The organism is Paraburkholderia sp. (genome assembly GCF_024281035.1).
Taxonomy (GTDB): domain Bacteria; phylum Pseudomonadota; class Gammaproteobacteria; order Burkholderiales; family Burkholderiaceae; genus Paraburkholderia.
On sequence record NZ_JAMXLH010000066.1, the window covers coordinates 57672 to 114455 of the forward strand.

The 56784-nt window shown below is 62.7% G+C and carries 53 protein-coding genes, 2 tRNA genes and 2 pseudogenes (2 of these 57 running past the window's edge); 14 read left to right on the top strand and 43 right to left on the bottom strand.

Annotated elements, in window-relative coordinates; genetic code table 11:
- The 4 genes and pseudogenes from car to Q0L30_RS21515 form a co-directional block, all read left to right on the top strand.
- Nucleotides 1–3152: the 3' portion of a carboxylic acid reductase gene (gene car, locus Q0L30_RS21500; RefSeq protein WP_296661774.1), read on the top strand. It extends 322 nt beyond the left edge of the window; 3152 of the gene's 3474 nt are visible here — the last part of the coding sequence; its start codon lies off the left edge, out of view; the stop codon is at nt 3150–3152.
- Between the two features lie 10 nt (nt 3153–3162).
- Nucleotides 3163–3243: pseudogene (locus tag Q0L30_RS21505) on the top strand (LysR family transcriptional regulator); the annotation flags it as partial.
- Between the two features lie 81 nt (nt 3244–3324).
- A pseudogene (locus Q0L30_RS21510) lies at nt 3325–3803 on the top strand (IS5 family transposase); the annotation flags it as partial.
- Nucleotides 3804–3876: 73 nt separating this feature from the next.
- Nucleotides 3877–4182, top strand: coding sequence for a hypothetical protein (locus tag Q0L30_RS21515; RefSeq protein ID WP_296661784.1), 306 nt, complete (start codon nt 3877–3879; stop codon nt 4180–4182).
- Nucleotides 4183–4490: 308 nt separating this feature from the next.
- Here Q0L30_RS21515 and Q0L30_RS21520 read toward each other — a convergent pair whose 3' ends face one another.
- The 35 genes from Q0L30_RS21520 to Q0L30_RS21690 all read right to left on the bottom strand — a co-directional run bounded on the left by Q0L30_RS21520 (nt 4491) and on the right by Q0L30_RS21690 (nt 38374).
- Nucleotides 4491–5057 (bottom strand): acyloxyacyl hydrolase, encoded by a 567-nt coding sequence (locus Q0L30_RS21520; protein WP_296660940.1) that lies wholly within the window; start codon nt 5055–5057, stop codon nt 4491–4493.
- Nucleotides 5058–6001: 944 nt separating this feature from the next.
- Complete coding sequence (locus Q0L30_RS21525) at nt 6002–6940, bottom strand: DMT family transporter (RefSeq protein ID WP_296660943.1); 939 nt, start codon at nt 6938–6940, stop codon at nt 6002–6004.
- A gap of 337 nt (nt 6941–7277) precedes the next feature.
- Entirely contained in the window at nt 7278–7712 is a 435-nt protein-coding gene (locus Q0L30_RS21530) for an excinuclease ABC subunit A (protein ID WP_296660945.1), read from the bottom strand.
- A 14-nt stretch (nt 7713–7726) separates the two neighbouring features.
- Nucleotides 7727–8185 carry a signal peptidase gene (locus Q0L30_RS21535; protein WP_296660948.1) on the bottom strand — a complete coding sequence of 153 codons (459 nt, stop codon included), beginning with the start codon at nt 8183–8185 and terminating at the stop codon, nt 7727–7729.
- Nucleotides 8186–8218: 33 nt separating this feature from the next.
- Nucleotides 8219–9451, bottom strand: a complete 1233-nt coding sequence (locus Q0L30_RS21540) for a beta-ketoacyl synthase N-terminal-like domain-containing protein (RefSeq protein WP_296660950.1) — start codon at nt 9449–9451, stop codon at nt 8219–8221.
- The gene (locus Q0L30_RS21545) at nt 9448–10680 is read right to left on the bottom strand and encodes a beta-ketoacyl-ACP synthase (RefSeq protein ID WP_296660953.1); all 1233 of its coding nucleotides are present in this window, start codon (nt 10678–10680) and stop codon (nt 9448–9450) included. The genes Q0L30_RS21540 and Q0L30_RS21545 overlap by 4 nt, the downstream gene beginning before the upstream one ends.
- Nucleotides 10680–11405: a 3-ketoacyl-ACP reductase FabG2 gene (locus Q0L30_RS21550; RefSeq protein WP_296660956.1), complete on the bottom strand. Its 726-nt coding sequence runs from the start codon at nt 11403–11405 to the stop codon at nt 10680–10682. Before Q0L30_RS21550 ends, Q0L30_RS21545 begins: the two co-directional genes overlap by 1 nt.
- Entirely contained in the window at nt 11402–11890 is a 489-nt protein-coding gene (locus tag Q0L30_RS21555) for a hotdog family protein (protein ID WP_296660957.1), read from the bottom strand. The genes Q0L30_RS21550 and Q0L30_RS21555 overlap by 4 nt, the downstream gene beginning before the upstream one ends.
- A gap of 1 nt (nt 11891) precedes the next feature.
- Nucleotides 11892–13073, bottom strand: coding sequence for a beta-ketoacyl-[acyl-carrier-protein] synthase family protein (locus tag Q0L30_RS21560; RefSeq protein ID WP_296660959.1), 1182 nt, complete (start codon nt 13071–13073; stop codon nt 11892–11894).
- A complete protein-coding gene (locus Q0L30_RS21565) occupies nt 13070–15487 on the bottom strand; it encodes an MMPL family transporter (RefSeq protein ID WP_296661775.1) in 2418 nt (805 codons plus the stop codon). The genes Q0L30_RS21560 and Q0L30_RS21565 overlap by 4 nt, the downstream gene beginning before the upstream one ends.
- On the bottom strand, nt 15487–16152 hold the full coding sequence (locus Q0L30_RS21570; protein ID WP_296660961.1) for an outer membrane lipoprotein carrier protein LolA: 666 nt from the start codon (nt 16150–16152) through the stop codon (nt 15487–15489). The genes Q0L30_RS21565 and Q0L30_RS21570 overlap by 1 nt, the downstream gene beginning before the upstream one ends.
- Entirely contained in the window at nt 16143–16613 is a 471-nt protein-coding gene (locus Q0L30_RS21575; protein WP_296661776.1) for a thioesterase family protein, read from the bottom strand. The genes Q0L30_RS21570 and Q0L30_RS21575 overlap by 10 nt, the downstream gene beginning before the upstream one ends.
- Nucleotides 16614–16656: 43 nt before the next feature.
- Nucleotides 16657–18366 (bottom strand): glycosyltransferase, encoded by a 1710-nt coding sequence (locus tag Q0L30_RS21580; protein WP_296660963.1) that lies wholly within the window; start codon nt 18364–18366, stop codon nt 16657–16659.
- Entirely contained in the window at nt 18366–20057 is a 1692-nt protein-coding gene (locus Q0L30_RS21585) for an AMP-binding protein (RefSeq protein WP_296660965.1), read from the bottom strand. The genes Q0L30_RS21580 and Q0L30_RS21585 overlap by 1 nt, the downstream gene beginning before the upstream one ends.
- Complete coding sequence (locus Q0L30_RS21590) at nt 20054–20611, bottom strand: hypothetical protein (protein WP_296661777.1); 558 nt, start codon at nt 20609–20611, stop codon at nt 20054–20056. Before Q0L30_RS21590 ends, Q0L30_RS21585 begins: the two co-directional genes overlap by 4 nt.
- 98 nt (nt 20612–20709) lie before the next feature.
- Nucleotides 20710–20961: an acyl carrier protein gene (locus Q0L30_RS21595; protein WP_296660968.1), complete on the bottom strand. Its 252-nt coding sequence runs from the start codon at nt 20959–20961 to the stop codon at nt 20710–20712.
- A gap of 3 nt (nt 20962–20964) precedes the next feature.
- On the bottom strand, nt 20965–21264 hold the full coding sequence (locus Q0L30_RS21600) for a phosphopantetheine-binding protein (RefSeq protein WP_296660970.1): 300 nt from the start codon (nt 21262–21264) through the stop codon (nt 20965–20967).
- Nucleotides 21239–22033, bottom strand: a complete 795-nt coding sequence (locus Q0L30_RS21605) for a 1-acyl-sn-glycerol-3-phosphate acyltransferase (RefSeq protein WP_296660972.1) — start codon at nt 22031–22033, stop codon at nt 21239–21241. The genes Q0L30_RS21600 and Q0L30_RS21605 overlap by 26 nt, the downstream gene beginning before the upstream one ends.
- Nucleotides 22017–22694, bottom strand: coding sequence for a beta-ketoacyl synthase chain length factor (locus tag Q0L30_RS21610; protein ID WP_296660974.1), 678 nt, complete (start codon nt 22692–22694; stop codon nt 22017–22019). The genes Q0L30_RS21605 and Q0L30_RS21610 overlap by 17 nt, the downstream gene beginning before the upstream one ends.
- A 669-nt stretch (nt 22695–23363) precedes the next feature.
- Nucleotides 23364–23849, bottom strand: a complete 486-nt coding sequence (locus Q0L30_RS21615) for a hypothetical protein (RefSeq protein WP_296660976.1) — start codon at nt 23847–23849, stop codon at nt 23364–23366.
- 462 nt (nt 23850–24311) lie between these two features.
- Nucleotides 24312–24388 (bottom strand) — tRNA-Pro (locus tag Q0L30_RS21620).
- A gap of 70 nt (nt 24389–24458) precedes the next feature.
- Nucleotides 24459–24863, bottom strand: a complete 405-nt coding sequence (locus Q0L30_RS21625; RefSeq protein WP_296660978.1) for a MerR family transcriptional regulator — start codon at nt 24861–24863, stop codon at nt 24459–24461.
- 94 nt (nt 24864–24957) lie between these two features.
- Complete coding sequence (locus Q0L30_RS21630) at nt 24958–25353, bottom strand: integration host factor subunit alpha (RefSeq protein WP_293037441.1); 396 nt, start codon at nt 25351–25353, stop codon at nt 24958–24960.
- A gap of 103 nt (nt 25354–25456) precedes the next feature.
- Complete coding sequence (gene pheT / locus Q0L30_RS21635; protein WP_296660982.1) at nt 25457–27898, bottom strand: phenylalanine--tRNA ligase subunit beta; 2442 nt, start codon at nt 27896–27898, stop codon at nt 25457–25459.
- Between the two features lie 116 nt (nt 27899–28014).
- Complete coding sequence (pheS, locus tag Q0L30_RS21640; protein ID WP_296660985.1) at nt 28015–29028, bottom strand: phenylalanine--tRNA ligase subunit alpha; 1014 nt, start codon at nt 29026–29028, stop codon at nt 28015–28017.
- Between the two features lie 225 nt (nt 29029–29253).
- Nucleotides 29254–29613: a 50S ribosomal protein L20 gene (gene rplT / locus Q0L30_RS21645; RefSeq protein WP_004192938.1), complete on the bottom strand. Its 360-nt coding sequence runs from the start codon at nt 29611–29613 to the stop codon at nt 29254–29256.
- A gap of 30 nt (nt 29614–29643) precedes the next feature.
- On the bottom strand, nt 29644–29841 hold the full coding sequence (rpmI, locus tag Q0L30_RS21650; protein ID WP_296661703.1) for a 50S ribosomal protein L35: 198 nt from the start codon (nt 29839–29841) through the stop codon (nt 29644–29646).
- 302 nt (nt 29842–30143) lie between these two features.
- Entirely contained in the window at nt 30144–30665 is a 522-nt protein-coding gene (infC, locus tag Q0L30_RS21655) for a translation initiation factor IF-3 (protein ID WP_293037456.1), read from the bottom strand.
- Between the two features lie 50 nt (nt 30666–30715).
- Entirely contained in the window at nt 30716–32623 is a 1908-nt protein-coding gene (gene thrS, locus Q0L30_RS21660; protein WP_296661704.1) for a threonine--tRNA ligase, read from the bottom strand.
- A 296-nt stretch (nt 32624–32919) separates the two neighbouring features.
- Nucleotides 32920–32996, bottom strand: a tRNA-Val gene (locus Q0L30_RS21665).
- 106 nt (nt 32997–33102) lie between these two features.
- A complete protein-coding gene (locus Q0L30_RS21670; RefSeq protein ID WP_296661705.1) occupies nt 33103–35334 on the bottom strand; it encodes a bifunctional (p)ppGpp synthetase/guanosine-3',5'-bis(diphosphate) 3'-pyrophosphohydrolase in 2232 nt (743 codons plus the stop codon).
- A 75-nt stretch (nt 35335–35409) separates the two neighbouring features.
- Nucleotides 35410–35763, bottom strand: coding sequence for a RidA family protein (locus Q0L30_RS21675; protein ID WP_296661706.1), 354 nt, complete (start codon nt 35761–35763; stop codon nt 35410–35412).
- A 59-nt stretch (nt 35764–35822) separates the two neighbouring features.
- Complete coding sequence (locus tag Q0L30_RS21680; protein WP_296661707.1) at nt 35823–36716, bottom strand: alpha/beta hydrolase; 894 nt, start codon at nt 36714–36716, stop codon at nt 35823–35825.
- Nucleotides 36717–37012: 296 nt separating this feature from the next.
- A complete protein-coding gene (locus tag Q0L30_RS21685; protein WP_296661708.1) occupies nt 37013–37654 on the bottom strand; it encodes a CoA transferase subunit B in 642 nt (213 codons plus the stop codon).
- 12 nt (nt 37655–37666) lie between these two features.
- Complete coding sequence (locus Q0L30_RS21690; protein WP_296661709.1) at nt 37667–38374, bottom strand: CoA transferase subunit A; 708 nt, start codon at nt 38372–38374, stop codon at nt 37667–37669.
- A gap of 235 nt (nt 38375–38609) precedes the next feature.
- Between Q0L30_RS21690 and Q0L30_RS21695 the strand changes: the two genes are divergently transcribed.
- The gene (locus tag Q0L30_RS21695) at nt 38610–39173 is read left to right on the top strand and encodes a LuxR C-terminal-related transcriptional regulator (protein ID WP_293037413.1); all 564 of its coding nucleotides are present in this window, start codon (nt 38610–38612) and stop codon (nt 39171–39173) included.
- 92 nt (nt 39174–39265) lie between these two features.
- Here the strand turns inward: Q0L30_RS21695 and Q0L30_RS21700 are convergent, their stop codons facing one another.
- Both Q0L30_RS21700 and Q0L30_RS21705 read right to left on the bottom strand, forming a co-directional pair.
- A complete protein-coding gene (locus Q0L30_RS21700) occupies nt 39266–39706 on the bottom strand; it encodes a thioesterase family protein (RefSeq protein WP_296661710.1) in 441 nt (146 codons plus the stop codon).
- 55 nt (nt 39707–39761) lie between these two features.
- Nucleotides 39762–40541, bottom strand: a complete 780-nt coding sequence (locus Q0L30_RS21705) for an SDR family oxidoreductase (protein WP_296661711.1) — start codon at nt 40539–40541, stop codon at nt 39762–39764.
- Between the two features lie 175 nt (nt 40542–40716).
- Here Q0L30_RS21705 and Q0L30_RS21710 point away from each other — a divergent pair, with 175 nt between their 5' ends.
- On the top strand, nt 40717–42390 hold the full coding sequence (locus tag Q0L30_RS21710; protein ID WP_296661712.1) for an electron transfer flavoprotein-ubiquinone oxidoreductase: 1674 nt from the start codon (nt 40717–40719) through the stop codon (nt 42388–42390).
- 117 nt (nt 42391–42507) lie between these two features.
- Here Q0L30_RS21710 and aroC read toward each other — a convergent pair whose 3' ends face one another.
- From aroC to Q0L30_RS21725, 3 genes are all read right to left on the bottom strand, one after another.
- Nucleotides 42508–43608: a chorismate synthase gene (gene aroC / locus Q0L30_RS21715; RefSeq protein ID WP_296661713.1), complete on the bottom strand. Its 1101-nt coding sequence runs from the start codon at nt 43606–43608 to the stop codon at nt 42508–42510.
- Nucleotides 43609–43704: 96 nt separating this feature from the next.
- Entirely contained in the window at nt 43705–45669 is a 1965-nt protein-coding gene (locus tag Q0L30_RS21720) for an MFS transporter (RefSeq protein ID WP_296661714.1), read from the bottom strand.
- A 178-nt stretch (nt 45670–45847) separates the two neighbouring features.
- Nucleotides 45848–46303: a CBS domain-containing protein gene (locus Q0L30_RS21725; protein WP_296661715.1), complete on the bottom strand. Its 456-nt coding sequence runs from the start codon at nt 46301–46303 to the stop codon at nt 45848–45850.
- A 304-nt stretch (nt 46304–46607) separates the two neighbouring features.
- Between Q0L30_RS21725 and Q0L30_RS21730 the strand changes: the two genes are divergently transcribed.
- From Q0L30_RS21730 to Q0L30_RS21740, 3 genes are all read left to right on the top strand, one after another.
- Nucleotides 46608–47960, top strand: a complete 1353-nt coding sequence (locus Q0L30_RS21730) for an O-acetylhomoserine aminocarboxypropyltransferase (RefSeq protein ID WP_296661716.1) — start codon at nt 46608–46610, stop codon at nt 47958–47960.
- The gene (locus tag Q0L30_RS21735; protein WP_296661717.1) at nt 47957–48775 is read left to right on the top strand and encodes an alpha/beta hydrolase; all 819 of its coding nucleotides are present in this window, start codon (nt 47957–47959) and stop codon (nt 48773–48775) included. Before Q0L30_RS21730 ends, Q0L30_RS21735 begins: the two co-directional genes overlap by 4 nt.
- A 169-nt stretch (nt 48776–48944) precedes the next feature.
- Complete coding sequence (locus tag Q0L30_RS21740) at nt 48945–49265, top strand: DUF962 domain-containing protein (RefSeq protein ID WP_296661718.1); 321 nt, start codon at nt 48945–48947, stop codon at nt 49263–49265.
- A 106-nt stretch (nt 49266–49371) separates the two neighbouring features.
- On the opposite strand, the gene Q0L30_RS21745 is transcribed toward Q0L30_RS21740, so the two are convergent.
- Nucleotides 49372–50700 (bottom strand): YihY family inner membrane protein, encoded by a 1329-nt coding sequence (locus Q0L30_RS21745; protein WP_296661719.1) that lies wholly within the window; start codon nt 50698–50700, stop codon nt 49372–49374.
- Nucleotides 50701–50789: 89 nt separating this feature from the next.
- Between Q0L30_RS21745 and wrbA the strand changes: the two genes are divergently transcribed.
- From wrbA to Q0L30_RS21765, 4 genes are all read left to right on the top strand, one after another.
- Nucleotides 50790–51386 carry an NAD(P)H:quinone oxidoreductase gene (gene wrbA, locus Q0L30_RS21750; RefSeq protein ID WP_367277851.1) on the top strand — a complete coding sequence of 199 codons (597 nt, stop codon included), beginning with the start codon at nt 50790–50792 and terminating at the stop codon, nt 51384–51386.
- Between the two features lie 74 nt (nt 51387–51460).
- Nucleotides 51461–51826, top strand: a complete 366-nt coding sequence (locus tag Q0L30_RS21755; protein WP_296661779.1) for a DUF2069 domain-containing protein — start codon at nt 51461–51463, stop codon at nt 51824–51826.
- A gap of 174 nt (nt 51827–52000) precedes the next feature.
- Complete coding sequence (locus Q0L30_RS21760; protein ID WP_296661720.1) at nt 52001–53437, top strand: FAD-binding oxidoreductase; 1437 nt, start codon at nt 52001–52003, stop codon at nt 53435–53437.
- A 24-nt stretch (nt 53438–53461) separates the two neighbouring features.
- Nucleotides 53462–54268, top strand: a complete 807-nt coding sequence (locus tag Q0L30_RS21765) for a metallophosphoesterase (protein WP_296661721.1) — start codon at nt 53462–53464, stop codon at nt 54266–54268.
- 130 nt (nt 54269–54398) lie between these two features.
- Here the strand turns inward: Q0L30_RS21765 and Q0L30_RS21770 are convergent, their stop codons facing one another.
- Together Q0L30_RS21770 and Q0L30_RS21775 are read right to left on the bottom strand one after the other, a co-directional pair.
- Nucleotides 54399–54548: a hypothetical protein gene (locus Q0L30_RS21770; protein ID WP_296661722.1), complete on the bottom strand. Its 150-nt coding sequence runs from the start codon at nt 54546–54548 to the stop codon at nt 54399–54401.
- Nucleotides 54549–54765: 217 nt separating this feature from the next.
- The gene (locus Q0L30_RS21775; protein WP_296661723.1) at nt 54766–55707 is read right to left on the bottom strand and encodes a LysR family transcriptional regulator; all 942 of its coding nucleotides are present in this window, start codon (nt 55705–55707) and stop codon (nt 54766–54768) included.
- Between the two features lie 156 nt (nt 55708–55863).
- Between Q0L30_RS21775 and Q0L30_RS21780 the strand changes: the two genes are divergently transcribed.
- Nucleotides 55864–56784: the 5' portion of an efflux transporter outer membrane subunit gene (locus tag Q0L30_RS21780; RefSeq protein ID WP_296661724.1), read on the top strand. 657 nt of this gene lie beyond the right edge of the window; only the first 921 of its 1578 coding nucleotides appear in the window; it begins with the start codon at nt 55864–55866; its stop codon lies off the right edge, out of view.

Sequence of the window (56784 nt, forward strand, 5' to 3'; positions counted from 1 at the left end):
CTTGTATTCGCCTCGGCGCGGTATCAATACATTTGCAAGCGAATTCGTCTCATGAACAGTTAAAATCAATAATTGAAGAGACTAGCCCAAAAATAATTGCCGCTAGCATCGAATATTTAGAAACTGCGGCAACCCTCGCAAAATCGACCAATTCAATTAGTCAAATTGTTGTCTTTGATTATCATCACAATGATGATGAACATTCAACCATTTTGAAAAAAATTAATGATGAATTGATTGATTCAGATAGAAAAATCTTCATTGAATCATTAAATGAGATCATTCGGGCTGGCGAAAGAGTACCTGCCGCACCATTCCCGGCCGATGATGAAAATAACGATCCGCTATCTATGCTTATTTACACTTCTGGTAGTACTGGCTCCCCTAAGGGAGCTATGTATACAGAAAAATTAGCATCTGGCATGTGGGGGGGTTCCTGGTCGAAAATCTTTTCGGACGAAATTGCAATCACCATTCACTATATGCCAATGAGCCATGTGGCTGGGCATTCATCGCTGAAGAATACTCTTGCAAGAGGGGGGTGTAGTTATTTTACATCCAGGAGCAACCTATCTAGCTTCTTTGAAGATATCTCTTTAATACGACCAACTGAGCTATCGTTGGTACCTCGCGTCTGTGAATTGATTTATCAGAGATACAATAGCGAATTACTTAAAATAAAAGCTCACGAAAGAAACGATATTGATGTAGAAGATAATCTAATGAAAGAGTTTAAATTTAAACTCTTGGGCGGACGGGTTGCCTGGGCCGGATGTGCATCTGCTCCGCTTTCCAAATATTTGTCGGATTTCATTGAGTCTGTTCTGGGAATAGAGCTTCATAGTATTTACGGATCTACTGAGGCCGGCGTTGTCTGGATCGATAATAAATTAATGAAACCCCCAGTAATTGATTATAAAATAATTGATGCTCCTGAGCTAGGATATTCGACGTCCGACAAGCCATATCCAAGGGGTGAGCTGTTATTAAAAACCGAGTCAATAATACCGGGTTACTACAAAAGGCCTGAGCTAAATGCTGAAATATTTGACGATGAGGGATATTACATAACTGGGGACATAGTTAAGGAGATCGGTGACGGGAATCTTTATTTTGTGGATAGACGTCGTAACGTCGTCAAGCTTTCCCAAGGTGAATTTATCGCTACAGCTAATCTGGAAACGATTTATGGGGCTAGCCCGCTGATTAAGGATATCTTTATTTACGCGAACAGTGAATGGTCGTCTCCCCTGGCAGTAATTGTACCCACTTCAGACGTATTGAAACAATATAATAAAAAAGAATCCTTCATCAAAAGACTAATGCGAGATTCTTTGCGAGAAATAGCGAAACAATCGGCCCTTAAAAACTATGAAATCCCAAGAGATTTTTTGATAGAAAAAATTCCTTTTGGCTTGAATGGTTTGTTATCCGATCACGGCAAGCCGATTTGGCCAAAGCTGCGCTCACACTATATCGATGCATTAACTCGTCTTTATGAAAACTCCTTCAATAAAGAAGCGGAGGCATTGCTTGATATATATAAAAAGGGAGAAGAGCAGAGCGTACTTGATACGTTGATGCGTCTTGCGCAAGGACTGGTTGGAGAGGTGGATGCTGGGGAGATTTCTTCAGATCTCTCTTTCCGGGAAATCGGCGGCGATTCTTTGTCGGCGGTACATTTTTCCCTTACTATCGAAGATATATTTGATGTAAGGCTGCCGATAGATGTTTTAATTAGCCCCGCTTATGATTTGGCATATATCGCAAAATATATAGACATCAAACGCAATCGAAAGACTGCTAGACCAGGATTTAGCCTAATTCATGGTGCAGCACCAACAGTAGTATATGCCAACCAGTTAAAGCTGGATAGATTTTTAGGCGAGAGACTTAGAGATGGTGTCGCGACAGTCCAAAGTGCTGGAGAAAAAACAAAGATACTTTTGACAGGTGCTAGTGGATATCTTGGGAGGTTTTTGTGCTTGAGGCTAATGGAGGAATTGAGCAAAACCGGGGGCGAATTAATATGCATTGTTAGAGCCAAGGACGACGAGACTGCCAGAAGACGTCTTGAAGAGTCGTTTGGAACAGCCGATAGTACGCTGACTTCAAAATATAAATCACTTGCTAATAAATATTTGCATGTTATGGCTGGAGACATTGCGGAGAGCAAGCTTGGATTGTCCGAAGATGACTGGGGTTATTTGGCTGAGGAAGTTGATGCCGTATTTCATGTTGGAGCTTTGGTTAATCATGTTTTACCGTATAAGGATATGTTTGAAGCCAACGTTGTCGGCACCGCAGAGCTTATAAGTCTCGCCGTTGATACGAAAATTAAACGTTTCACTTTTATGTCCAGTATTGCTGTCGCCACTCCTTCAGATAACGATCCAGCATTGGATGAATATTCTGATATCAGGCAGAGCTTAGCGTATCAGAGTGTTGATAACTCATATGCAAATGGTTATTCGCTAAGCAAATGGGCAGGAGAAGTCCTGCTTCGTGAGGCTCATGAGCTTTACGGTTTGCCCGTGACTGTCTTTAGATCTAGCATGATTCTGGCTCACCGTGATTACAGAGGGCAAATTAATGTGCCTGATATGTTTTCTCGTTTACTTTCCAGCATAATAAATGCCAAGTCCGCCCCCCTCTCCTTTTATAAAAAAAGCGGCGATACGCCGCGGCCGCATTATGATGGATTGCCGGTTGATTTTATCTCGAACGCCATTATTAATTTATCAACTGAAAACTCAAATGAATATATAACGTACAATTTAGTTAATCACCATGATGATGGTATTTCTCTTGATATAATTGTGGACTGGCTCCAAACCTTTGGTTTTGATATCAAGCGCACGGAGCAGTATGGCGAGTGGATTGGCGCATTTGAGTCTTCTCTGAAACAATTTCCTGACAGTCTTAAGTTGCACTCCTTTTTACCTCTTATTGATTCAATCCAGGAACCTCAGAATGCGGTCTCGGGATCTGCTATTCCGTCCGATCGATTCAGGGAGGCGATGAAGCGACAAGGGGAAGGTATAGAGGATTCGTTCATTCCGGGCATAACAAAATCTCTTATCTGGAAATATGCTTTGGATTTCAAGGCATTAGGACTGTTTGCGGATGATATTCCAGTGAAGCAAGAATAATAAGGGAGGCATGGAAATTCGGCACCTTCGTTCTTTTCTCACAGTTGCGGAAGGACTTCATTTCGCGCGTGCAGCGGAGAAGTTGCATATCTAGCAATCTCCGCTGCCGCACACGATTAAGAGTGGCTAACACAACCTGGACACGAAGCTATGAAAGCCCTAACCCGGCGGCATGTCCAGACAGAAAATCAGTAACGAGTCATGGGTGGCGTTGGAGCCGCTGATTCCGTTGTTCACACCGTCGCCCAAAGGAGGCCGACGCCGAACGGTAGATGACCGCGCAGCCTTGAATGGCATCCTGTATGTCTTGCAGACAGGCATTCCGTGGGAATACCTGCCGAAGGAGCCGGGTTTCGGCAGCGCATGACATGTTGGCAACGGCTACGGGACTGGCAGGCCGCAGGCGCGTGGGAGCAACTGTGTCTGGCGATGCTTCGCCGGCTGCGTGAGCATGACCAGATTGATTGGGAACGGGCAAGCCTTGATGCTGCCAGTGTTTCCAGCCCCCCGGGGGCCAGGAAATCAGCCCCAATCCGACGGACCGGGGCAATCGCGGGTCGATACGGCACATCGTCGTAGACGCTCGAGGCCATTCCGGCCGTGTCGGGCCTGAATGGCCAGCCCCGCAAACGCCCGGGCGAGCTGCAATCGAGCACTGCGCGCACTCGGCAGCCGAGTCATTGTCACAATGAAATGTCGCATCCTCCGCACGGTGTCATTCGCTATGCTCGCACTTGTACCGCAGGTGCAGGTGCAGGTTCAGGCGTTCGACATTTTCCGAACCGGTGATACGTCATCGGCCACGCCTGCCGCACCTTTGTTGAGGAACGCATCGTGTGTGTCCGACCCTGTCGACCGTCCACTTGCGTTGGAAGACGCAATTCTCCAGGCAATCTGTTGGTGTTATCAAGCGCTGCAAGCCGATGCAATCAACCTGACAATCTCGCGAGACCTGCTTGATGACGCTCAGCGCTCACTAGAAATCGCACGCGGGCGCTACAAGGAAGGTGTGGGGACATTCGTCGAATGACTGAATGCCCGGACGGCGCTCGCCGATGCCCACAAGCAACGCATGTTGGCGGTATCGAAGTGGACAACTGCGCGGCTCAGTCTGAGCTACAAGCCTCGGAAAGCTGGGTCTGTAGACAATGGCTTAACGTGTTCGATTCACGGACGACCCTCATGGCGGTTCGGCGAAGAAAGCATCCGTCGACATGCTCGTGTCCATGCCACGCGGCACCCCATGACGATCAGCGGCGATAGCCGTTTCTGAATAATGGCAGTTCCGTCCTCCGCTACCTTCGGCTCAACGTTCTTGATCCGCTCAAAGGCATCACGCTAGAAGTTGTACTGCAGATAGATCTGGGTGAAGTTGATACCCGGATTCGGCCTCTTGATGCCCGCATTCGACAAGTGCTGAAAGCGGACACCGGCCTGATAGTTCTGGCGCTCGCCGAATTGCGCGCCGACGCCAAACGTCTCGGAGAACTGGAAGGCAGTCGACACAGTTCGGCCAGGCGCCACATAGACCGTTGACAGCAGACGCACCCCAGGACCCGCCTCGAAGAACGGACGGATCCATCCTGTGTCTTTGATGATGCGGAACATCGGCGTGATTCCGAACTCCCAGACGCCTGGAGCCGACGCATTGGAAGGAGTCGCGTGCCAGTACGCGACGTGGCCCTCGCCGACCACGGTGAAATGAAAGCCGCCAACATGCCACCATTGCCAGCCGGGATCCCAGACGAGACCCAGATCGAGCTTCTTGAGGTCGTGGTCACCGATCCCCGCGCCGAACTGGACGCCGAACCGATCCGCGTGCGCGCCTGCGGACCCAAGACCGAGCAGCGCGGCAAGGACCCCACGCACACAGTAGCCCTGCCAGGGCAATTTTTTTCCTTTCATGAAAGTCCCGATGCGAACGTCAATCTAACGACGCCGGAGCGAAGTCCGCCGGAGCGCGAGCGTCGCGCAACCGCCCTGGCGCCTGGGCAGTTGCGGCAGCCGTCGTCGCCCGGGGCCGCGAAGCGACCCGCCGTGCGTCAAATCAGCCTGAACCGGCTTGCACCGCGCGCCGGACGATCCCCCGGTCCCGCACGCAGCGAACCCAAAACCAACGGATCCGCAATGATGGATAAACCTTGAGAATAGCGATTCATCGTTGCGTATTCGGCACAGGCTCGATAAGGGCCACTCAACCAAAACCATATCATTGCTTTGTTGGCAAAGCCATTAAGCGAAAACACTGTATTGATTCGTCGACACCACAACCGCACCATTGCCGAAGAATGGCGCCAGTCTAGACTTCTATTGATAATCGTGCGTCTATCGTGTCTCGGCCGCTTTTGCGCCGCACAATATTGTGGGCATTAGGCTGTCATCGCATCTGCGTCGCTGACTGGAGGCTTTCGCTACGTGGCACAGAAGCGCCTGCTACGTATTAGTTGCCTCACTTGTCGGCAGATTATTCGGAAGAATTAAATCCGTCATATTTTTATATGCCAGTTCGACTTAAATATCTTCAAATTACAGAAAGCCGACAAGCGCTATCTGACCGGCAATGCCAAATCATGCTTTATCACGTCGGAATGAATAAGCGCATCCGTTCACTCGGGAATTAGCGCGCATGGATATGCGGCATCCGGTTTTGTCGTGAAATTCGCTGGACACGCAGGAGTCGCGGGAGTCGCGAGCTATGTTGGCCGTCTATGCTCGAAGCGACGCCGGCCTGCGTGGCTGCGTGACGTGCTTCACAGCGACGAGCCTTCAGGCAATTCATAAAGCAGTCGTCGCGCATGCATCAAATGCATGCGCGACGAAGCCGAAACGCGGCGCCGAACGCCGAAGGCTCACTGCTTCGCGCCGGCCCTGCCCTGCTGCGCGCGAAGACCCGGCAGGCGCTTCACAAAACCCGTTGCCAGCGCCGTACCGACGAGAATCGTTGCGCACGCGCCGATCATGCCAGCCGAAACACGTTCGCCGAGAAAGAGCGCGCCCCACAAGATGCCGAAGACCGGAATCACGAACGTGACGGTAATCGTGCGCGCGGGACCGATGGCAGCGATCAGCCGGAAGAACAGCAGATAGGCGATGCCCGTACAGGCGATGCCGAGTCCGAGCACGGCGCCCCACGCGTGCAGCGAGATGGGCGTCGACGGCCAGGTCGCAACGGCGAACGGTACGAGCACGATCGTCGCGCCGATCATCGTGCCGGCGGCGACCGTGAGCGGATCGGCGCCGGTCAGATGGCGCTTCGTATAGCTCGCTGCAATGCCGTAGAGCAGCGTCGCGCCGAGCGCCGCCATCGCAGCGAGCGCGGTGGCGGACGACGAAGCCCCGTCGCCCGCATGCGTCAGGATCTGGTCGCCAACGAGCGCGAGCACACCGGCAAAGCCGATCACGAGCCCGACAATGCGCATCCCGCTCAGCCGGTCCTTGAGCCACAGATACGCGACGACGGCGCCCCACAACGGGGTCGTCGCATTGATCACCGATGTCACGCCCGCGGAGAGCGTCAGCTCGGCCCACGCGAAGAGACAGAACGGCGCGGCCGAGTTGAGGATGCCGACGACAAACAGCGGCCAGGCCCGCTCGCGCAGCGTGCCGACCGCCTCACGCGCGGGACGGCGCAGGAACAGCACGAGCAGCAGGAACAGCGCGCCGATGCCGACGCGCAACGCCATCAACGGCGCGACGCCGAAATCGGCCACGCCGATGCGGATAAACAGGAACGATCCGCCCCACACGGCGGCGAGAAACAGGAGTTGAGCGAGCTCTATCGGGTCCATGGCGGGCACTCGTGTAAAAACCGGCTGGTTATGTGCACGCGCCGGTGGCCAAAAGATGACCTGATCGTAAATCGCGCGGCGCGCGGTTCATAACGAGGGATTCTCACCGATATGTGAGGAAAATTAACAGCCGAATCTTGCTCATTCATTCGGGCAACCGCCGCGATCATTCCCGCTGTCGCGGCGCGCTCACTTCCCGTCGTGTGGCGCGCGCTCGCCGGGCGACGTCGCGTCATTTTCCCGGCGCGCCCATTCCGACGACATTTGACCCCGCATGCTGCGCCGCCCGGCGGCGAGTGCACGCGGGGCACGCCGGGCACGCGCGGCACGCGTCAGCTCATTTCTTCAGCTTGACAACTTCGCCAGTGAGCGCCACGCCTGCCATGATGGCTCCCGAGCCGCACAGAAACTCGGTCTGGCTCGCACTCGGTTCGTTTCGGTAGTTGCTCTTGATATTGATGACCGCGTTGCCGCCCTCCATGCGCGCGCGATTCTGCAGCCCGATCACCGCCGACAGGAACACATGCTGGCAAGCGTCGAGGTCGCTCTTGGCGAACGCGTTGGTTTTCTTGTTCGTCGCGTACGTGCCCTTCGACTCGATGACGGCCGGATGGGGTTGATCGGCGAAATAGAGCGACACGTCGTCGCCGAGCTTATCGCTGCCGACGTTCAGTGCATCCGCAATCGAATAGGAGTCGATCGAATCACGCGACCAGGCGTGCGACGACGCAACCAGTGCAACCAGCGCAACGAGTGCAATGCGATTTTTCATGTTTATTCCCCCTGTTATTGAGTGTCGAGAAGTACAACATCACCGGACACGGCGATTGCGCCTGCGCCCGGGCTCACGCCGCACGTAAAGGTCGTCGTCGAATCGGTACGGATGTCGTGAAAGCGCGTCGTGGCATTGACGACCCCGTTTGCGCCATGCGACTTCGCGTAGGCGCGCAGGCGGCGAAGCGCATCGTCGAGCGCCAGCTCGCAGGTTGTCTTCTCATCTTTCACGCGGTCCGAGTGCGCATCATGCTTCTCGTCTCTCGCGCGTGCCACGCGCACGGATACATCATGCTTGCCGAAGTTGGTCTTTACCGCAGGGTGCTCCTGCGATCCGAAGTAGACCTTCACACCCGACGCGTCAGGCTGCTGCGCTTCCGCCGGAAATGGCATCGAACGCACGACCGTGCCGCAGCCCGCAAGCAATGTCGTAGCGATCAGCATGCTGGCCCACTGCCCTTTTAATTTCATTATTCTTGTCCTCATCGTTCACTGACGTTCGCTTTAATCGCCTCTCCAGGCGTCCAACAACAAACTCGCGCAGCTTCCCCCGAAGCCGAACGACACCGACATCGCCCGCTCGATTCGGGCTTCGCGTGACGTACGCACGAGCGGCAAGCCGCAGGCCGCCGGATCGAGCGGACCGTCGACTGCCGCCCCGGCGACGAAGCCGTCGCGCATCATCAGCAGCGTATAGATGGCCTCATGCGCACCGCTCGCGCCGAGCGGATGGCCGGTCATTGCCTTCGTCGACGAAAATGCGGGCATGTCATCGCCGAATACGTCCTGCAGCGCCTGAAGTTCCTCGAAATCGCCCTTTGGCGTCGAGGTCGCGTGTGTGTTGACGTAGTCAGGACGTCGCGGCCGCTCGCCAAGCGCAGCGCGCATCGCGCGTGCGATCCCTGCCGCGTGCGGCACCGCAATTCCGGCGTTGTCGGTGCATTGACCGAAGCCGGTCAGTTCGGCGTAAATCCGCGCGCCGCGCGCCATGGCGTGATCGAGCGATTCGAGTACGAGGATGCCTGCGCCCGACGCGATCACGAAACCGTCGCGGTCGATACCGTACGGCCGCGACGCATGCATCGGCGCGTCGTTGAAGCTGCGCGACAGCGCGCCCATCGCATCGAACATCAGCGCCATGTTGTCGTGCAGCGCCTCGCTGCCGCCCGCGAGCACGATGTCCTGCACGCCCGCGCCGATCAACTGCATCGCCTGCCCGATCGCGAGCGCCCCACTGGTGCAGGCCGACGACGGCGTATACGCCACGCCCTCGATCCCGAACAACTGCGCGACACTCGCGGATGCCGTGCTCGTCATCGCCTTCGGCACGACATAGGGCGACGCCTTGTCGATACCGCGCGCACGCACGATCTCCATCGCATCGTCGTACGGGGCCATCGAACCGATCCCGGAGCCGACAATCGTGCCCGCGCGCGGCGAGCGCAACACGGCGGGATCGAGCCCGGCGTCGTCGATTGCCTTGGCCGCGGCATGCGCCGCAAAGCGCGCCGTATCGCCCATGAAGCGCTCGTGGCGGCGCGAAATCGGCGGCTCGTCATCGGCTCTCGCTTCGCCCGCCACCTGGCTCGCAAAGCCGCGAGCACGCCACGCATCCATGCGCCGCACGCCGGAGCGGCCGGCGCGCAGGGCCGCCGACACGTCGGCCAGCGTATTGCCGAGGCACGACACGATGCCGAGGCCCGTGACGACGACGCGTGAGCGCGCGCGACCGCTCATTGCGAACCCATACGCCGGAAGATCAACGACGTGTTGATCCCGCCGAACGCGAAGTTGTTGCTCATGACGTACTCCGCATCGATCACCCGGCCAGCGCCAGCGATATAGTCGAGCGCCGCGCATGCCGGATCGACGGTCGTCAGATTGAGCGTCGGCGCATACCAGTTGCGCTTCATCATCTCGATCGTCCACCACGCCTCAAGCGCGCCGCATGCGCCGAGCGTGTGCCCCACATAGCTCTTCAACGAACTGATCGGCACCTGCTCGCCGAAGACAGCATGCGTCGCGTGGCTTTCCGCGATGTCGCCGCGATCGGTCGCCGTCCCATGCGCGTTCACATACGCAATCGCCGTTGGATCGAGCCGCGCGTCGGCAAGCGCCATACGCATTGCAATCGCCATCGTTGTGGCCGTCGGCTGCGTGATGTGCGCGCCGTCCGAATTGCTGCCGAAGCCGACCACCTCCGCATGGATCGTCGCGCCGCGCGCGCGTGCATGCTCGTATTCTTCGAGCACGAGCGTCGCCGCGCCCTCGCCGACCACGAGCCCGTCGCGCGCGGCATCGAACGGACGCGGCGTGAGCGCGGCCTCGTCGTTGCGCGTACTGGTTGCATACAGGGTGTCGAATACCGCGACCGCCGGACCGGACAACTCCTCGGCCCCGCCCGCGAGCATCAACTGCTGCCGGCCCATCGCGATGGCTTCGTACGCGTAGCCGATCGCCTGGCTGCCCGATGCGCACGCAGACGAGGTCGGTATGACGCGCCCCTTCAGGTCCCAGAACAGGCTCACGTTGACCGCGGTCGTGTGCGGCATCATCTGCACGTAGCTGTTCGACGTCACGTCGCGCATCGAGCCGGTTTCGATCATGGCGCCGAATGCGCGGATCGGCTCGACCGATCCGGACGACGACCCGTACGCGACGCCCATGCGCCCGTCCGCAATCGACGGGTCGTTCGTCAGCCGCGCGTCGGCCAGCGCGAGTTCGCTCGCACGTACCGCATACATCGACACAGGCCCCATCGAGCGCGTCTTCTTGCGCGGATACTGCGCTGGCAGCACGAAGCCCGGCAGCGGGCACGCGAGCCGCGTGTGCAGCGACTCGTAGTTATCCCACTGCGTCATGCGCTGCACCGCGTTGCGCGCGGCCGCGAGGCGCGGTCCGATCTCGGACCAGTTCTCGCCGAATGCGGTGACGCCGCCCATGCCCGTTACGACGACTCGCTTCATCACGCTATTCCGCCGTTCACGCCGATCACCTGGCGCGTGATATAGGAAGCGGCATCCGACATCAGGAAACCAACCGTCGCCGCGATTTCGTCCGGGCGGCCGATACGTCCCATCGGCACCATCTTCAGCGCGTGTTCGAGCGGCACGTTCTCGAGCATCCCGGTATCGACGAGACCGGGCGCAACGCAATTGACCGTAATGCCGCGCGACGCAAGCTCGACCGCCAGCGCCTTCGTCGCGCCGATCAGGCCCGCCTTCGCCGCGCTGTAGTTGACCTGCCCGCGATTGCCGATCACGCCGGATACCGACGCGATCGTCACGATCCGGCCGCCGCTGCGCAGCCTCACCATCGGCATCGTCAGCGGATGAACGACGTTGTAGAAACCGTCGAGTCCGGTCTCGATCACGGTATCCCAGTCGTCGTCGGTCAGGGCGGGAAACGCGCCGTCGCGGGTGACGCCCGCGTTGCAGACGACGCCGTAATAAGCGCCGTGTGCTTCGATATCGGCTTCGAGCTGCGCGCGGCAAGCCGCCCGCTCGCGCACGTCGAACTGAAGCACGCTCGCGGTGCCGCCTTGCTGCACGATCTCGGCGACGAGCGCTTGCGCTTCGTCGCGGCCACTGCGGTAATGGACCGTCACCGCGAAACCATCGGCTGCCAGTTGCAGCGCGACCGCACGGCCGATGCCCCGATTGGCACCGGTCACGAGAACTCGCCGGGTCATGAGCTAAAGCTCCCTTGAATAAAAGACTGAAAATCGTCCGGCTGATAAACCTTGACGACAGCTTGTGCGCAACAACGCTCGCCGATATGGATCGTGCATTCGAACGCACCATGCCCTTCGTCGCTGCGCAGCAGTTCCCGGGCCGCGATCCGCAACGTCTCCCCCGCTGCGAACGCGGCGCAATGCGCCGTGTAGCCGTTCGTGCCGAGCAGCACACCCGGACGCGCCCGTCCGCCCGCATGCATCGCGCACAGGCCGACTTGCGCGGCGATCGCCTGCGCCATCAACTCGATGCCGATCCACGCCGGCATCGCCCCGTCCGCATCCGCGTACCACGCATCGGAGCGCACGCTTGCGCGCACATCGATCTCCGTGGCCGTGCAGCGTTCGATCGCATCGAGCAGCAACATCGTGCCGCGATGCGGCAACACGTCGAGCACTGCCCGCACCGGAATTTCCACCTCTGCCACTACACCGGTTTGCATGTCAGCACCCCAGAATCAGGCTGGCATTGCTGCCGCCAAAAGCGAACGAATTGCTCATTACGTAGTGCCCGCGCGCATCGCCGCCGAGGTTGCGCGCGGACTCGACGAGATCCAGCAGCGGCAACGCCGTGTCCGCCTCGCCATCCCACAGATGAACCGGCAGCGCGATCCTGCGCGCAAGCGCGAGCCAGGCAAATGCCAGCTCCGTCGCGCCCGCGGCACCCAGCGTGTGGCCCGTCACCGGCTTCGTGCCGCTGACGGGCACACCGCCGGGGAAGACACGCGCCATGACGTGTGCCTCCATCGCATCGTTGTGGCGGGTCGCCGTTGCGTGCAGGTTCACGTAGCCGATCCCGGACGGCGTGACGCCCGCATCTGCGATGGCTTCGCGCAACGCGTCTTCTGCACCGCGTCCTTCCGGATCCGGCGCGGATATGTGGTGCGCGTCGCTCGATTCGCCCACGCCCGCGAGGCGAATCTCGCCCTCGTCGCGGCTCATCAGAAACACCGCCGCGCCTTCGCCAATGTTGATTCCGCAACGGTTGCGACTCATCGGATTGGTACGCGACGCACTGACCGACTCCAGCGACGCGAAACCCTGCAACGTGAGCTCGCAGAGCGAATCCGCCCCGCCGACCACGACCGCATCGCACACGCGAAGGCGCAGCAGGCGCCGCGCGGCTGCAAACGCCTTCGCACTCGATGTGCAGGCCGTCGATACCGTATAGGCGGGCCCCGTCACTCCGAGCGCCGCTTTGACGAATGGCGCCGCAGTGCCGATTTCCATCTGCCGGTAATCGAACTCCGGCGGCATCGCGCCCGCCGCGGCGCGATGCGCGAAAGCCTCCTCGGCCGCGCGGATGCCGGACGTGCTCGTGCCGATCACGACACCGACGCGCGCCGGGCCGTAGCGCGCCACCGCCGCGTCGACGGCGGGCGCGATCTGCGCGAGCGCGCTCAGCAGCAAGCGGTTATTGCGGCAGTCGAAATGCGCGAGCGCGGCGGGCGGCGCGACGTCGAGCGCGGCTTCGACACATCCGGCGTACATGTCGCCCAATGCGGCGCCGATGCGCTTCATGCCCGGCGACACGCCCGCTGCGAGCGCGTCGACGATCTCATTCACGTTCCGCCCGAGCGCATTGATCATCCCGGGCGCCTGGAGAAAAACGGGGTCCGGCTTCACGAGCGGCTCTCCTTGCCCGACGTCGCCGCAAGCGGCGCAAACAGAATCGAAAACACGATGCCGAGCGCGAGCGTCGTGCCGAATGCGCGCAATGCGGGCATCGATGTTGCGCCGAGCATCCCGAAAGACAGCAACGTCGCCGCTGCGGACAGCATTACGCCGGTCCAGACCGCGCCGAGATTCGCCGCGTCGCGCATGCATCCTTCGCGCAGGAACACGCCATAATTCGCGCCGACGCCGAGCACAAGCATCAGTGCGAGCCAGTTGAACAACGTGAGCGGCACGCCCGCATAGCCATAGCCCGCGAGCGTCAGGCCGATGGCGAACACGACCGGCAGCGTCGTCGCGATGCCGCCGCGCACGCCGTAACGCCAGATCAGCAGCACGGCGACGACTGCGAGCACCGCAGCGAGCCAGAGGCCGCTGTCCACCCGATACGCACCGAGCAGGCGCGAAACGCTCGCAGCCTTGTCGACAAATGTGACACCCGGCATCCGATGGGCAATTGCGTCGAGTGCCGCGGCATTCTTCGCATCGACGCGGCCAGGAATCGCCAGTGCGGCGTATACGGGCTCTCGCCCGTCGATGCGACCAAGCCACAGATGGCGGAATGGCGCCGACCAGCGCGCCGCCAGCCAGTTGTCGACCGATAAGGTTGCGTGCGCATCGTGCGCGAATGCGTCGATCCACGCGTGGGCCACATCGTCCCGGAAACCGGCCCGCACGAGCGTGGCGCGCAGCTCCGCACGATCCGCGAATACCTGCGCTGCAAGCAATGCGCGGTCGCTCGCCTGCCGCTCGGCGGACGGCACGAACGCCGAAACCGATTGCACGTCGCCAACGCTCATCTCACCCGTCAGTGCCGTCAGCGCCGCCGTCAGCGCCTCCGATCGCCGCAGCACGTCTTCCGGCGTCCGCCCCTCGACAACGAAAAACTGCGACGTATTCGCGATGCCCACCGCTTCGCGCACCGCGCGCTCCTGCCTCGCCAGATCCGGATCGCGCTGGATCAGCAAATGAATATCGTCATCGCTCTTTAACTGCAGCCAGCCCGGTATCGCGGCAAGCGCGAGCAGCATGGCGGCGGCGGCCGCGCGACGGCCGTGCATCGTCGACCGCCAGCCTGCCAGCAGGCGGGCCGCGTACACAAACAGACGCGATGGCGTGCGCTTCGGCGCATCGACGAGCATCAGCGGCAAGAAACCGGTGACGGCGGCGAACGCCGTCACAATGCCGGTCATCGCAAAGCACGCGATCTGCCGGAGGGCCGGAAACGGCACCCACATCAGGAATCCATACCCCAGCACGCTGGTTGCGAGTGCAACGAGCAGTGCGGGCCGCACCGCCGCCGCACCGCGCCGCGCATCCCAGCGTGTGCCGCCCGACAGGTACGCGACAAAATATTGAATCGAATAATCGACTGCCTCGCCGATCAGGCTCACGCCGAACACCAGCGTCAGCAAATGCAGCTGGCCGAAGATGAGCATCGTCGCAACCAGCGCGCAGACGATGCCGAACCCGGTCGACACGAACGCCAGGACGAGCAGGCGCGCAGAACGAAATACGCTCATGAGCAGCAGTGCGATACCGGCCACCGACACCGCGCCGATCACGTCCACATCGCGCTGCGCACCTGCGCGTGCCGCGTCGGCGTAGAACACCGCACCGGCGCGATCGACCTGCACCCCCGGAAAATCCGCGGCGATCGCCTGTTCGGCATCGGCAGCGGCGTGCCGCACCGCCTGCTGCACCTTCGACTCATAGGCCGAGCCGGCGAGCGACGTCATCACGAGTACGCCCGTTGTGCCGCCTCGGTGAGAGACCAGCATTCCATCCTCTAGCGCCAGGCCCGACGTGGACAGCGGCAAACCCGCGAGCCAATGCTGCAGCCAACCGAACGGATCGTCGGATACGGCAGTCGGCAACGCATCAGCGGGCGGACTGTAAAGCCGTCTCGCGAGCATCTGGGCAAGTGCGCCGTTGCCGTGCCCGAGCGCCGCGCGATCGGCATCGGTCAGCAAGCCAAAGCGTGCAGGCAGATAGATTGCGCCGATCTGTGACGGATCGAATGGCGGCACCTCGACCGTCACCGACCGGAACGCGTCGCTTCGCGCAAGCTGCGCGCCGAATGCTTTCGCGGCGGACTTCACGCGCGCCGCATCGGCACCCGTGACGAGAAAGACTGTGCGGCCGCCCAACGCTTCATTCAAAGCGTCGACTGCCTTGTCCGCAACCGGATTGACTTCGCTCGCGGGCAGCAGCGCGAGCAGATTCGTCTGAAGCGGCGACGGCCCCGCGAATCGCCACACGCAATACAGCAAGGCCGCGAGCGCGACCGCCAGCCAGGCTGCACGCGGCAGCCAGCGACTTGCGCGCCGCGTCGCTCGCTCGGCCGGATCGCGCATCAGGTCCATCAACGGGCCTCCAGCCATGCGCGTTCGGTTGGCTCGGGCGCGCCAACGTGCATCGAATGCCGGAATTCGAGCTTCGTGACGTCACCGTTCGCGAATGCGATGACGAGCGATTCCATATACGCGCCACCGCTCATCCGCAACTCGTGGATCGCCTGCGCGACCTGCGGCTGGTTCGGTCGAAGCGTCATCCGCCAATGGTCGGGCGTGCCGCTCGCCTCGACGTCGAACTGCGCATATAGCGCAGACAGATCGCCGCCCAGCATGCCGCGCATCATGTGCGACACCTGCGCCACACCGCTCCCGCGCGTCCCCGAACGGGCGAGCTGCCCGTTCGCGCCGACTTCGCGGACACCGGCGTCGGTCATCACGTAGATCGCCTTGTACGGCATATCGATGCGCCAGACGACGCCCGATGCGCGATCGAACAGCAGCGAGCCCGTGCTGACGAGCGGCTGCTTCATCGCGGCGAGCGTCTGGGTCTGCACGAAATCCGCGCGAATCGCGCCCTCGCGTGCGAGCCGTGCCGTGATCTCCGAAACGAGCGTCGCGCCCGGCGAACGCACGGCTGCCGTCGGCACCGGCGTAGTGGATTGCGCGCACGCGGCGCAGGCCGCCAACACGCCGATGGCGGCCGACACGCATCGATGTCGCCAGGTTATTCGCATCGCGCCTCCAGCCGTCCTTTTAGTCGCGCCTCCAGCCGCTCCATTAACCCGCGCGGACACTCGAACTGCGTTTCGTGCGTCACCGCATCCACGGCGAGCTGAACTGTGTACCCCTTGGTGAGCCGCTCGCCCGATTCGCTGTCGACGATCTCATAGCCGATCTTCAGGCGATTTTCGAATTCGAGCAGTGTTGCGCGCACATCGAGGCGTTGGCCGTAAGTCGCGGGCCGCACGTATTTCAGATGCGCTTCGACGACCGGCCAGACATAACCGGAAGCCAGCATGGCCGGATAGTCGTAGTCGATTTCGCGCAACAGCACCGCACGGCCGCTTTCGAAATACTTCAGATAGTTGCCGTGCCAACAGACGTTCATCGCGTCGACATCGTGAAACGGCACTTCGACGTGCGCAGTCACGGTAAACGTCAAAGGCGAACCGCGCCCGCCGCCCTCGCGGTTCATTGCACTGCGACCATCGACCGCAGTCGCGCTCGCGTCCATCACGTCATGTCCGGCCACGCGGCTCTCCATTGGACTGCGCCCAGAAATCGAAAAAATTGAACCATTGATACGGCGCCTTGCGGCAATAGTGTTCGAGCCGATTCGCGTAACGCTGGGCCCACGCCGCAACATGGGAGGAACGATCGCGGCGCGGCAGTTCGATGCGATCGGCAAATGGTTCGAAGTAAAGGCCGTACTCGCTGCCTTCTTTCAGGCAGAACAACAGATAGACCGGGCAGCCGAGCGCGTGCGCGAGCACGTAGGGCCCCTGCGCGAACGACGCATTCGCACCCAGAAAACGCGCGTCGACGGTCCTGCCTGCGTCGTGAGGCGGCACACGATCGCCGACGATCACGAGCAACTCGCCCGCATCGACGCGTGCTTGCATCATCATTGCGGTTTCAGGGCCGAAATCGGTAACCTGCACGAGTTGATTTGCGAATTCCTCGTTCGCCTCCGAGAGCACGCTGTTAAAGCGCTTCGCGTGCTCGGTATAGACGACAGCCGTTACCTTGATGCGTGCATCGCGCAACGCAAGCGCGCGTGTCATTTCCAGATTGCCGAGGTGTGCGCCGATGACGAGCGCGCCACGCCCGGTCGCTGCGAGCGCATCGAATGCGGACGTATCGTCAAAGCGCACGCGCAGACTATCGGCGCGACCCGACCAGGCGACGAACTTGTCGAAGCAGGATTGCGCGAACGCGTGCATGTGTCGATAAGCCGTGCGCCATCCGGGTTTCGACGTTGCGCACGGCGCACTCGCGTGCGCGAGCCGCGTGAAATACGTGTGCGATGCGGCTCGCGAGGCGCGATCGGTCAGCACGAAATAGCCGACGATCGGATACAGCCACGCAGACGTGAAGCGGGTCCCAAACCAACGGCAACTGAACGCAAGCAACGCCATCCCGACCACACTGCCGCGCTCGGGCGTGCGCCACCACGACTGCGCGCGCCCGCCTGCAGCCACGCCGCGCCGCGAAGGCGCGAACCGGCGAGCGAGCAGCAACGGTGCGCGCACGAGCATGCCCGCCACGAGCCGCGTGTGGCTCGCGCTGATGCGCATGTTGTCGCGCAGCATATCGAAGTGCGATACGCCGTCGGCCGGATACACGACGTGCGTCTCAATCGAACGAAACGCGACGCCGCGCCAATAAAGCCGAACGACGATCTCGCTGTCGAAATCCATGCGGGTGGGAAGCTTGACCGAGTCGATCAACCGGCACACTGCATCGAGCGGATAAAGACGAAAGCCGCACATCGCATCGGGAATGGCGAACGACAGCGTTTCGATCCATACCCATACGTGCGTCAGATATCGGCCGTATAAACGCGCTTTCGGCACGCTGTCGTCAAAGCGCGGGCGGCCGAGAATCACCGCGTCCGGCGCCGCGCGCGCAGCCTCGACGAACTTCGGCACATCGGCGGCATCGTGCTGTCCATCGGCGTCGATCTGGATCGCATGCGTATATCCGCGCGCGCGCGCCGCGCGAAAACCCGCCATCACCGCAGCGCCCTTGCCGCTGTTGACGGGCAAACGCAGCAGCGTCACGCCCGCGTAGTGCGCGGCGAGTGCGGCCAGCGTCTGCTGCGTCGGCTCATCGCTGCCATCGTCGACAACGATGATGGGCAAGCCGTGAACGACCAGCTTCGCGAGCGTCCCGGCGATCGCATCGCGATGGTTATAGATCGGCACGACAATGCAGAGGCCGTCCATCACGCCACCTCACCGTAGACGATCGTGCCGGACGTGCAGTCGCGTCCATCGCGCTGGAACGCAAAACGCACGCGAGCGCGGCTAGCGTCGTGCGTCAGATTCAGCGTGAGCGACGCGCCTGGCGGCACGGGCGCCTTGAATTTCAGATGATCGATCGAGCGGACGGTCCCAATGCCAGGAATGTGGCAGCGCGCGATCCGCACGGCCCAGTCGACCTGCACAATGCCCGGCAGGATCGGCAGCCCCGGAAAGTGTCCGGCGAAATGCACGAGCGTCGGCGGCACACGCAATTCCGCGTGGACGTGATTCTCATCGCCCCACTCGGCGAGTAGCTCGAAACCTTCGGGCGTCGGCGCGAAGGCTCTGTCGATTGCCTCGCGTGGCAGCTTGCCGCGCTCATCGAACGGCATCGCACGGCGAAAGCGCCAGTGACGCGGCAGCGCCACCGGATCGAACCAGGCAGCGAGATCGCGGCGCAGCTTTGCGGCAACCGCGACACGCCCATCGGCTTCAAGCGCCTCACGCCCGGCTTCGCTCGGCACAGCGACGACGCCGATTCGCATGCGCGACACACCGTCGATGACGGTGGCCGAAGCCTGCTCGATAAACGGATGCGCGACGATGCGCGCCTCTATTTCAGGCAGGGACACGCGTTTGCCGTCGAGCTTCACAACCCGGTCGAGACGACCGGTCAGCTCGAAACGGCCGTCCGCGTCGAAACGTGCCGAGTCATCGGTTCGGTGCCAGGCTTCGTGACCGAGATGCGCGGAACGCACGCACAGTGCGCCGTGCGCGTCGCAACGCACGTCGATGCCGCGCATCGGCTGCCACGCAGGGTTCAGATCCTGACGACGCCACGCGATGCCACCCGTCTCGGTGCTGCCGAAGATCTCGATCGGCGCCGCCCCGAATACGGATGCGTAGGTCGCTGCGGACTCCGGCGGCAAGGGACCGCCCGACGAGAAAAACGCGTGCGGCGCGGGAACGAGCCCGGCGAATCCGGGCAGCGCGGGCCAGCGTGCCAGCAGCGACGGCGTCGAGACGACTACGCAGCCACCGTAAGCGCTCAGCCGGGCCTGCAACTGCTGTGGTTCGAGCAGCAATGAGCGATCGAACGGTCGGCCCGACGCGAGCGGCCACAGAATCCGGAACAGCAAACCGTAGATGTGATGGTGCGGCACGCTCGAAAGCGTCACCGTCTCGCCGATGAAGTCCCCCCACTCGCGCTGCAACGTCTGGACTTCCGCGTCGAATTGCGCGAGCGACTTGCGCACCGGTTTCGCGGCGCCACTGCTGCCGGAGGTGTACAGCGTGATCGGTGCGCGCGCATCGATGGTCCGAAACGCTGCTGGCCCGTGCGGCTCCGGACTCACGTTCGCGCATGCAGCGAGCGCTTGCTCATCGAGCAGCAGATCGTACCCGTGTGCGAGATCGCTCAGATACCCCGGTGCTGCACTGGCGGGAACGACGATCTCGCGCCCGGCCGCCGCCACGGCGAAGAATGCGCACGCAAAATCGTAAGGATCGCCGGTACAGATCGCGACGCGGCGCGCGTCGCCCGATGCGACCACGCGAGCGATGGCGTCCACACGCGCGAGAAAATCGGCGCGAGTAAAGCTCGCGCCTCCGTCGCGGCATACCACCGTGTTGGCGTCCGGACATGCGGACAGCAGGTCGTGCAATGCGATCATATGGCGCCAGCCCTATCGTGTTGCAGCCTCATGAAGCACTGCCGCCATAGCCACTCGCCGACCAGCAGCGCGCCGATCAGCACATAAACCACCGCGCCGTTGTAGAGCGACCATTCGGTCCGGCTCCAGTACAGCGCCGTATACGCGGAAAATGCACCATTCACAACGAAGAATACGCACCAGATTTGCGTGACGCGCCGCGTATAGCGCACGACCGCAGGTCCCGGATCGGGGATGCTTGCGCGCGCAAATTTCTCGATCATCGTCGGTCCGCGAAACAGCGTTGTGCCGAATGCGGCGAGCAAACCGGCATTGACGAACGCGGGGTAAAACCGGAGCAGCGTTTCGTTATTGCTCGCGGCGATGGCCAGCGAAACGCCGCTCAACATGGCCGCCACACACCAGTCGACACGCGTGAACCGCTTCAGCGCGGCGGCGAACGGACCCGCACCGATCCAGCGCTGCAACCACAGCAACACGATCAGCATGCTGCCGATGTAGCGCGGCGCGATACCGCGCCACGCGAGCCCGATCGCGAGCGGATAGGCGAGCATGAGCGCCACCCTGGCCGCGAGTCTGGCCACGGGCCTGGCAGACTCGCGCGCCCTGCGCCGCCACGCAACGCGACCCGCGCGTTCGGGTGCTTGCAACGTCATTGCGCGCGCGCGAGCAGCGTATGAACGGCGGCGATCACGTCGCCGACCGTACGCACCGATTTGAACTCTTCCGGCTTGATCCGCTGCCCGGTCATTTCCTGAAGCTTGATCGCGAGATCGACTGCATCGATGCTGTCGAGATCGAGTTCTTCGAAGAGGTGAGTATTCGGCGTCACGCGTTCTGGCTCAATCGCGAAATTCTCATTGAAGATGGTGCGAATGCGCTCAAGGATTTCTGCGTCGGTCACAACTTACTCCCCAATTACGGTGACGGCTTCGTTCGGCGTCTGGTTCGACTGCTGGCTGGCGACAAACGCCGCGAGCGTGTTGATCGAGCGGAAGTGGCCCCGGGTACGCTCGTCATTCGCGGTGATCGTCAATTGGAATTCCTTGCGCAGCATGATGCCGACCTCGAGCGCATCGACGGAATCCAGACCGATCCCGTCGCTCGAGAACAGGGGGGCGTTGTCGTCGATATCGTCGACCGCCATATCGTGCAAATCGAGAATCTCGATCAGCAAATGTTTAATTCGCAGCTTTAAAGTATCCATGCTGAAACAGACGTTGGGTGATGTGCGCCTGCATGGCTTGCGCGACGCTGCGCGCCGCCAGCGATTGCGGCATACGATCGGCGGACAGGCAATCCGCCGCGATCGGTTCGAGAACGTCGATGCGCATCCGGAATGCACGCGGCGGCACGTGATACCACCGCAGCGTTTTCGTCAACACCGGAGGATCGCAATCGATCAGGACAGGTTGAATCGGGCTGCACGATTGCAGCGCAATGTAGGCAAAGCCGCGCGAAAACGCGTGCAGGCGACCCGCACCCGGACTGCGCGTGCCTTCGGGAAAAACGATCAGCGTATAGCCCGCGGCCAGCCGCCGCGCACTGGATTCGACCAGCTCGACAGGGTCCGCGTTGCTCAGATACCCTGCCCCGCGCACGATGCCCCAGAAGCACGGGTTGCGCCAATGGCTGTGTTTGACGACGCAACAGGCCTTCGGCGTCAGCGACAGCAGGACCATCACATCCAGATAAGTCGGGTGATTGGCGATCACGATCGATGGGCTGCCCGCGCGCAAACGCGCCGCGCCCTCCACTTCGAGCTTCATCACGCCGATGCGCTGCAGCACCGCGACGAGCATGCGAAAGAAATGGTGGATCACGAACGTCACCGCGCGCTGACGCGAGCGCGTGTGCGGCCAGAGCGCGCCCAAGGCAATCAGGGCCAGCGAGAACACCGAACCGCACAGCATGAAAAACGACAGGCTCACGCCGGTCGCAATCAGCCGCCAACCGTAATCAAGCCGCGCGATCATGCCAACTCCAGCGCCAGAGCGAAGCGCCGCTTCGCCACGTCGCATTGGTGCGTGCCGACAAACAGTCCTGAACCGACGCGCTTTGGGTGTGCTCGCTTTCGGCGCCGGCCGCGCACGTTTCCACATCGCACGTGAGGTAGCCGACTGCCGAGCGCGCATCGAGCAGGATCGCCAACACTTCGCTGGCCTCATCGGCGTCGACGTCGTTGTACACCGCACCGGCCGGCTCGTTCGCATAGACGAACAGCACGGGCGACGCATGCGCATTGCATTGCGCGAACGCTTCCAGCAAGCCATAACCCAGCGTTTCGGTGCCTGCTGAGATCGCGGTGGCGGGAGATCGGTCGCGGCGCGCGATACCGAAGATGCCCGTCGCGGTATTGAGGACGGAGTGACTGAATGCGGTTGGGGAAACGGGTGCAGCCGCTTGAATGTCTTCGAGAATGCCGGTCGTGCGTGCCAGTTCGCCATGACGCGAAGCGAATACCATGCGCAATGCGCCGCTCTCGCCGGCACAATCATGAGCAGCCTGCAACGCGAGCCGGGATAGCCGACTCAATCGACGGCGTACCATCGGCTGGATAAATTCGACGCCCGGTGCCCCTTCGGTCGAAATTGACGTCCACCTGGCGATTGGCACGGTCCAACGCAAATCGGCCATTATTGTTCTCGTGCGTAATTCTTTTCGGAAGCTTATCGATTAGTATCAGTGCGCCCCCCCATTTGCACGCCCCGCTCTCCCGGAACATGCGCATTGGCGCACGGCATTACCACGCTGATCTCAACGCCCCCGAATCAGCACGACTCGACCTTGTTCGAAACCCGTCGAACATGATCGAGATCAGATGCAACAAAAATGTGAAGGTGGGGATTTACGACTTTGATCGCACTCAGCAAATTGCGATTTCTTGACGGACTTCCCGGCAAACACATCGTGGCCGCAGTGGTGTATCACATGTTTGCACAATGTAACAAACCCTTACGCAAAGGGCAACGATGGGCCTATGGGAATCGGAACAATTGATTCGTGGCATTCGGCGGATCGGATAGTAGGCAGCGCGCTGCTGACCAATGTCAGGAGCAAACAGGCGCATCGATTATCAATAATTTGATCGACGTCAAAATCACCGCGCTGGCGAATTGCTGATTTGCATCGGCGAGCAATTATTTCGTATGCATTCGGCATGCTCCATGCATGAATAATTCATTATCAACGGCGACAGAATACTTACAAAAACATTCAAATCGATCGGATCAAGAAAATCACGCCTGACGATAGCGCTTCGCCGCATTCGCCATCGGAAATAATCCGGTTCGTTCCTCAGCATCTTCACACCGCTACGTCGGAGTTAGCCGATGCCCGGGCAACCGCACCGAGGTGGTAACCAATACGCCAGAACATGAAAATGTTGACGACGCCCCCACATGCTGTGGACAGCCAGCCAACCAATGTTTGCCCGTAATCTGCAAAGCATGCGTCGATTAGCCAGTTCAACGCAAACAGGAACACGACGAATTTCCATCCGACCGTGACCGATAGCGGGAAATAGCGCGACATGAAGCGAGTACCGCCACGGTTTCTGCCGAAGAGGTACACAACGCCGGCTATGGTCACTCCGAAAGTGACCCACGCGTTGACGAGCGTCCACGGTTCAACTTTCGGACTCGGCGTTGCCGCGATGAGAGAGAACTGCAGCCAGTCGAAAGTCGTGATGGCGAGGAAATAGACGAAGATCGCCCGCTCCGAAAGCGAGTGTTCGATCAGCCTCTCCCTGACGTATGGCGTGCTCCAGCAAAGGCGGTGATCTACGGACATGCGAACGAATCTCAGAGATAGGTTCCGGGAAACTTCAAGCAGAGGAATTTTTCGTTAGGTTTCCTCATATATTGGCATAGACCTCTCCGCGCTGCCTACGGCGTTCTGCTTCGGGGCGTTATGTGCGATTCATGAGGGCACGACGTTCCGCAGCATAACACCCGCTGCGGTGGTCACGAGTCTCGATACGATGCACCGCCACCAAGGGTGCATCGGTCGCGGTAAAACCAAGACCCGCGTCGTTGCTCTGGCGTCGGCAAGTCCACTTCAGATCGAACGTCTGCCGTTGCTTGTCGCGTCGATGTTCATCGCGTGCTATGGGTTGCAGAACCTGCATCCTTGCACGGCCCGACAAGCTCCTCCCGCCAAACTGCAAAATCCCAAGGTGGCCCCAGAGTGGCCCTATTCCGCACAGGAAAGAAAAAAGGACCTACGGCTTTCACCGTAAGTCCTTGATTTTCCTGGTCGGGGCGAGAGGATTTGAACCTCCGACCACCTGCACCCCATGCAGGTACGCTACCAGGCTGCGCTACGCCCCGAGAGCTGAAAAGTATAACAGAGGCTCGCCCCAATTAGAACTGTCAGCGAGAAGTTTTGACGCGTCGCACCTCAACACCCCAGCAGATCGATCACGTGCAGCAATTCCTTGCGCAACTGATCGACATCGACCAGGGCCATCGCGCCTTGCGCGGCAACCTGCGCTTCGCCAGCCTCAGCCTGAGCCGCCGCCTCATCGGTCACAGCACCGTGCGCATCCAGACGGTTGCGCGCGCCATTGATCGTGAAGCCCTGCTCGTACAGCAGCTCGCGTATGCGCCTGATCAGCAGCACCTCATGATGCTGGTAATAGCGACGGTTGCCCCGCCGCTTCACGGGCTTTAACTGCGTGAACTCCTGCTCCCAGTAACGCAGCACGTGTGGCTTCACGCCGCACAGCTCGCTTACTTCGCCAATCGTGAAATAACGCTTGGCTGGAATCGGAGGCAAGACGACCTTTTCGACTGTCTGTGTCATCGCCAGGTTGCCGTCGTGGTGGTTGCGCAATATCGCGTCGCCGTTTCGCTACGCTGCCCGCCTCATGCCACCGCGGCGGGGGCGCCGCTTGGGTTCAGCGGGTGAAGCTCGCTTCGGCGCCGCTTTCCACCAGCGCCTTCAATTTCTGGCTCGCATGGAACGTCACGACACGGCGCGCGGCGATCGGAATCGCCTCGCCCGTCTTCGGATTGCGGCCAGGCCGTTGCGGCTTGTCGCGCAACTGAAAATTGCCGAAGCCCGACAGCTTCACGCTGTCGCCGCTCTCCAGCGCGTCGCGGATCACGTCGAAGAACGCTTCGACCATGTCCTTCGCCTCGCGCTTGTTGAGCCCGACGTTGTCGAACAGCAGCTCCGCCAGCTCAGCTTTGGTCAGCGTCGGCGTGTCCGTCGAGGCAGGTATATCGCGATTCATGGCGCTTCGCTGTGCCGCAAGGAGGGCTTCGAAATCACTCGAGTTCATTTCGTTCATCTATCTATGAAATGGCGCGCTTCCGGATGCAACAGCGCTGCAAACCGGAAGCCTTGTCAACGGGACGCGTGAGCCTCAGGCCTTATTCAGGCCTTACGAGACCTTATCCACGCAGCCGGGCGCCATACACTCGAGCCAGGCGGTCCACCAGGGACTTGATGGCCGCATCGACCGTCTCGTCCTGAAGGGTTCCGCCAGTATCTTGCAGGGTCACCCGGAAGGCAAGGCTTTTCTCGTCCGCGCCAAGCCCGGAAGTATTTGATTTTGCACGAAATTCATCGAAAAGCGCAACCCTCTGAACAATCCGGCAAACCTCATCCTGCATGCCATTCTGGAACTCGTCCAGCAACGCCTGGACCTCGATTTTCTGATCGACGACAAGCGCGATATCGCGGCGCACCGGCGGGAATTTCGAGACATCAGACGGAGCCGGCAGTTCGCATGCCATCAGCGCATCGGCTTCCACCTCGAAGAGGATCGGTGCGTGCGGCAGATCGTACTTCTGCATCCAGCGCGGATGCATCTCGCCAATCCAGCCCACCGCCTTGCCGTCCACTTCGATGCGCGCGCTGCGACCCGGGTGCAGCGCCGGATGCTCAGCCTTCACGAAGTGCGGCACGCGCGGCGCGAACAGCGCTTCGAGATCGCCCTTCATGTCGAAGAAGTCGACGGCGCGCGACGGCACGCCCCACTGCTCTTCGAATGCCTGACCATAGGCGAGCACGCCGATCATCTTCGGTTGTGCGAAGCCTTCGACGGTCATCTCGCCCGCAACGATCGACGGATCGTGCAGGAAAATGCGGCCCGCCTCGAACACGCGCACGCGCTCGGCGCGGCGGTTGAGGTTGTGGCGCAGCACATTGACGAGGCTGCCGAACAGCGTCGTGCGCATGACCGAGAGCTGGCTCGCGATCGGGTTCAGCAGACGCACGGGCTTGTCGTTGCCCGCGAAGTCCTGCTCCCACTCGGCATCGACAAAGCTGAAGTTGATCGTTTCCGCATAGTCGCGCGCGGCGAGCGCGTGACGAATCGCGTGAATCGAGCGGCGCGTCTCGTTGGTCGTGCGCATCTCGCTCTTCGCGACGGGCGGATTCGCCGGGATCTTCTCGAAGCCGTAAATACGCGCGACTTCCTCGATCAGGTCTTCTTCGATTTCGATGTCGAAGCGGTACGCCGGCGGCGTCACGCTGAACGTTTCGCCCTCGTCGCCACGGCTGCGCTCGAACGCGAGGCCAAGACGCGTGAAGATCTGCGCGATCTCTTCGGCGCCGATCTGCACGCCGATGATGCGGTTCGCACGCGCCACACGCATGGTCACGGGCGCGCGCTTCGGCACATTGACGGTCTGGTCGTCGATCGGGCCGGCTGCGCCGCCGCAGATATCGAGGATCAGTTGCGTGATGCGCTCGATATGCTCGACGGTCGTCGACCAGTCGACGCCACGCTCGAAGCGATGGCCCGCATCGGTCGAGAAGTTGTAGCGGCGCGAGCGGCCACGGATGCTGTCCGGCCACCAGAACGCCGCTTCGAGATAGATGTTCGTCGTGTCGAGCGAGACGGCCGTGCTGTCGCCGCCCATGATGCCCGCGAGACTTTCAATCTCGCGCTCGTCGGCAATCACGCCCACGGTTTCGTCGACTTCGACGGTGCTGCCGTTGAGCAGCTTGAGCGTCTCGCCCTTGCGGCCCCAGCGCACGTCCATCGAGCCGTGGATCTTGTCGAGATCGAACACGTGCGACGGGCGGCCCAGTTCGAGCATCACGTAGTTCGAGATGTCGACGAGCGCCGAAATGCTGCGCTGGCCCGAGCGCTCGAGACGGTCGACCATCCATTGCGGCGTCTTCGCATGTGCGTTCACGCCGCGAATCACGCGGCCCGAGAAGCGGCCGCACAGGTCCGGCGCCGAGATCTTCACCGGCAGCTTTTCGTCGAGCGTCACGTTCACCGTCGGGAACGCGGGCGCGAGCAGCGGCGCGCCGGTAATCGCGGACGTTTCGCGTGCAACGCCGTACACCGACAGGCAGTCGGCCTTGTTCGGCGTGAGCTTGATTTCGAAGATGGTGTCATCGAGGTTGAGCGTCTCGCGGATGTCCTGGCCGATCGGCGTGTCTTGCGGCAGGATCAACAGGCCGCTGTGGTCCTCGGAGAGCTTCAGTTCGCGCGCCGAGCACAGCATGCCCTGGCTTTCCACGCCGCGCAGCTTCGACAGCTTGATCGCGAACGGCTTGCCGCCTTCCTCGGCGGGCGGCAGTTCCGCGCCGACGAGCGCCACCGGCACCTTGATGCCGGGCGCAACGTTCGGCGCGCCGCAGACGATGTTCAGCGTCGCGCCCGTGCCGGCATCGACCTGACACACGTTGAGCTTGTCCGCGTCCGGGTGCTTGACGACTTCGAGCACGCGCCCGACGACGATCTTCGACGTGGGCGGCGCGACCGGGCGCAGGCCTTCGACTTCGAGGCCGGCCATGGTGAGCGCGTGGGCGAGTTCGTCGGTCGTGAGCTTCGGATCGACAAAGCTTCTCAGCCAGGATTCGGGGAATAGCATTTCGTTGTACGTTCCAGACAGATTGAGACCACAGCGAAGGGTTCTCGCGCACCGTTATTTCAGTGCAGCGTCCGCCTCGCAAAGCGCAGATGCGTCGCGTCCCGCGAAGGGACGCCTCAGGCGAACTGGCGCAGGAAGCGCAGATCGCCTTCGAAGAACAGGCGCAGATCCTGCACGCCGTAACGCAGCATCGTCAGGCGTTCGAGACCGCTGCCGAACGCGAAGCCGATATAGCGCTCCGGGTCGAGGCCCATGTTGCGGATCACGGTCGGATGCACCTGGCCCGAGCCCGAGATCTCGAGCCACTTGCCGGCGTTCTTGCCATGCTCGAACATCATGTCGATTTCGGCCGACGGCTCCGTGAACGGGAAGTACGAAGGACGGAAGCGCACCTTGATATCGTCGCGCTCGAAGAACTTCTTGAGGAAATCCGTGTAGACGCCCTTCAGATCCGCGAAGCTGATGTTCTCCTCGATCCACAGGCCTTCGACCTGGTTGAACATCGGCGAGTGGGTCGCGTCGCTGTCGACGCGATAGGTGCGGCCCGGCACGATCACCTTGATGGGCGGCGTGTGCGTGCGCGCATAGCGCACCTGCATCGGGCTCGTGTGGGTGCGCAGCACGAGCGGCAGGCCTTTGGCGTCCTTGCCGTCGATGTAGAACGTGTCCTGCATCGAGCGCGCCGGATGGTTTTCGGGGCTGTTGAGCGACGTGAAGTTGTACCAGTCGGTCTCGATTTCCGGACCGTCGGCGACGTCGAAGCCGATCGAGCCGAAAATCTGCTCGACACGTTCCCACGTGCGCATCACCGGGTGCAGACTGCCCTTGCCTTGCCCGCGGCCCGGCAGGGTCACGTCGATCGCCTCGGCGGCGAGGCGCTGGTTCAGGAGCGCATCGGCAAGCGCCTGGCGGCGCGCGTTCAGCGCGGCCTCGACCTGCTGCTTGACGGCGTTGATGCGCGCGCCTTCGGTCTTGCGCGTCTCGGGATCGAGCTTGCCCAAGCCCTTCAGCAGCTCGGTGAGCGAACCCGACTTGCCGAGAAAACGGGCTTTCTCGTTTTCGAGCGTGTTGACGTCAGGGGCGGAAGTGAAGGCGCTTTGCGCGTCGGCGACAATCTGGTCCAGATCCATTGATCCCATCTTTTCAGCGTCAGTGTTTGAGTCTTGAGCGATGCCGCTGCGCGCTACGATGTGCGAGCGGCACGGCATGAAATGATGCAAAAAGCGGCGCAAGAAGCGTATTTACCAACAAAAACGGGGCTCGGTGAGGAGCCCCGTTTTTGTTGCAGCGAATGCGTCACTCCGCGAAACGGCCGGAGTATTCGCTGCAACGAACCTGCGCAATACCTGGTGCTATCAGGCAGCGACGGCGGCTTTCACCTGCTTGACGATCGCAGCAAATGCAGCCTTGTCGAACACCGCCATGTCGGCCAGAACCTTGCGGTCGAGTTCGATCGACGCCTTCTTCAGGCCGTTGATGAACACGCTGTAGGTCATGTCGTGCTGACGCACCGCCGCGTTGATACGCGTGATCCACAGTGCACGGAACACACGCTTCTTGTTGCGGCGATCGCGGTAGGCGTACTGGCCTGCGCGCATGACCGCCTGCTTGGCGATGCGATAGACGTTATTGCGACGGCCGCGGTAACCCTTGGCCAGGTTGATGATCTTCTTGTGACGGGCCCGTGCGGTAACCCCACGTTTTACTCGAGGCATGTTTAGCTCCTGTGAGTTGTCGGTTGAGGATTACGCGAACGGCATCATTGCGCGAACGGAGTTCAGATCGGAATCATGAACGGCCGTTGCACCACGCAGGTGACGCTTGTTCTTGGTGGTCTTCTTGGTCAGGATGTGACGCTTGAAGGCTTGACCGCGCTTGACGGTACCACCCGGACGCACCACGAAGCGCTTTGCAGCGCTCTTCTTGGTCTTCATCTTGGGCATGACGAATACTCCATTATTTGATGGACATGGGTGTGCGGCTGGCTCTCGCGCGCGATGCGCTTTGCCCTCTGACCGCCCTTCGAAACCCACTCCACTTGTTTTGGCAGCTGGCTGATCTTGCTAACGGCCGCTTTCAGGAAAAACGCCCGTTTACCGCACTGAACGTGCGGCGCGCGGGCGCCGTTCCGGAACCTGCTTCGCACCCCGGCATCGAACACCGCCGCGGCGTACCACTTAAAACTGCGCAAAACTTCGCACCCGCTGCGCCGCCAGTGCGGCGCCACGCGTGCTCATTTCTGTACTTACTTCTTTTTCTTCGGAGCGAGCACCATGATCATCTGGCGCCCTTCCATCTTCGGCATCTGCTCGACCTGGCCCACCTCGTCGAGGTCAAGGCGCAGACGTTCGAGCATGCGCATGCCGATTTCCTGGTGGGCCATTTCGCGGCCCCGGAAACGCAACGTGATCTTCGTCTTGTCACCTTCTTCGAGGAAGCGGGTGAGATTGCGCAGCTTCACGTTGTAATCGCCGTCGTCGGTACCCGGGCGGAATTTGACTTCCTTGACCTGGATGACCTTCTGCTTGAGCTTGGCCTCGTGCTGCTTCTTCGCCTCCTGGTACTTGAATTTGCCGTAGTCCATCAAACGGCAAACCGGAGGCACTGCCTGCGGCGCAATTTCAACCAGATCGACGTCCTGTTGTTCCGACATCCGGAACGCATCAGCGAGCTTTACGATGCCGAGCGGCTCATTGTCGATTCCGACGAGACGCACCTCGGGCGCAGAAATTTCGCCGTTGATGCGATGCGACTTATCAGTAGCGATGTTACGTTTCCTCTAAAAATTAAAAAAACGAGCCGCGCTGCCGGAGTGGCTCACCGGAACGTCTGCACTTCCTCGCGCAGGCGCTCGGCGAAGGCATCGACGGGCATGACACCCAGATCGACACCGCCACGGGCACGCACGGCTACCGTCTGTGCTTCACGCTCCTTGTCGCCGACGACAAGCAGGTACGGGACCTTCTCAAGCGTGTGCTCGCGTATTTTATAGCTAATTTTCTCGTTGCGCAAATCAGCCTGCACTCTAACCCCTTGTTTTTGCAACGATTGAGTCAGATTGGCGGCATAATCCGCCTGATTTCCCGCGATATTCATCACCACGACCTGAACTGGTGCGAGCCACGACGGCATTGCACCAGCATGGTGCTCGATCAGAATGCCGAGGAAACGCTCCATGGAGCCGAGAATCGCCCGGTGCAGCATGATCGGGCGGCGGCGGCTGTTGTCCTCCGCCACGTACTCGGCGCCAAGGCGCTCCGGCAGCACCATATCGAGCTGCAGCGTGCCGCACTGCCACGACCGGCCAAGCGCGTCCTTGATGTGGTACTCGACCTTCGGACCGTAGAACGCACCCTCGCCCGCCAGCTCTTCCCACTTCAGGCCGCAGGCCGTCAGTGCGTCGCGCAGACCCTGCTCGGCGCGGTCCCACGTTTCATCCGACCCCGCACGCGAATCCGGGCGCAGCGACAGTTTGATGTCGATATGATCGAACCCGAAATCCTTGTAGATGCTCATCGCGAGCGTGTTGAAGGCGATGGATTCGCTGATGATCTGATCTTCCGTACAGAAGATGTGCGCGTCGTCCTGGACGAAGCCGCGCACGCGCATCAAGCCGTGCAGCGCGCCCGATGCCTCGTTGCGGTGGCACGAGCCGAATTCGGCATAGCGCAGCGGCAGATCGCGGTACGAGCGCAGGCCGTGATTGAACACCTGGACGTGGCCCGGGCAGTTCATCGGCTTGATTGCGTAGTCGCGCTTTTCCGATTCCGTCGTGAACATGTTTTCACGATAGTTCTGCCAGTGGCCCGACGCTTCCCACAGCGAGCGGTCCATGATCATCGGCGTCTTGATCTCGTCGTAGCCGGCCACGCGCAGGCGGCCGCGCATGTACTGCTCGACCTGCTGCCAGAGCGTCCAGCCGCGCGGGTGCCAGAACACCATGCCCGGCGACTCGTCCTGCATGTGGAACAGATCTAGCTGCTTGCCGAGCTTGCGATGATCACGCTTCTCGGCCTCTTCGAGCATGTGCAGGTAGGCGTCCTGATCTTCCTTCTTCGCCCAGGCCGTGCCGTAAATGCGCTGCAGCTGCTCGTTCTTCGAGTCGCCGCGCCAGTAGGCGCCCGCAACCTTCATGAGCTTGAAGACCTTCAGCTTGCCGGTGGACGGCACGTGCGGGCCGCGGCAAAGGTCCGTGAAACCGCCGTGCGAGTACAGCTTGATGTCTTCGGCGCCCGGAATCGAGTCGATGATCTCCGCCTTGTACTTCTCGCCGATGCTCAAGAAGTAATCGACCGCTTCGCCGCGCGAAACGACGCGGCGCGACACCGGCTCGTCCTTCTTCGCGATTTCCTGCATGCGCTTTTCGATCTTGTCGAGATCTTCGGGCGTAAAGGGACGGTTGTAGGCGAAGTCGTAGTAAAAGCCGCTGTCGATGACCGGTCCGATCGTGACCTGCGCTTCCGGGTACAGATCCTTGACCGCGTAGGCGAGCAAGTGCGCCGTCGAATGACGGATGATGTCGAGGCCGTCTGCGTCCTTGTCGGTGACGATGGCGAGCGATGCGTCGCGATCGATCAGCGCTGACGTATCGACCAGTTCGCCGTCGAGCTTGCCGCCGAGCGCCGCCTTGGCGAGACCCGGGCCAATCGAGGCCGCCACTTCGGCGACCGTCACGGGATGATCGTACTGTCGAACCGAACCGTCAGGCAGACGTATCGCAACCATTGCATTCTCCAAAATGGGCCGGCCCGATCTGAGCCAGTCGCACGCCGTAAAAGAGGCCCGCAAAGACCCGCACACGATCTCGCGGCCAAAAAAAATGCGGCCCCGCTTTCGAGGGGCCGCATTCACTTTTTCAATCCAGACAGCAGGGCGAAAGAGGTCCTCGACTAGCGTCGCTCCGAAGTAGTTTCGGTGAACGTTCGCGGTGTCATAACCGTATTCGCCTTGTGGCGCTGAGTGTTTCCACTACAGCTTTTACTGCACTTGAAGCCTCGGCGATGCCGCTGCTCCGATTTCGTTGGTAGGCTCGATTGGACTCGAACCAACGACCCCCACCATGTCAAGGTGGTGCTCTAACCAGCTGAGCTACGAGCCTAAAGAAGTGAGATTATAAGAAGTGCCCGCAGACTTGGCAAGCGGTTTTTGCGAAGCAGGAACAACGCTGCGTGAACGCGCCCCCGATCACCGCTTGTTACCGCTCGTCATCCCTTGCGCGCCGCTCTCACTACGCCGCTCACCTCGCCGAGCAGCAAGCAGGCCCGCTGGATCTGCGCGGAGCTCGACACCTCGACGGTAAACATCATGTACGCCGCGTTGCGCCGCGACTGCGTTTTCACGCCGATCACGTTCATCTTTTCGCGTGCGAACACTTCCGAAATATCGCGCAGCAGGCCCTGGCGGTCGCTGGCCTCGATCGAGATATCCACCGGATAGACCGACTTGCCGCGTCCGCCCATCACGTCTGCGGACCATGTGGTCTGCAGCACGCGCTCGGGCGAGCGGTGCGCCATGCGCAGGAACGTCGGGCAATCGCTGCGATGGATCGACATGCCCTTGCCGCGCGTGACGAACCCGCAGATGTCATCCGGCGGCGCCGGACGGCAGCAGCGCGCAAGCTGCGTGAGAAGCGCGTCGACGCCGACCACGAGTACGCCCGACGACGCTCCATGCGCCACGTTCGTCCCGCTCGCGCGCTTCGTGAGCTGCTCGGGCGTTTCCACTTGCGGTTCGGCCGCGGGTGCATCGTGCAGCGCCTGCTCGACACTGCGCAGACTGAACTCTTCCTTGCCGACCACGGCGAACAGTTCGTCGGGCGTCTTGAAGCCGAGCCGCACCGCAAGCTGATCGAGACTGACCGACGTGCGGCCCTCGCGCTGCAGGGTCTTTTCGACCATCGCCCGGCCGTTCGCGATGTTCTCCTGCGCATCGATGGCGTTGAACCACGCCCGCACTTTTTGCCGTGCGCGCGAGCTCTGCAGATAGCCAAGCTGCAGATTGAGCCAGTCGCGCGACGGGCCGCCCTCCTTCACCGTGACGACCTCGACGGTCTGCCCATTACGCAGCGCCGTGTTGAGCGGCACCATCGCGCCGTCCACGCGCGCGCCGCGGCAGCGATGGCCAAGCTCGCTGTGCAGGTGGTACGCGAAATCGAGGGGCGTCGCGCCGATCGGCAGCGCGATCACGCGCGCCTGCGGCGTCAATACGTAGATATGGTCGTCGTCGAGCGTGGTCTGGCGCAGTTGCTCCCAGGGCTGACGGCCGTCCGCGACATCGTCCTTCCATGCGAGCAGCTGGCGCAGCCACGCGATCTTCTCGTCATAGCTTCCGCTTGCGCTGAACTGCCCGCCGTAGCCGCGCGAACCGGCTTCCTTGTAGCGCCAGTGCGCGGCCACGCCGTACTCGGCGAACCGGTGCATCTCCTGCGTACGGATCTGCACTTCGAACGCGCGTCCGTCGTCGCCGATCACGACCGTATGCAGCGAGCGGTAACCGTTGGGCTTGGGGCGCGAAATGTAGTCGTCGAATTCCTTCGGCACCGGTTGCCAGAGGTTGTGCACGATGCCGAGCACCGTGTAGCAATCCTTGATATCCGGCACGATGACGCGGAAGGCGCGCACATCGTAAAGCTCCGAGAAATCGAGATCCTTGCCCCGCATCTTCTTCCAGATGCTGTAGATGTGCTTGGGCCGTCCGCTCACCTCGGCATGGATCTGCGCCGCCGCGATTTCGCGCTTTAGCCGCGCGATCGCTTCGGAGACATAGGACTCGCGCTCGACGCGTTTTTCATCGAGCAGCTTCGCGATGCGCTTGTAGGTGGCGGGCTCCTCGAAGCGAAACGCGAGGTCTTCGAGTTCCCACTTGAGTTGCCAGATGCCAAGCCGGTTTGCAAGCGGCGCGTAGATTTCGAGCGTCTCGCTCGACACTGCCGGCGCGGGCGTGATCTTTGCCGCTGCGTAGTAGCGCAGCGACTGCACCCGCGACGCGAGCCGGATCAGCACGACGCGAATATCCTGCGCGAACGCGAGCAGCATCTTGCGCAGCGATTCGACCTGCGCGCGGCGCTCGGACTGCGTGTCGTGCCCGGCGCCGGTCGCAGCGACCTGTGCCGCGCGCAAGCTCACGGTGCCAAGACGCAGCAGTTTGCGGACGTCGAAGACGAGCTTCGTCACTTCCGGTCCGAAGCGCGCTTCGAGCATCGTTTCGGGGTCGTCCAGATGCGGCGCGATGTTGAAGAGCGCCGCAGCAAGCACCGTTGGCGGGTCGAGGTTCAGCGCGCCTACGAGCGTTACCGTGCCCTGTGCATGCTCGATCAACAACTCGCCCGTCGACAGGCGCGCGTCGCCCGCGTGTTCGCGCACGAACGCAAGCGCGTCGTCGATGGACGGCAGCACAGCCGCAACGGCATGCTCGGATGGAAGGCTATCGCTACTCATGAGACGGTGCCCGCCGGCACGCCGGACGGGATGCAACAGGAAAGAGCCAACAACTGTAGAGGATGGCGCGGATGCTCAACTGCGCTGCGCCGCCACCACGACGATTTCGACGAGACATTCCGGATTCGCGAGCTTCGCCTCGACGGTCGCGCGCGGCGGCGTTGCGCCCTGCTCGACCCACGTATCCCACACGGCATTCATGCCGGGAAAATCCTTCATGTCTGCGATATAGATCTGCACGGAAAGCAGCAGCGATTTATCGCTGTTCGCTTCGGCAAGCAGGCGGTCGATATGGCCGAGGACTTCCCGCGTCTGACCGGTGATGTCCTGCTTCGAGTCTTCCGCGATCTGGCCGGCGAGATAGACCGTGCCGTTGTGAACGGCCATTTCCGAAAGACGCGGACCGACGTGGTGACGAATGACTGCCATAAATAATCCTGTAGAGGTTGACTGCAGGTGACTCTGAGGCCGTTTCGGCCAATTTCACATTATGACGCTTCGGCGTGAGACGCGCAGAGGAAGCGCTGTGCCACTGCGATCTGCCCGGCATCCAAAAATGCCGGTGCATGGCCCACGCCCGGAATTTCGACGCTCGACACGTCATGTCCGGCCGCGACCATTTTCGCCACCGTCTCACGCGACAGCAGATCCGAATGCTCGCCACGCACAACGAGCACCGGCCCCTTGAACGCCGACAGCGAACGCCACATGAACTGCTCGCCCTGTGCGCTCAGTTCGGGCGTAATGCTCTTGAACGGCTCGCCGATGCGCGGGTCGTAGCGCATGCGCCACTCGCCATCCACTTCATGCAACAGCGGCGTGTTGATCTCGCGCCAGTCGTCAGCAGTGAGCGGCCCGAACGACGCAGCAAGCTGCGCCGCGCGATCGATGCCTGCCTGCAGCGAAGGAAATCGCTCATCGCGGCCGACGTAGTCGCCGATGCGCTCAAGCGCCGCAGGCTCGATATGCGGCCCCACGTCGTTCAGCACCATGCGGCCAATCGGCGCGTCGGGCAAGCCCGCGAGAGCCATGCCGATCAAGCCGCCCATCGACGTGCCGAACCAGTCCACGCTCTCGACGCCCGTGCGCGCGATCAGCGTGACCATGTCGGCCACGTACTGCGCGACACCGTAGCCGCGCGGATCGACGAGCCACGACGACAACCCGCGCCCCACCACATCGGGGCACACGACGCGGTACGTATCCGACAACGCGACGGCGAGCCGGTCGAAGTCACGGCTCGACCGCGTGAGTCCGTGCACGCATACGAGCACGCGCGGATTGGCTGCGTCACCCCACTCCGTGTACGCGATGCGATGCAGGCCCGAGGGGCTCAGACACTGAACATGGTGTTGTCGCGGCAAAGCGGACGCCTGGCTCATCAATGACTCCTCGTTGAAGGCTGTGGGCCGATTGTAAACGGCTTTGCGCCGCACGAGAGCCACACGCCGGGTGCCGGCAGGGTCTTGCCGGAGCCTGCTGGTTCGCCCGGTTGCCCCGCGCAGCAAGGCGGCGCACGTATGCGACCTGGCCAACCGGCCTATGCCGTTCGGCCGACGTTTCACGCGCTCGCCGAGGCGCGAGAATGGACACGTCCAAAAACGAAACGGGCGAGACCGAAGTCCCGCCCGCCCCGATCATGTTCGAGCCGTCCGCGTCTCTACAGCCGCTACAGCTTTCAGTGCATGGCGCTCACGTCGAGCGGCGCGCCCGTCTTCGCCTTGATTTCCTCGGCGGTCACGCCCGGCGCCAGCTCGGTCACCACGAGGCCCGCGTCGGTCACCTCGATCACGCCCAGATCGGTGATGATGACGTTCACGACGCCCACACCCGTAAGCGGCAGCGTGCAGGCTTCGAGAATCTTGTGCTGGTCGCCCTTCGCGACGTGCTCCATGAGCACGACCACGCGCTTGACACCCGCAACCAGGTCCATCGCGCCGCCCATGCCCTTGATCATCTTGCCCGGGATCATCCAGTTCGCGAGGTCGCCCTTTGCGCTCACCTGCATCGCCCCGAGGATCGCGAGATTGATGTGCCCGCCGCGAATCATCGCAAACGAGTCAGCCGACGAGAAGATCGACGAGCCCGGCAGCGTCGTCACGGTCTGCTTGCCGGCGTTGATCATGTCCGCGTCGACCTCTTCGTCGGTCGGGAACGGGCCAATGCCGAGCAGGCCGTTTTCCGACTGCAGCCAGACTTCCATGCCTTCGGGCACGTGATTCGCCACGAGCGTCGGCAAGCCGATGCCGAGGTTCACGTAGAAGCCGTCCTGCAGTTCCTGCGCCGCGCGTGCGGCCATTTCCTCACGATTCCATGCCATGATCGGTCTCCCTTAGGCGCGTGCCGCAGCGCGCACGGTGCGTTGTTCGATACGCTTTTCCGGGTGCGCATTGAGCACGATGCGCTGTACGAAGATGCCCGGCGTATGGATCGCATCCGGATCGAGTTCGCCGTTCTCGACGATCTCCTCGACCTCCACGACCGTGATCTTGCCCGCCATCGCGCACATCGGATTGAAGTTGCGCGCCGTACGGCGGTAAACGAGGTTGCCCGACTTGTCCGCCTTCCACGCCTTCACGAGCGCCACGTCGGCCGTCAGCGAGTGCTCGAGCACGTAGTGCCGGTCGCCGAACTGGCGCGTTTCCTTGCCCTCGGCAATCAGCGTGCCATAGCCCGTGTTCGTAAAGAACGCCGGAATGCCCGCGCCACCTGCGCGCAGCTTCTCGGCCAGCGTGCCCTGCGGCGTGAACTCAAGCTCGAGCTCGCCCGCGAGATACTGGCGCTCGAATTCCTTGTTCTCGCCCACGTACGACGAGATCATTTTCTTGATCTGGCGCGTCTCCAGCAGCAGGCCGAGACCGAAGCCGTCCACGCCCGCATTGTTGCTGATGCAGGTAATGCCCTTTACGCCTGTGTCGCGCAGCGCGCCGATCAGCGCCTCGGGAATGCCGCACAACCCGAAACCGCCGACTGCGAATGTCTGGCCGTCCTTGACGATGCCTTCGAGCGCGGCAGCCGCGCCTGGGTAGACCTTGTTCATCAGTGTGTCCTTTCCTCGAATGGAAATCCGGATACGGGTTTGTTCCGGCCTTGCGCGGGGACGTCGAGCCCGTCCCGGGAAGGCTTCATTCTAGCCATGCACGCGTGGCGGTGCAGTCGGGCATACCGTCCCGGCCGTTCGGCCAATCGGCCTTCCGATGGGTGCAAAGCGTACGCTGGCGGCATGTTGCGGCACAATACGCAAAACTACATAAAGCAATACCCGCATCTCCGCCATGCACGACACGCCTGCCCGCTCCGCGCTCGACTATCAGACCGCCTTTCACCTGGCGCCGATCGGCCTCGTGCTATCGCGCGAACGCATCATCGAAGACTGCAACGACCAGGTCGCCGCCATTTTCCGCTGCACGCGCGAGGCGCTGATCGGCCAGTCGTTTCAGGTGCTGTACCCATCGGAGGACGAATTCGAGCGCATCGGCACGCGCATTCCACCGATCATGAGCGCGCTCGGAAGCTACGCCGACGATCGCATTATGAAACGTGCCGGCGGCGAGCTCTTCTGGTGTCACGTGACCGGCCGCTCGCTCGATCGCGCGGCGCCTCATGCAGCGGGTGTCTGGACTTTCGAGGATCTGAGCGCGACGCGGCGCGTCGCCGTCGAACTGACGCCGCGCGAGCGCGAAATCGCCGCGCAACTGGTCACCGGCAAGACCAGCAAGCAGATCGGCCGGATTCTCGACATCAGCTCGCGCACCGTGGACGTCTACCGCGCGCGGCTAATGCGCAAGTACGACACCGGCAACGCGACCGAACTGCTGCAGCGGCTGCTCGGGCAATAACGGCGGCGGGTGCGGCCTGCAACGGCAACCGCATCGGCAACGGCAACCGCGACCGCATTGGCATCGGCAACGGCAAGCGCGCCGTGGCGCACTCAGCCGGGCCGGCTCGCCTTGACGAGCGGAGCGTGCTCGATCGTCACGCGCAGCGTGTCGGGAATCGGCACGGACTTGCCCGCCGCGTAGTCGATCCACACGCAACGGGCGTTACCGCGCGCGTAGACCGTTTCAGGGTCGTCGGCGCGGCGCAGTTCGAACCCGGTGTCGAAGCTGCTGCGGCCCGGCTGGCCAACGGTCATCGTGCACAAAACATCGCCCGGATAGTGCAGTTGGCGCAGAAACTCCATCGAGGCGTTGACGATCACCGGCCCTTGTCCTTCCGCATTGCTGCCCGCCACGCCCAACTGCTCGAACCAGGAAATCCGCACCTGCTCCATGTAGCGGAAATAGACCGTGTTGTTCACGTGGCCGAAGGCATCCATGTCGCCCCAGCGGATCGGCATGGTCATTTCAAAAACGGGGTGGTAATCAGTCATTGCACTTCTTTTTGCGTTGATACGAGGCGCCTGAGCGGCGGCCCTGGCCCGCCGTTCAGGCGAGCCCGAAGCCGTCGTCGGCCGTGATGATCGCGCCGTTCATGAAGGACGACTCGTCGGCCGCCAGTAACAGCAGCAGGCCGTCGAGGTCTTCGGGTGTGCCGACACGATGACGCGGCAGCATCGAGATGAGCTTCTGGCCCTGCTCGGTCGCCCAGTGATGGTGGTTGATTTCGGTGTCGATGTAGCCCGGGCAGATCGCGTTCACGTTGATCCCGTAGCGGCCCCATTCGAGTGCCATCGCCTTCGTCATGTGCACGACAGCAGCCTTGCTGATCGCGTACAGACCGATCTGCGGCAGCACGCGCAGCCCGGCTACCGAAGCGATGTTGATGATGCGGTACGCCGGATTCGAGCCGCCGCCGTTGCCGCGCATGATCATGCGCCGCGCGACTTCCTGGGCGACGAAAAAGGCGCCGCGGGTGTTCGTGTCGAACACGTATTCGAAATCGGCGGGCGTCACGTCCGCCAGCTTCTGCGTGGTCGAGACGCCGGAGTTGTTGACCAGGATGTCGATGGTGCCAGCCTCGGTTTCGGCATGCGCCACCGCCGAGCGGATGCTCTGGTAGTCCGTCACGTCGAGCGAAACAACGTGCGCGGCCCCGCCTTCGGCCTCGATCTCGGCGCGCAGCTCCTTGAGCCGCTCGACGCGCCGGCTCGCCAGCACGACCTTCGCACCAGCCTGCGAGAGCACGCGGGCAAAGCGCTTGCCAAGCCCGCTGGATGCCCCGGTGATCATCGCAACCTTGCCTTCCAGATTGATCGAGCGGCCCATGTGCGGTCCCTGTTCAGAGAAGAAGTAACACCAGAATCCGTGTCAATAGAAAAACGACGTTTCCGACGTAGAATAGAACGATCGTGCCTAAATTGATTTGTCCGGTTGCAGCCCGGGGAACGTTACCCGACAATACGAACCCGAAAAAAGCATTCTAATGGCAAGAGGAGCTTTGATGACCCCTGCAAGTCTTTTGGAGCAATACGGCCCACGCGAGTCGATGGAATACGACGTGGTGATCGTAGGCGGCGGTCCGGCTGGCCTGTCTGCAGCGATCCGCCTCAAGCAACTGGCGCAGGAAAAAGGCGTCGAGATCGGCGTGTGCGTTCTGGAAAAAGGCTCGGAAATTGGGGCGCATATCCTCTCGGGCGCGGTCATGGACCCGCGCGCGCTTAGTGAACTGATCCCCGACTGGAAGGAACAGGGCGCGCCGGTGACCGTCGAGGTCACCGAAGACCGCTTCCTGTTCCTTTCGGAAACCGGCGCGAAATCGGTGCCCAACTGGGCACTGCCGGACAACTTCAAGAACCACGGCAACTACGTCATCAGCCTCGCGAACGTCACGCGCTGGCTGGGCCAGCAAGCCGAGGCGCTCGGCGTGGAGATATTCCCGGGCTTTCCAGCGGCCGAAATTCTGTACGGCGAAGACGGCTCGGTAAAGGGCGTCGCCACCGGCAACATGGGCATCGGCAAGGATGGCGAGCCGACCGGGAGCTTCCAGCTCGGCATGGAGCTGCACGCGAAGTACACGCTCTTTTGCGAGGGCGCACGCGGGCATCTGGCCCGCCAGCTCACCGAGAAGCTCAAGCTCGGCGAGAACGCCGATCCGCAGGTCTACGGCATTGGCATCAAGGAACTGTGGGAAATCGATCCGGCGAAGCACCAGCCCGGTCTCGTCGTCCACACCGCGGGCTGGCCGCTCGACGCCCACACCTACGGCGGCTCGTTCCTCTATCACATCGACAACAACCAGGTGATGGTCGGTTTTGTCGTCGGCCTTGCCTACACGAACCCGTACCTGTCGCCGTTCGAGGAGTTCCAGCGCTACAAGACGCACCCCGAGATCCGCAAGTACCTCGAAGGCGGCAAGCGTGTTTCCTATGGCGCGCGCGCACTCACGGCGGGCGGCCTGATGTCGCTGCCGAAGCTCACGTTCCCGGGCGGCGCGCTGGTGGGCGACGACGCGGGCTTCCTGAACGCCTCGCGCATCAAGGGCAGCCACGCGGCGATCAAGACCGGCATGCTGGCCGCCGAGGCGGCGTTCGACGCCGTCCAGGCGGGCCGCCAGCACGACGAACTCACGGCTTATCCCGAAGCGTTCAGGCAGTCGTGGCTGCATGAGGAGCTGTACAAGGCGCGCAACTTCAAGCAGTGGATGGCCAAGGGCCTGTATTTCGGCACGCTGATGGTCGGTATCGAGCAGAAGCTCTTCGGCGGCAAGGTGCCCTGGACGCTGCATCACCAGCATCGCGACAACGAGATGCTGAAGCCCGCGTCGCAGTGCAAGCCGATCGAGTATCCGAAGCCCGACGGCAAACTCACGTTCGACCGGCTGTCCTCGGTGTTCATCTCCAACACGAACCACGAGGAAAACCAGCCCGCGCACCTCACGCTGAAGGACCCGAGCGTGCCGGTGAACGTGAACCTGCGCACCTATGCAGGCCCGGAGGCGCGTTTCTGCCCGGCTGCGGTCTATGAGTTCGTGAAAAACGAAGACGGCAGCGACCGCCTGCAGATCAACGCGCAGAACTGCGTGCACTGCAAGACCTGCGACATCAAGGACCCGACGCAGAACATCGTGTGGGTCACGCCCGAAGGCGGCGGCGGTCCGAACTACCCGAACATGTAAGTCGGGAAACCACCAAAAAAATGCCGCTTCAAGAAGCGGCATTTTTATTGGCCGGCGGGCGAGGCGAATGTTACCTCCACCCCACCTCGCGACGCTCAGGCGCCGGTCACGCGCCGGTCAGTCATCGCTCGCCGCGATTTTCGGCGTCGTCACGACGACATCCCCGCACTGCGCACGATGGCGCAGCGCATGGTCGATCAGCACGAGCGCGAGCATCGCCTCGGCAATCGGCGTCGCACGGATGCCCACGCACGGATCGTGGCGGCCGAATGTCTCAACGGTTGCGGCCACACCAGCCTTGTCGATCGAGCGGCGTGGCGTGCGAATGCTCGACGTCGGCTTGATCGCGATCGAAACGGTGACGTCCTGCCCGGTCGAAATCCCGCCGAGCACGCCGCCCGCATGATTGCCGTGAAAGCCATTCGGCGTGAGTTCGTCGCCGTGGACCGAGCCGCGTTGCGCGACGCTCGCGAAGCCCGCGCCGATCTCCACGCCCTTCACCGCGTTGATGCCCATCATCGCGTGCGCAATGTCGGCGTCGAGGCGGTCGAAGAGCGGCTCGCCCCACCCGACCGGAACGCCCGACGCCACCACGTTGATGCGCGCGCCGATCGAGTCGCCGTCGTGGCGCAATGCGTCCATGTAAGCCTCGAGTTGCGGCACGATTTCGGCGTTCGGCACGAAGAACGGATTCTCGGGCACATGCTTCCAGTCGACGAACGGCACGTCGATTTCCCCAAGCGACGCCATATAGCCGCGCACTTCGACGCCGAAGCGCTCGCGCAGCCACTTCTTCGCGACCGCGCCCGCCGCCACGGTCGGTGCGGTCAGGCGCGCCGACGAACGGCCGCCGCCGCGATAGTCGCGGATGCCGTATTTCTGCCAGTAGGTGTAATCGGCGTGGCCGGGGCGGAAGGTCTCGGCGATATTGCCGTAGTCCTTGCTGCGCTGGTCCGTATTGCGGATCAGGAGCGCGATGGGCGTGCCGGTCGTCGTGCCTTCGAACACGCCCGAGAGAATCTCGACCTTGTCCTCTTCCTGGCGCTGCGTCACGTGACGCGACGTGCCCGGGCGGCGTCGGTCCAGGTCATGCTGGATATCGGCTTCGGTCAGCGCCATCCCTGGCGGGCAGCCGTCGATAACGCAGCCGATGGCCGGACCATGGGATTCGCCAAAGGTGGTGACGGTGAAAAGCGTACCGAGCGTATTGCCAGACATGGCAGTCGTCCAATGTGAAGCGGGGAATCCAGCATTATGCCAGCCCGCGTGGCGCGCCGCCCGGGGTGCATGGCGAGGACGGCGGCATCCTGCGCCCTACCGCCGCGCGCCGCGCAAATCGGCGACGCTCTCCTGCAACCGTTCGAGCGTCGCTTCATCGGGCGCGATCGGCTCGCCCACGGCCAACGTGAGCCGGCTCGTCAGCCCGCGGCGCAGCGGGCGCGGCAGCACGGGTCCGGACTGACGCGAAAACACGCTGCCCCACAGTCCACGCAGCGCCATCGGCACGACGGGCACCGGCGAGCGCCTCAGAATCTCCATCACGCCGTGGCGAAACGGGTTGATGTCGCCCGTCTTCGTGAGCTTGCCTTCGGGAAAGATGCACACGAGTTCGCCGTCGGCCAGTGCGTCGGCGCACGCGTCGTACGCACGCGCGAGCCGCGCGGCGTCCTCGTGCGCCGGCGCAATCGGAATCGCCTTCGCATGCCGGAACACCCAGCCGAAAAACGGATGCCGGAAGATCTGGTAATCCATGACGAAGCGGATCGGGCGCGGGCTCTCGGCCATGATGACGATCGCGTCGACGTAGCTCACGTGATTGCAGATCAGCACGGCCGGACCCTCGGCGGGAATGCGCTCGACGTTCACGAGCCGCACGCGATAGAACGTATGCAACAGCACCCACGCGATAAAACGCAGCAGGAACTCGGGCACAAGCGTGTAGATGTACGCCGCGACGACGATGTTGAGCAGCGCGGTCGTGAGAAAAATACTCGGGATGCTGACGCCCGCGCGCGTGAGCGCCATCGCCATGATTGCGGACGCAATCATGAAAAGCGAATTGAGAATGTTGTTCGCGGCGATGATGCGCGCGCGATGGCTCGGCTCGCTGCGGCTCTGGATCAACGCGTAGAGCGGCACGCTGTAGAAGCCGCCGAACATCGCGAGCAGGAACAGATCGGCGAGCACGCGCCAGTGCGCAGCTATGCCGAGAAATTCGCCGACCGACAGCAGATGCGGCGCCGCGGGCAACGCATGGCTCGCGAAGAAGAGATCGATGCCGAACACACTCATGCCGATCGAGCCGAGCGGCACGAGCCCGATCTCGATGCGCCGCCGCGACAGCCGCTCGCACAGCAGCGAACCCGCGCCGATGCCGAACGAAAACATGGCGAGCAGCACGGTGACGACATCGGCATCGGCCATCAGGACGTCTTTCGCGAAATTGAAGAACGACGCGAGGAACGTCGCGCCGACGAACCACAGCCACGAGATGCCGAGCAGGCTCAGGAACACAGCGCGGTTGCCGTGCGCGAGCCGCAGGTTGCGCCAGGTTTCGGAGACCGGATTCCAGTTGATGCGCAGCCCCGGCTGCGGCGGCGGGCAAGGCGGCACGAAGGCCGACACGGTACGCCCGACCAGCGCGAGCACAATGCACACGGCGCCGAGCCACACGGCGCCGGTGCTGGTGCCTGCAATGCCCACAGCGGACGCACCTGTGGCCGCCGCCACGCCGCCGACGATCGTCCCGAGCAGGATCGCGACAAAGGTGCCGGATTCGACGAGCCCGTTGCCGCCGACGAGTTCATCCGTGGCGAGTTTCTGCGGCAGATACGCGTATTTGACCGGCCCGAACACGGTCGAATGGACGCCCATCAGGAACGTGCACGCATAGAGCAGCGGCGCGTTGTGCAGCCAGAAGCCCGCGGCGCCGACCAGCATCACGGCGATTTCGAAGGTCTTGACCCAGCGCGTGAGCATCGCCTTGTCGAACTTGTCGGCGACCTGGCCCGAGGTCGCGGAAAACAGCACGAACGGCGCGATGAAGATCGCCGAAATAAGGAACGCGACGGTCTTCGGATCGATGCCGGAAAAGCGCGCCGCCTGATACGTGACGAGCGACGTGAAGCCGATCTTGAACACGTTGTCGTTCATCGCGCCAAGAAACTGCGTCCAGAAGAAAGGCGCAAAACGCCGCTCGCGCAGCAGGCGGTACTGCGACGCGTGAGCCGCGTGTTCGCGCGCGGCATCTTGCGCGGCGGGGATCGGACGATCGTTCATCGAATGGAGTGAAGCTGCGCAAAGTACCGCTGGCAGATCGCAGGTACACCGCGGGTACGTCGCTGGTACATCGCGGGTACACATCGCGGGTACACATTAGGCAGACGTGAAAAAGCGCGCCTGATGCGCGCTTTTTCATACCTGACGCAATACAAACGTCAAACGCAAACGACGCGGCTCAGCGCGCCGGTTGACGCTCTTCCTCGGGCCAGTCGCGGATATACGCCTTCAGCAGGCGGTTCTCGAAGCCCTGCGCTTCCACCACGGCCTTCGCGACGTCGTAGAACGAAATCACGCCCATCAGCCCGCCCTTCTCCATCACCGGCAGATAGCGCACGTGATGCTCGAGCATCATGCGGCGCACTTCGTTGATATCGGTTTCGGGCGTGCAGGTGATGGGGTGATCGTCCATGACCTTGCGGATCGTCGAGGTGCCGACGCTGCCGCCGGTCGTGCGCAGCGTGAGGATGACCTCGCGGAACGTCAGCATGCCGACGAGATCGCCGTACTCCATCACGACGAGCGAGCCGATGTCGTGCTCGGCCATGGTGCTGACTGCGTCCTTCAACAGGGTGTCGGGCGTGACGGTGTAGAGCACATTGCCCTTGACCTCGAGGATGTCGCTCACGCGCATGATCTGGCTCCTGGAAATCCCGCGAAATGGGGGAGAGATGCTGGAAAGATACCTACCTGTTTTCGATCCTAGCGGAAAGGCCGCCAAAAGGAAAGCGAACCTGCGGGCGGCTGCCGGGCCGTGCCGCGCGCTTTTGCCCACATCGCTCCAACCTCGCGCCGCGCGGCATCCGTCGCTGAAAAACCGCGTTCGGAACCACCATCGCCGCCCGCTCGCTTTGCCTGGGCTTCCGCACGGCCCCGGCGATGTTACGATTCCGTCACCTAATCTCGAATGCCGGTCGAGCGCCGGCTGCGCCGCCACGATGCCCGACACCCGTTTCGATACGCTCGCGCTGCATGCCGGCGCGGCCCCCGACCCCGCCACCGGCGCCCGCGCGACGCCGATCTACCAGACCACGTCTTTCAGCTTCCGCGATGCCGATCACGCCGCCGCGCTCTTCAACATGGAGCGCGCCGGGCACGTCTACTCGCGCATTTCGAACCCGACCGTCGCCGTATTCGAGGAGCGCGTCGCCGCGCTTGAGGGCGGCGCGGGCGCGATCGGCACCGCGAGCGGCCAGGCCGCGCTGCATCTGGCAATCGCGACGCTGATGGGCGCGGGCGCGCACATCGTCGCATCGGCGGCGCTCTACGGCGGCTCGCACAACCTGCTTGAATATACGCTTCGACGCTTCGGCATCGAGACGACATTCGTCAAACCAGGCGATCTCGACGCCTGGCGCGCCGCGCTGCGGCCGAACACGCGCCTGCTCTTTGGCGAAACGCTCGGCAATCCGGGCCTCGAAGTGCTCGACATCGCGGCCGTCGCGCAGATCGCCCACGATCACCGCGTGCCGCTGCTCGTCGATTCCACGTTCACGACGCCGTATCTGCTGCGCCCCTTTGATCACGGCGCGGATTTCGTCTACCACTCGGCCACGAAATTCCTCGGCGGCCACGGCACGACCATCGGCGGCGTGCTCGTGGACGGCGGCACGTTCGACTTCGAGGCGTCCGGCCGTTTCCCCGAGTTCACCGAACCCTACGCAGGCTTTCACGGCATGGTCTTCACTGAGGAAAGCACCGTCGCGCCCTTCCTGTTGCGCGCGCGCCGCGAGGGCCTGCGTGATTTCGGCGCATGCCTGCATCCGCAGGCGGCGTGGCAACTGCTTCAGGGCATCGAAACGCTGCCGCTGCGCATGGAGCGGCACGTCGCCAATACGCGGCGCGTCGTCGAGTTTCTCGCCGCGAACGAGGCCGTCGAATCGGTCGCTTATCCCGAGCTGCCGGGCCATCCCGATCACGCGCTCGCGCAACGGCTGCTGCCGCGCGGCGCGGGCGCCGTGTTCAGCTTCAACCTGCACGGCGGGCGCGACGCGGGCAAGCACTTCATCGAAGCGCTTACGCTCTTCTCGCATCTCGCGAACGTCGGCGACGTGCGCTCGCTCGTGATCCATCCCGCCTCGACGACGCACTTCCGCATGGACGCGGCCGCCCTCGCCGCCGCAGGCATCGCGGAAGGCACGATCCGCCTTTCGATCGGCCTGGAGGACCCGGACGACCTCATCGACGACCTCAAGCGCGCGCTCAAGGCGTCGCAGAAGGCGACGGAGAAAGCAGCGCAGAAAGCAGCGCCCGGCGCGAACGCGAAGCAGGCCGGCAAGGAGGCGTCATGATCGTCGACGTGCAAGGCAAACCGGCCTATGCCTACACGGGCGGCCGCCCGTTCGATCCGGCGCTGCCCGCCGCCGTGTTCGTTCACGGCGCGGAGCACGATCACAGCGTCTGGGGGCTGCAATCGCGCTACTTCGCGCATCACGGTTTCAGCGTGCTGGCCGTCGATCTGCCCGGCCACATGCGCAGCGCGGGCCCCGCACTTACGAGCATCGGCGCGCTCGCCGACTGGCTCGCCGCACTGCTCGATGCGCTCGGCGTCAAGGAGGCGTTCGTCGCCGGACACAGCATGGGCTCGCTAATCACGCTCGAATTCGCGGCACGCCATCCGGAGCGCGCGCGCCGCGTGGCGTTGCTCGCGAGCGCCTTCCCGATGACGGTTTCGCCGATGCTGCTCGACGCCGCCCGCGAACGCGAGCCCGAAGCCATCGCACTCGTGAATCAGTGGTCGCATTCGACGCTCGCGGCAAAACCGTCTAACCCGGGCCCCGGTTTCTGGCTGCGCGGCGTGAATCAGCGGCTCATGGAGCGCGTCTCGGCGCGCAGCGAGCCGCAGCTTTTCCATACCGATTTCGCGGCCTGCAACGATTACGTGGACGGCCTCGCGAGCGCGGCGAAGGTGCGCTGCCCGGTGCGGCTGGTCGTGGGAAAACGCGATGCGATGACGCCGCCGCGCGCGGCGCGCCCGATTGCCGACGCGCTCGCGCAGGCGGGCGTGCAAGTCGATACGGTGACGGTCGACGCGGGCCACGCGCTGATGACCGAGCAGCCCGACGCGACGCTCGACGCGCTCTACGCGTTCGCCGCGCAGCGATAAGTCGAAATGTCGGGAAAGGCGGCGGGAAAGCCGGCGCAACCAGGCCATACGGCCAGGTTGCGCCGCCAGGCCGATCGCCGGAGAATGGGCGTATCCACGGTCCCCTGTGCGGTGTGCGAAGGACTTACCGGGCACACGCGAAGCACGCCGCCGCGCGAAGGAGGAAGCGATGCAACACGCCACTCACACCGAGCACTTCGCGAATTTCGCGGAGTTCTATCCGTACTACCTGAGCGAGCACCAGCACATCATGTCGCGCCGCCTGCATTTCATCGGCTCGCTGGGCGTGATCGGCTGCGTCGCCATGGCGATTGCCACCGGCAACTGGCTCTGGCTGCCGCTGGCCGTCGTTTGCGGCTATGGGTTCGCATGGGTAGGCCACTACGCATTCGAGAAAAACCGGCCCGCCACCTTCCGTCACCCCATCTACAGCCTGATGGGCGACTGGGTCATGTTCTCGGATATCTGCCGCGGGAAGATCTCGCTGTAGCACGTCACGCGCACTAAGGGCACCGGACACATCCCGCCGCCTTTAGTGCGTGTTTGTACGCTTTAGTGCGCCCTTGCCGCGCCCTTGCTGCACCCTTTCCGTACCTTCAAGCAGCCTGATGCGGCAACGGCGGGGGCGACTGCCCGCTTGCCCCGGCCATATCGTTCATTTCGTCCGCGGGGGTACGCCGCGCCGCCAGCAGCGTGGCGAGCGAGACGGCGAGCTTGTCGTTTTCGAGCGCGTTGAGCAGCGTATTGGCGTCGATGCCGCTCGACTTCAGATTGAGCCGATACGCGAGTTCCCGGCGATCGATCACAAAGCGGCCGAACAGGTCCGCCACCGGAATGCGCGCCGGATTCGCGATCAGCAGGAAATGCGGCTTTGCGCCGTCGTTTTCCAGACGCCCAATGAGTTCGTCCTGCTCCATGTCGTCGATAAGCCGCGTCACGGTCGCGAGATCGCGCCTGAGCATCAGCGCAAGCTGCTCCGCCGTGCGGCCGGGCTGCCCCGCTTCGCGCGCGCCGGCCAGCAGCGCGAGCAGTTCGAGCGCGTCGAGCAAATCGCTGCCCGGAAAGCGCGGCCTGCCGTAGCGCCCCGTGCGGATCTCCGGCAGCGCCGACGTGATCATGGCGCCCGCGAGCGTAATGAACCAGCTCAGATACACCCACAGCAGGAACATCGGCGCGAAGGCAAACGCGCCGTAGACTGCCGTGTAGGTCGGAATACGCCGCACGTAAAGGCCGAAGCCGCGCTTCGCGCATTCGAACGCGATGGCCGCCGCAATGCCGCCCACCACGGCGTCGCGCCACTGCACATAGCAGTTCGGCAGATAGACATAGAGCATCGTGAACGCAAGCGCCTCGAGCGGCAGCGCGATGCCTGCCAGCGCCCAGTCGAACAACCCGGAGACATGCTGCTCGGACGCGATGGCGAGCGAGCGCGTGAACAGATACGACGAAATCGAAAGGCTCACGCCGATCAGGATCGGACCGAGCGTGATGACCGCCCAGTACACGAGCACGCGCTGCGCGAACGGGCGCGCCTTGCGCACGCGCCAGATCAGGTTGAAGGCGGATTCGACCGTCATCATCGTCATCACCGACGTGACGAACAGCACGATCATGCCCATCGTCGTGAGGCCCTTGGCCTTCGACTCGAACTGGTTGAGGTACTTGAAGATCTGGCTGTTGATCTGCGCGGGCATCAGGTGATCGGCGAGAAAACCCTGCAGCGAATTGTGGAACGAGCCGAAGATCGGAAACGCCGTGAGCAGCGCGAATGCGACGGTCGCGAGCGGCACGAGCGCGAGCATCGTCGTGAACGTGAGGCTGCCCGCAACCTGCGCAATACGGTCTTCACGGCTGCGCCGCGCGGCGAATCGCGCGAGCCGCTTCGCGCTATCCAGATCGATGCGAGCTCTCGACAACACGTTCATCTGCCTGCCTTCCAGGAAACCGCCGAAAACGATGCGCCGCATGCGCGGCAAACCCAGCCCTTATAATATCCGGTTCACCGACGAGGCCTATGAAACCGATCCTTGTGCTTTACTACAGCCGGCATGGTGCGACCCTGGAACTCGCGCGCGCGATCGCCCAGGGCATCGACAGTGTCCCTGGCGCCGAGGCCCGCCTGCGAACCGTGCCGCCCGTCTCCACCGTGTGCGAGGCCACCCGGCCGGACATTCCCGACGACGGCCCGCCCTATGCCGAGCTGCGCGACCTCGAAGAATGCGCGGCGCTCGCGCTCGGCTCGCCGACACGCTTCGGCAACATGGCCGCACCGCTCAAATATTTCCTCGACGGCACCACGCCGCAGTGGCTCTCCGGGGCGCTTTCGGGCAAACCGGCGTGCGTGTTCACATCGACGGCAAGCCTCCACGGCGGCCAGGAAACCACGCTGCTTTCGATGATGCTGCCGCTATTGCATCACGGCATGCTGCTCCTCGGCATTCCCTATACCGAAAGCCTGCTCAACACGACGCAAAGCGGCGGCACGCCGTACGGCGCATCGCATCACGCGCGCGTGGGCGCCCACGGCCTTTCGACGGACGAAAAAACGCTTGCGGTCGCGCTCGGCGCGCGGCTTGCGCGGGCGGCGACGGCTCTGAGCGAGCGGCCATGAGCGGGCACAAGAACGTGAACGACAGCGCGAACGGCAACACGAACAACAGTGCGAACGCGCCCGGTCGAAGCACCATGAGCCGCATCGCCGCGCTCGGCGCCAGCGTCACGCTCGTTGCGCTCATCATGCTTTGCCTCGCCTGGGAATGGCGGCTCGCGCCGCTGCGGCCGGGCGGCAGCGCGCTCGTGCTGAAGGTGCTTCCGCTCGCAATCGCACTGCCCGGCGTGCTGCGGCGTCGCGTGTATACGCTGCAGTGGGCGTCGATGCTCGTGCTGCTCTACTTCGCCGAGGGCATCGTGCGCGGCATGACCGACCCCGCGCCCGCCAATCTCCTGGCCTGGATCGAGGTCGCGCTCACGCTCGGCTTCTTTGTCTGCGCGCTCGTCTACGTCGCGCCGTTCAAGCGGGCGGCCAGGCGCCGCAAGCGCGAGGCGGCGTGAGTTCACGCAATCGGGCCGTCTGCAGCGGTAGCCGCCAGCGCAGCACGCGTAGCGCTCGATCCGGGCGCTCGCGCGCCGCACCGCGACGGCGCGCGGCCGGCGTGTCACACTGAAGCCTCTGCAGAATCAACCAGCGCCGCGATCAGACATGCACGCGCGGACAGCCCGAACATCATGAGCCAGGCCAACCTCGATACTTCCTCTGCCTTCCTCGACGCGTGCGCCGCCGCCATCGGCGCCCAGCACGTCCTGACCGACTCCCACGACGCCGCACCCTACCTCGCCGACTGGCGCCGCCGCTATCGGGGCGCCGCGCGCGCCGTGCTGTGCCCGGCCGATACCAGCGAAGTCGCCGCCATCGTCAAGCTCGCGCACGCACACCGCGTCGCGCTCGTGCCGCAAGGCGGCAATACGAGTCTCGCGGGCGGCGCGACGCCCGACGCGTCCGGCCAGCAAGCCGTGCTGAGCCTGCGGCGCCTGAATCGCGTACGCGAGATCGATCCGCACAACAACACCATCACCGTCGAAGCCGGCGTGATCCTCGCCGAAGTCCAGGCGCGCGCGGACGAAGCCGGGCGTCTGTTCCCGCTCTCGCTCGCAGCCGAGGGCAGCTGCACGATCGGCGGCAACCTGTCGACGAACGCGGGCGGCACCGGCGTGCTGCGCTACGGCAACACGCGCGAGCTGTGCCTCGGGCTCGAAGTCGTCACGCCCGAAGGCGAGATCTGGGACGGCCTGCGCGGTCTGCGCAAAGACAACACAGGCTACGATCTGCGCGACCTGTATATCGGCGCCGAAGGCACGCTCGGTGTGATCACGGCCGCCGTGATGAAGCTGCATCCGCTGCCCGCTGCGCGCGTCACGGCGCTTGCCGCGCTCGGCTCCGCACACGCCGCGCTCGATTTCCTCGCGCTCGCGCAACGCTACGCAGGGCCGCTTCTGACCGGCTTCGAACTGATGTCGGACTTCTGCATGCAGCTCGTCGGGCGCCATTTCCCGCAACTTCGCTATCCGTTCGAGCAGCGCCACGCGCAGGTGGTGCTGCTCGAACTCTCCGACAACGAGAGCGAAGAACATGCGCGCGCGCTCTTCGAACGGCTCATGGAGGCCGCGCTGGAACAGGGTGTCGTGGAAGACGCGGTGGTCGCCGAAAGCCTCGCGCAGTCGCTCGCGTTCTGGAACCTGCGCGAGCACATTCCGCTCGCCCAGGCGCAGGAAGGCTTGAACGTGAAGCACGACATCGGCGTGCCGATCTCGCGCATCGGCCAGTTCATCGAGGAAACCGACGCCGACATCGCACGGGTCGTGCCGGGCGCGCGCATGGTGACCTTCGGCCATCTCGGCGACGGCAACCTGCACTACAACGTACAGGCGCCCGAAGGCGGCGATCCGAAGCGCTTCCTCGCCGAGAACGAAAAGACCTTGAACCGCATCGTCTACGACAACGTGGCGCGCCATCGCGGCACGATCAGCGCCGAGCATGGCCTCGGGCAGCTGAAGCTCGACGAGGCCGCGCATTACAAGAGCGCGGTCGAACTGAAGCTCATGCGTGCGCTCAAAGCGGCGCTCGATCCGCTGAATCTCATGAATCCGGGCAAGGTGCTGCGCTAGGCGCGCGCAACAGGAGACGAAATCGTGAAGATCCGCGTGCTGTCCGACCTGCATCTGGAAAACGACGAGCCCGATACGATCCCGCACGCGCAGGCCGATCTCGTCGTGCTCGCGGGCGACATTCACAACCACGCGCTCGGTTTGCGCTGGGCTGCGGAAACGTTCGATCCGCAGGTGCCGGTGGTCTATGTGCCGGGCAACCACGAGTATTACGACGGCGAATTCGGCGCGCTGGAGACGGCGATGCGCGACGCGGCATCGACGCTCGACAACGTGCACTTCCTGAACAATGCCGTGCTCACGGATCCGGCGGGCCGCTGGCGCGTGCTCGGCACGACGCTGTGGGCGGATTTCGCGCTCTTCGGCGCCGACGACGCGGCGCGCGCGAACGCCATCGCTGCCGCCGAACGTGTGATGCTCGACTTTCGCGGATTGATCCAGGTTTCGTGGCCGGCGAGCACGGGCGCTGCGGCGCGCGATTTCACGCCGCAAGACTCGCTCGCGCTGCACGCGCACGCGCGCACCTGGCTCGAAGCGGAACTGGCAAAGCCGTTCGCGGGCAAGACGATTGTCGTCACGCATCACGCGCCGCATCGGCAGAGCCTCGCGGCGCGCTACGCGGACGATCCCGTGTCTGCAGGTTTTGTCAGCGACCTCGACGCGCTCGTGCGCACGCCGGTCGCGCTATGGGTGCATGGCCACACGCACACGTGCTTCGATTACACGACCCATGGCACACGCGTCGTGTGCAATCCGCGCGGCTATCGCAGCCGCCGCACCGGGCTGCCGGAAAACCCCGCATTCGCGTGGGACAAAATCGTAGAAATCTGACGAGCCGGGCTGACGTGGCGGCCGTCGCTCGCGAGGCGCTGGGCGGGCCGGTAAGTGATGGGTGACAGTTAAATGCGCGCGCAACTATAGCGCGGCGCATGCGGGCTCAATGGAACGATTAGCACAAGCCTTACGACCGATCCTGCGGATCGCTTTCGCGCCGCACGCGCAGCGTCACCGGCGCAAGCTGCGCGCGGCGCATGCGCAGCAAGTCGCGCGATGCGCCGATGCCGATCAGGCCCATCATCACGGCGATACCGATTAGCAGATGCGTATTCATGGAAATCCTCGGGCGATGGCGATTGAAATGGTGGCGAAAAAACCTTTCCGCCACCTTAGCAAAGCACCGTGTGCCCGGGAGTAAGGAAGTGTTGCGATCGGCTGCACGTGTAACAGCCTGTCACAACGCGCGGCCCGGACAGGCCGCATAAACGTGCTCATGCAGGCGCTCATGCAGGCGCTCAGTTACGTGCGCAGGTACGTGCTCAGATACGCATTCAGGTACGCGCAAACTTGCGTAATTCGGCCTGATCGTTTGCGAGCGTCGCGGGCAGTTTCTCGCGCAGCAGTTCCACCCACGTACGGATCTTCGCGTCGAGATACTGTCGCGACGGATACATCGCATACACATTCATCTCCTGCGACTTGTATTCGGGCAGGATCCACACGAGTTCGCCGCTGCGCAGCCCGCTGATGGCCGAATAGATCGGCAGCAGGCCGATGCCCATGCCTTCGCGCACGGCCACCGCCATCGCCTCGGCGACATTCACCTGGAACACGGGCGTGGGGAGGTTGATGGTCTGTTCGCCGTCGGGGCCGCTGAACTGCCATTGCGACATCGGAAACACCGGCGTCACGACCGGCAGGCAGGTGTGATGGGCGAGATCGGCGGGCCGTTGCGGCACGCCGTGGCGCTCGAGGTACGCAGGCGACGCGCACGCAATGCTGAACGCGCTCGCGATGCGTTGTGACACGAAACCCGAATCCGGCAGATCGTTCGCCGCCAGCACGAGCGCAACGTCGTAGCCCTCGTCGAGCAGATCCGGCATGCGCTGCGCGAGCGTAAGTTCGACGCTCACATCGGGATAAAGCTGCTGATACGCGCCCACCGCCGGCACGACATAGTGCTGGCCGAAGCTCGTCATCGCGTGGATCTTCAATTTGCCCGAGGGCCGCGCGTGCGCGTCGCCCGCTTCCGCTTCCGCCTGGTCGACGTACGCGAGAATCTGCTCGCAGCGCTGCAGATAGCGCTCTCCGGCTTCGGTCAGCGCGATGCGGCGCGTCGTGCGGTTCAGCAGGCGCGTGCGTAGATGCGCCTCCAGATCCGACACCGCGCGCGAAGCGTAGGCCGTTGTCGTATTCAGGTACTGCGCGGCACCGGTGAAGCTCCCCGCCTCGACCACCCGGACAAAAACGCGCATGTTCTGCAGCGTATCCATTTCCACCCTTTTTCTAACGGAAGGATTGTTACATAAATTGCAAAATCAATTGTACAAGATTGCGTAAGAATACCTTGCATCCTTACGCCTTATTCGGCAATAGATCAAAAAATATAATGACGAGCACTGTTCTATAGCCAGGATGAGGAGTAAATTGTGCAGCCCCCGGTATCGAAAGGACTTGTCGCACTCACGGTTCTTACGTTCTCTTCAATAATCGCGGGTTGCGCCAGTACCGGGGATATCGCACCGCAATCGAAGCGGGTCGATGCCGTGCAACTCGATGCCGGATCCGCGATCCGGGCCGCCAACGCCGATGCGCAGTGGCCCGCGAGCGACTGGTGGCGCAGCTATCGCGATCCGCAGCTCGACACCTGGATCGATGCAGCGATCGCGGGCAATCCGTCGCTCGGCGCAGCGCAGGCGCGCGTGCGCGAAGCGCGCTCGATGGCGGGCGTCGCCGCCGCGGGGCTGCTCCCGCAGATCAACGGCAACATGTCGGTCCAGCGTCAGCAATGGGCCGACAACGTCTACTACGGCCCCGGCCCGCTCGCCGGCGCGAATACCTGGAACAACACGGCGGCGCTCGGCCTCTCGTATCACCTCGACCTGTGGGGTCAGGACAGGAACAGCGCGGAGCGCGCGCTCGACCTCGCGCACGCGAGCGCCGCCGATGCGCGCGCCGCCCAGCTCGAACTCGAAGTCAACGTCACGCGCGCGTACATCGAACTTTCGCTGAACTACGCGCTGCTCGACATCGCGAAGCAAACGCTCGGCGAACAGCAGAAAATCCTCGCGCTCGCGCAAAAACGCCTGGCGGGCGGCATCGGCACGCAGCTCGAAGTGAGCCAGGCGCAAACGCCGCTGCCCGAGTACGAACGCCAGGTGGACGCGGTCGAAGAAGCCATCGCGCTCGGCAAAAACCAGCTTGCCGCACTCGCGGGCAAGGGACCCGGCGCGGGCGAGTCGATCACGCGGCCAGCCCTCTCGCTCGCAACACCGGCAGGCCTGCCCTCGACGCTGCCCGCCGAGCTGATCGGCCATCGCCCGGACATCGTCGCGGCGCGCTGGACCGTG

Excerpts from the sequence above, each read along its gene's own strand:
- Q0L30_RS21565 (WP_296661775.1), bottom strand. The coding sequence starts at position 15,487 with ATGGACCTGATGCGCGATCCGGCCGAGCGAGCGACGCGGCGCGCAAGT.
- Q0L30_RS21760 (WP_296661720.1), top strand. The coding sequence starts at position 52,001 with ATGAGCCAGGCCAACCTCGATACTTCCTCTGCCTTCCTCGACGCGTGC.
- Q0L30_RS21590 (WP_296661777.1), bottom strand. The coding sequence starts at position 20,611 with ATGCTCGCCTATCCGCTCGCGATCGGGCTCGCGTGGCGCGGTATCGCG.
- Q0L30_RS21685 (WP_296661708.1), bottom strand. The coding sequence starts at position 37,654 with ATGGCATGGAATCGTGAGGAAATGGCCGCACGCGCGGCGCAGGAACTG.
- Q0L30_RS21690 (WP_296661709.1), bottom strand. The coding sequence starts at position 38,374 with ATGAACAAGGTCTACCCAGGCGCGGCTGCCGCGCTCGAAGGCATCGTC.
- Q0L30_RS21670 (WP_296661705.1), bottom strand. The coding sequence starts at position 35,334 with ATGAGTAGCGATAGCCTTCCATCCGAGCATGCCGTTGCGGCTGTGCTG.
- Q0L30_RS21600 (WP_296660970.1), bottom strand. The coding sequence starts at position 21,264 with ATGGATACTTTAAAGCTGCGAATTAAACATTTGCTGATCGAGATTCTC.
- Q0L30_RS21605 (WP_296660972.1), bottom strand. The coding sequence starts at position 22,033 with ATGATCGCGCGGCTTGATTACGGTTGGCGGCTGATTGCGACCGGCGTG.
- Q0L30_RS21680 (WP_296661707.1), bottom strand. The coding sequence starts at position 36,716 with ATGAGCCAGGCGTCCGCTTTGCCGCGACAACACCATGTTCAGTGTCTG.
- Q0L30_RS21610 (WP_296660974.1), bottom strand. The coding sequence starts at position 22,694 with ATGGCCGATTTGCGTTGGACCGTGCCAATCGCCAGGTGGACGTCAATT.
- Q0L30_RS21615 (WP_296660976.1), bottom strand. The coding sequence starts at position 23,849 with ATGTCCGTAGATCACCGCCTTTGCTGGAGCACGCCATACGTCAGGGAG.
- Q0L30_RS21575 (WP_296661776.1), bottom strand. The coding sequence starts at position 16,613 with ATGAACCGCGAGGGCGGCGGGCGCGGTTCGCCTTTGACGTTTACCGTG.
- Q0L30_RS21725 (WP_296661715.1), bottom strand. The coding sequence starts at position 46,303 with ATGCGCGTGAGCGACATCCTCGAGGTCAAGGGCAATGTGCTCTACACC.
- Q0L30_RS21770 (WP_296661722.1), bottom strand. The coding sequence starts at position 54,548 with ATGAATACGCATCTGCTAATCGGTATCGCCGTGATGATGGGCCTGATC.
- Q0L30_RS21775 (WP_296661723.1), bottom strand. The coding sequence starts at position 55,707 with ATGGATACGCTGCAGAACATGCGCGTTTTTGTCCGGGTGGTCGAGGCG.
- Q0L30_RS21520 (WP_296660940.1), bottom strand. The coding sequence starts at position 5,057 with ATGAAAGGAAAAAAATTGCCCTGGCAGGGCTACTGTGTGCGTGGGGTC.
- Q0L30_RS21585 (WP_296660965.1), bottom strand. The coding sequence starts at position 20,057 with ATGATCGCATTGCACGACCTGCTGTCCGCATGTCCGGACGCCAACACG.
- Q0L30_RS21570 (WP_296660961.1), bottom strand. The coding sequence starts at position 16,152 with ATGCGAATAACCTGGCGACATCGATGCGTGTCGGCCGCCATCGGCGTG.
- Q0L30_RS21515 (WP_296661784.1), top strand. The coding sequence starts at position 3,877 with ATGCTCGCACTTGTACCGCAGGTGCAGGTGCAGGTTCAGGCGTTCGAC.
- thrS (WP_296661704.1), bottom strand. The coding sequence starts at position 32,623 with ATGGTTGCGATACGTCTGCCTGACGGTTCGGTTCGACAGTACGATCAT.
- Q0L30_RS21740 (WP_296661718.1), top strand. The coding sequence starts at position 48,945 with ATGCAACACGCCACTCACACCGAGCACTTCGCGAATTTCGCGGAGTTC.
- Q0L30_RS21540 (WP_296660950.1), bottom strand. The coding sequence starts at position 9,451 with ATGAGCGGTCGCGCGCGCTCACGCGTCGTCGTCACGGGCCTCGGCATC.
- Q0L30_RS21695 (WP_293037413.1), top strand. The coding sequence starts at position 38,610 with ATGCACGACACGCCTGCCCGCTCCGCGCTCGACTATCAGACCGCCTTT.
- rpmI (WP_296661703.1), bottom strand. The coding sequence starts at position 29,841 with ATGCCCAAGATGAAGACCAAGAAGAGCGCTGCAAAGCGCTTCGTGGTG.
- rplT (WP_004192938.1), bottom strand. The coding sequence starts at position 29,613 with ATGCCTCGAGTAAAACGTGGGGTTACCGCACGGGCCCGTCACAAGAAG.
- Q0L30_RS21705 (WP_296661711.1), bottom strand. The coding sequence starts at position 40,541 with ATGGGCCGCTCGATCAATCTGGAAGGCAAGGTTGCGATGATCACCGGG.
- Q0L30_RS21630 (WP_293037441.1), bottom strand. The coding sequence starts at position 25,353 with ATGAACGAAATGAACTCGAGTGATTTCGAAGCCCTCCTTGCGGCACAG.
- aroC (WP_296661713.1), bottom strand. The coding sequence starts at position 43,608 with ATGTCTGGCAATACGCTCGGTACGCTTTTCACCGTCACCACCTTTGGC.
- wrbA (WP_367277851.1), top strand. The coding sequence starts at position 50,790 with ATGAAACCGATCCTTGTGCTTTACTACAGCCGGCATGGTGCGACCCTG.
- Q0L30_RS21735 (WP_296661717.1), top strand. The coding sequence starts at position 47,957 with ATGATCGTCGACGTGCAAGGCAAACCGGCCTATGCCTACACGGGCGGC.
- Q0L30_RS21525 (WP_296660943.1), bottom strand. The coding sequence starts at position 6,940 with ATGGACCCGATAGAGCTCGCTCAACTCCTGTTTCTCGCCGCCGTGTGG.
- Q0L30_RS21555 (WP_296660957.1), bottom strand. The coding sequence starts at position 11,890 with ATGCAAACCGGTGTAGTGGCAGAGGTGGAAATTCCGGTGCGGGCAGTG.
- Q0L30_RS21545 (WP_296660953.1), bottom strand. The coding sequence starts at position 10,680 with ATGAAGCGAGTCGTCGTAACGGGCATGGGCGGCGTCACCGCATTCGGC.
- Q0L30_RS21550 (WP_296660956.1), bottom strand. The coding sequence starts at position 11,405 with ATGACCCGGCGAGTTCTCGTGACCGGTGCCAATCGGGGCATCGGCCGT.
- Q0L30_RS21580 (WP_296660963.1), bottom strand. The coding sequence starts at position 18,366 with ATGGACGGCCTCTGCATTGTCGTGCCGATCTATAACCATCGCGATGCG.
- Q0L30_RS21535 (WP_296660948.1), bottom strand. The coding sequence starts at position 8,185 with ATGAAATTAAAAGGGCAGTGGGCCAGCATGCTGATCGCTACGACATTG.
- Q0L30_RS21700 (WP_296661710.1), bottom strand. The coding sequence starts at position 39,706 with ATGACTGATTACCACCCCGTTTTTGAAATGACCATGCCGATCCGCTGG.
- Q0L30_RS21730 (WP_296661716.1), top strand. The coding sequence starts at position 46,608 with ATGCCCGACACCCGTTTCGATACGCTCGCGCTGCATGCCGGCGCGGCC.
- Q0L30_RS21745 (WP_296661719.1), bottom strand. The coding sequence starts at position 50,700 with ATGAACGTGTTGTCGAGAGCTCGCATCGATCTGGATAGCGCGAAGCGG.
- Q0L30_RS21710 (WP_296661712.1), top strand. The coding sequence starts at position 40,717 with ATGACCCCTGCAAGTCTTTTGGAGCAATACGGCCCACGCGAGTCGATG.
- Q0L30_RS21720 (WP_296661714.1), bottom strand. The coding sequence starts at position 45,669 with ATGAACGATCGTCCGATCCCCGCCGCGCAAGATGCCGCGCGCGAACAC.
- pheT (WP_296660982.1), bottom strand. The coding sequence starts at position 27,898 with ATGCTATTCCCCGAATCCTGGCTGAGAAGCTTTGTCGATCCGAAGCTC.
- Q0L30_RS21675 (WP_296661706.1), bottom strand. The coding sequence starts at position 35,763 with ATGGCAGTCATTCGTCACCACGTCGGTCCGCGTCTTTCGGAAATGGCC.
- pheS (WP_296660985.1), bottom strand. The coding sequence starts at position 29,028 with ATGGATCTGGACCAGATTGTCGCCGACGCGCAAAGCGCCTTCACTTCC.
- Q0L30_RS21530 (WP_296660945.1), bottom strand. The coding sequence starts at position 7,712 with ATGAAAAATCGCATTGCACTCGTTGCGCTGGTTGCACTGGTTGCGTCG.
- Q0L30_RS21755 (WP_296661779.1), top strand. The coding sequence starts at position 51,461 with ATGAGCCGCATCGCCGCGCTCGGCGCCAGCGTCACGCTCGTTGCGCTC.
- Q0L30_RS21625 (WP_296660978.1), bottom strand. The coding sequence starts at position 24,863 with ATGACACAGACAGTCGAAAAGGTCGTCTTGCCTCCGATTCCAGCCAAG.